Raw genomic sequence first — 57,671 nt, forward strand, 5'->3', positions numbered from 1 at the left:
CTTATCCGAACGGCATTACCCCGCAATAAACTGGCTTTACAATCTTTTCTCAGTACAAGCTGTGTCTAACATGGTAGGTGGCGCAGAGATCATTGTCGCGATTGGGTTGATCGTTGGATTTAAGAAGCCAACAATTGCCTTCTACTCAGGCATCGCAGCTGCGGCTATCTTTGTTGTGACACTCAGTTTCCTAATTACAACACCAAGCGTTTGGAAAGTATCGGATGGCATCTTAGTCACTAACTTCTTCCTAGTGAAAGACATCCTATTCTTGGCGATCGCGATTAGCGTCATCGAACGTAATAAACCTCAGAAGTAACCGTAAATCTAGAAGTGGCCGTAAACTTTGGAATAAAAAGACTCGAAGCTGGCTAGAAGGATGCTGCCAGCTTCTGATATATAGGCTTTTAGTCAGCAATACCGTCATGATTGAAGCATTGTCTCGTTACTAAGCCCCATTTATCGTCTTGGTATTGGTCTTCCACGTAGTTGCCTGAGGTGTAGTCGTTAACGACCTCTCTCCAGAACTTAACAGCATGGTCTGCGCCTAATACTTGCTTGATCTCCCAGCTGCCTTTTAGATGTTCAAACAGCTCAGAGATAAACTGTTTTCCTACTTTATTTTTCCTAAAATAAGGCACCACATAGAAGTCGCAAATCTCAAACTCATTTGGCGCTTTGGTTTCAATGGCTGTTAACGCAGCAGGAACACCGTCAATGTAGAGTAAATAACCCGTTACGGTATCACTAAGCGTCGGATATATTTCAAACAAGCCGTACTCGTCTGGTTTATCGCCGATTATCTTTGAAAACTCGGCCGCATAACCTTGATACAAATTCGCATATACCTGCTGATTACCACTATAGACTGTCACAATGTTCATAAACTGATCTCTATATTGTTTTACTCTACAATTCGCGTGAGCTTATCTTTTTCACATCGACTATCCTATTGATTATAGTAACAAATAGGATAGTTATCATAGACAATTATGACTTAAGTACTTTAAGGACAGAAAGTTGGCAATGGATCATAAATTCCATATTTCAGCGAACTAGAACACTTCAACCAATACAACTGACAACAGTACCCCACAGATAAAACTGGGGGCATGAAATGGGCGAGCTTTAGATTTTACGTACTCTTTCTGAAGTTCTTTTTGATAAGTTTTGACGGCAAGTTCTTTTACGTAGTTATTTTGCATAATAAGCTCCTTCTTAATCAGTAAGAGGAGCTTAAGACTTGAAGTTAGGTTGAGGTAAAGCAAAAATTCAGATTAATTGAATTTTTTATTTTTGTTACTCGAGGATTACCCTGAAAACATCGTTATTCACACCGCCCACGTCCACTAACTCTCCAGTTTTCATATGAAGTGATGTGTTTAGTTGTCGAGTTGAGCGTGGCTCTTTCGTTTCTCGAATCACGAGCATATCGACCAAGTAGCCTGAGTCTTGCTTTCGTATTGAACCCGAAAAAGTCACACTTTCGACCCTATCGGCAAGGACTGAATTGAATGTTTTATCCTCTAAAACACCCGCGGGTATAGATGTATCGCCATAAAACAGCGTGATGGTTGTTGGAGCGGGTAGCAACTCTTGATTGGACGAACACCCAATTAGAGCAAGGCACAGCAGTAAAATAGCTCGAAATTGCATAAACTGGTTTTCTTACATTAAGCTTCTGTTTTTCATATTAAAACACTTCGCATCAATAAACACCATCTGTCATGTAAGAGTTGGTTAAGAGTGAGATCTTCAGTGAGGCCTAATTGACGATATGCATCAAGCAACTAATCAGAGAATCAGCTCTAGCTCCTTGTTCAAGAGTTAGAGCCGACATTTGATCGCTATTTTTGAATTGAGTTAAATGAATTAAGCAACATCTTGTGGAGGTGTGCCTTCGCAGTTAGAAACGACGGCATCAATTTGTACCAGTGCGTTCATAGGGATCTCTGAAACCCCCACCACCGTTCTTGCCGGTAAGTCAGCATCAAAGAATGTGGTATAGATTTCGTTTACCGCATCAATATCTGAAATATCCTTAAGTTGAATATTGATTTTCACCGTATCGTCCATGCTATGGTCAACACTTTCAATTATCGATTTGATGTTCTTTAAACATTGTTCAGCTTGCTCTTTCACACCACCAGCAACTACTTTGTTTGTTTTTGGGTCTAAAGGCAATTGACCTGAAATATGATTGTAGTGAGAGAAAGCAACGGTGTGCGAATAAGGCATAAATGGTGCATCGACAGTATTATTGGCTTCAATAACCAGTAAACGAGTGTCTTCAGGTAATTGCGGCGGTGTGCCGTCGCCATGTGAAACGGATGTATCAATTTGAATCAAAGCGCCCATTGGCAGTTCAGCGGCATTAACAATCGTTCGCGCAGGTACGTAACTTGGGAAGAACTTAGCGCAAACTTCATTTACCTTGTCTGCATCTTCGATATTTTTAAGGTAAATCGTGGTTTTAACCACATCATTAATGACATGACCGATACTCTCTAGAATCGTCTTAATGTTTGATAGACATTGTGCTGTTTGCTCTGTGATTCCACCTGAAACCAACTCACCTGTATTCACATCAATCGGCAATTGAGCCGAGAGATTATTGTAGTGAGAAAACGCCGCTGTTTGCGTCGATACAGTACTTTGAGGCGCATTATCCGTATTTCTTGATACCTTAACTAACGCACATGGCTCCTGTGGGGTTGTACCTTCACCATTTGAGATAAGAGCATCCATTTGAACTAAAGCGTCACTGTTCGGTAGCGCAGCTACACCCACAACGGTACGTGTAGGAAGGCAGTTATTGAAGAAGCTTTTATAGACTTCATCAATAGCATCGATATCAGAAATATTCTTAACGAAAACGTTAATTTTCACGACATCATCCATAACATGGTCAATGCTTTCAACAATCGCTTTAATATTATTTAAGCATTGTGTTGCTTGATCTTTAATATCACCGATGACTATCTCACCTGTTTTAGGGGCAATAGGTAATTGAGCAGAAAAGTTATTATAATGAGAAAAAGCGACCGTTTGTGTAGATACAGAATTAATTGGTGCGTTCTCAGTGTTTCTTGAAATTTTAATGATATCGCTACTCATCGGAATTATCCTTTTAATAAATTAGGTATACGTATTTATATTTCACAAATATATTCGGAAGAAAGATTAAAGTAGCGCTATGTTAAGTGAATTATTTTTAGGTAAACGTGATATCCATCAGAATCTAAGTTTACTAGAAATCAGAACGTTACAGAATAATTAGTCACAACACGACTAATTATCCGCAATAAGAGGGCGATCCTAGTAATAAGTCTCTTTATTTTCTGATATATTCAAAAATCATGAATACTCACTCTAATAGACAAATGGATAACTTTTGAAATTTAGAAAATATTTGATAGGTTGTTCACATTAAAACTCCGTTACTAACGAAGTTAGTGAATTTATCACCTATACCCGTGCATAAACTTTTAGGCTATTTAATTAATTATTTGCTAGTTCCAACCTCATGAAAATTACGTTAATAGTATGTATGACAATCTCACGCTAACAATCTGACAGCATCCGCAATTAGACACATTCACTTATATATTTCAACAAGTGTCATACTAAGAATTGAGGGGCTGGAATATAGGTGAAGTGAAGACGGGCTTTAGACATAATGGTGTTTGATGAACTTTTAACTCAGAGAAATTGCAGAACAAAGCAAGTAATGAATGCGGGTAAACCAGCGATGAACAACACCAAGCCTGTTTGATAGTTCATTCGATCATGTTCTTTCTGGTCTTTATCAAAATCATGGCCTTCGACCATTTTGTAGACTTTATCTGTTACGGGATCATCAAGACGTGTCGTCTTACTATGAACGCCCCCTTCCCACATTAGCTTTGCTAAAAGCCAAATGACAATGACCACAAAAAACAAGAAGTCGACGAGCCTTGTCGTGGCAAAGAAAGGGAAAAACTGAGAAAGCACTAAAACAACCAATGCTGCCGTTAAGTTAATCAATGCTACTTTCTTCAATAAATCGAACAAAAGACCTCCTAGATTAAATGTTTGCTTTAGTACTGCTCAAATGTCTTTGATTGGTACATCTAGAATGAAGATTTAAAAAATATATAACTTTTGGTCAATCAAAAGATACGCGTGACATTACACAACATGAAATGCCGCACGTTTTGAAACATAAATATTGAGTAAAGGCTAAACAGCTCTTGGGGTTGTGTTGAAGTGGCGCTTAAATTCTCGGCTGAATTGGGATGGGCTCGAGTAACCGACTCGGCGTGCAGCGTCATTAATACGCAAGCCTTCTAGTTGAATCAGCTCTTTGGCTTTGTTGAGCCTTACCTTCTTCAAATATTGAAGTGGTGATACAAAGGTGACGTTACGAAAAGCATTGTGGAAAGCAGACACACTCATGTTAGCTTCATCTGCTAACGATTGAACGGTAATGGTTTGGTCGTACTCTTCATGCACTTTAGACAGCGCTTTAGCGACGCGTGCATAGTGACCATCATGATGAGCCAAATCAAACAGCACTCGCCCTTCTGAACCAGTTAGTGCGCGGTAGACAATCTCCGTCACCATGGCATCGCCCAATATATTGGCTTCAATGTCACAATGCAGCGTTTTCACCAATCGAGTAAAGCTCTCCAGCATTTGCTCTTCCATTGACGTCGACTCTAAGCCACTCGAATTCTGTTTGTGCTTGTTGCAGTAACTCTCTAGAAAGCCTTGGTCTTCGAGCTTTTTGACCAAGCTATGCAAGCGTTGAGAATCAATACTAATTGACAAACCAAGCAATGGTTCACCATTAACAGGCAAGGCTTCGCACTCTAACGGCATTGGCACACCTACCACAAGATAATCACCTGCAGCATAAGTCACTGGCCTTTCGCCAATGTAGATGTTCTTTTTTCCCTGTCCGAGCATGATAATACCAGACTGGTAAGTAAATGGCTGACGCTGATTCCCACCACTGCTCCTATACAACCACACGCCGCTGATTTCAGTTTCTCTGATCCCTTCGAGATCATTCCAACCTTTGTGTTCCACATAAGACTGTAATAACTGAGCGAGTGTTTTCATAAGTGGCGACTTTCCATTCTAAGTGCTAAGAGTAAGTAAGCTAAAGCAAAGGAAGAATATCAATTTTGTAGAAATAGGCAATTTATTTGGAGAAACTGCTCTTCATTGACCTAGATTACTGTACTAATATGCAAATATAGAAATTGAACAATAAACCAAAATAACAAATCTACCTTTACACAAGGAATCTCTGATGCAATTTACTTACGTTAACCCTACTGTTATCCATTTCGGCCAAGGCCAAATCAATGCTATCAGCCAAGCAGTTGATACTTCAAAGAAAGTACTGGTTATCTACGGTGGCGGTTCAATCAAGAGCAACGGTGTTTACGACCAAGTTGTCGAATCTTTGAAAGATCACTCTTGGATTGAGTTTTCTGGCGTTGAAGCAAACCCAACCAAAGAGACGCTAGACAAAGCAGTCGCTATTGTTAAAGAACAAAACGTAGAGTTCATCATCGCTGTTGGCGGTGGCTCAGTAATCGACGGTTCTAAGTACGTTGCTGCAGCGGCTAAATACGACGGTGACGGCTGGGACATCTTAGCGGGTAAACACCAAGTAACCGAAGCGACGCCAATCGGTGCGGTGCTAACACTTCCTGCAACAGGCTCTGAATCTAACATGGGCGCTGTAATCACTCGTAAAGAGACTCAAGAGAAACTGGCATTCATGAACCCTGCTGTACAGCCTAAGTTTGCAGTTATGGACCCAGACGTAATGAAGTCTTTACCAGAACGCCAACTGATCAACGGCTTGGTTGATGCATGGGTTCACGTATGTGAGCAATACATCACAATGCCAACAGACGCGATGGTTCAAGACGGTTACGCAGAAACATTACTTAAGAACCTACTTGTATTGGGCAAACAATACGATGAGCGTGATAACGATGCATGGCGTGCAAACCTAATGTGGACAGCAAACCAAGCGCTTAACGGCTTGATTGGCACAGGTGTTCCTCAAGATTGGGCAACACACATGATTGGCCACGAATTCACTGCACTATGGCATGTGGATCACGCACGTTCACTTGCGATTGTTCAACCTTCACTACTTCGCAACCAAATCGAAGCGAAACGTGGCAAGCTAGAGCAAATGGGTCGTAACGTATTTGGCCTAGAAGCAGGTGCTGATTTAGCTGAACGCACAATCGCTGCTATCGAAGCGTTCTACCACAGCCTAGACGTGGCAACTATGTTCGACGGCTACGAAACAGACAAAGCAACTGCGATTAACAATGTTGTCGCTCAACTTGAATCACACGGCTACCTACAACTTGGCGAGAACCAAGCAATCACGCCAGACAAAACACGTGAGATTCTAGAGTCAGCAATCCACTAAGATTCTCTAAAGTACAGAGAAAACAAAGGTAGTGGTCATGTAAAAACGAATTTTACATCTGACTGAACCCATTACTTTTTTCTTTCGTACAACAAAAGCAGCGTTCATTTTTGGACGCTGCTTTTTAATTTGCCCTACAAGATGCTATTAAATTCTCATAAGTCCCTAATTTTATGTGCAATCATATTTCTATATTGTTAAGGTAAACCTGTCTCTTTACTAGGTATGAACAACGATTTGAACAATCTCAAGGAAATGGTTAAGTTTAAGTCACTTAACAAGTGGTATGGTGATTTTCATGCCCTAAAGGATATCGATTTAAATATTGAACAAGGGGAGATAGTGGTGATTTGCGGGCCGTCTGGTTCGGGTAAATCAACCTTGATCCGTTGTATCAATCAGCTAGAACCTTTCGAAAGTGGTGAGCTTTCTGTGCTAGAACAAGTGCTACCGAGCAAGTTCAACACACCGGGACAAGTTGGAATGGTGTTTCAGCACTTTCATTTATTCCCACATCTTACCGTGCTTGAGAACCTAACTCTTTCTCCTATACGCACGCTGAAAAAAAGCAAACAAGAAGCCGAGAAGGTAGCAATGCACTATCTCGAGCGCGTGCACATCGCAGAACAAGCCAATAAATACCCCGTGCAACTTTCTGGGGGCCAGCAACAACGCGTGGCTATCGCCCGTTCACTGTGTATGAAGCCAGAATTACTCTTGTTTGACGAACCAACGTCAGCACTTGATCCAGAGATGATCAACGAAGTGCTTGATGTGATGGTTGAGCTGGCGAGCGAAGGCATTACGATGGTCTGTGTAACCCACGAAATGGGCTTTGCGAAACAAGTGGCCGACCGCGTTATATTCATGGATGAAGGACAGATTGTGGAATCTAATACTCCACAAGCGCTCTTTGAAAACCCTCAACATGAACGTACTCAAGCGTTCCTAAATCAGATCCTGACTTATTAATGTTGATTCGAATTATTAAACCCGCCCTGTCCGCTTTAGTACAAATTGTTGTGCTTGTGGCGGCTGTTGTTTGGATTCTCGATTCTGGCGCACAAACCATGGGATACAGTTGGCAATGGGAGCGCGTGCCCGACTATATTGCTTTCTATGAAGACGGTGAGTGGTGGCCTGCTGAGTTAGTTGAAGGGTTGTTGGTTACCATCAATATCTCTTTGATTTCTTTGGTCGCGACACTGTTCATTGGCTTAACAACAGCGCTACTCAGAAACTCCAATTCAGTGGTTGGGCGCACCTTAGCCACCAGCTATGTTGAGCTGATTCGTAACACGCCATTATTAGTACAAATTTACTTACTCTATTTTGTGTTTGGCCCCGTAATAGGGCTCGATCGCTTTAGCACTGCCGTTTTAGCTTTGGCACTTTTCCAAGGTGCTTACACCGCCGAAATCTTCCGAGCCGGTTTAAATGGTATTGCGAGAGGGCAATTTGAAGCAGCTCAATCTTTGGGCTTATCAAAGACCTATACTTACTGGGACGTGATTCTTCCTCAGGTAGTGCAACGTACCTTGCCGCCTTTGACAAATGAAGTGATCTCTCTTATCAAAAACTCTTCGATTGTGAGTGTCATGGCTATCTTTGACCTAACAACCGAAGCCAGAAACATCGTTTCTGAAACCGCGATGCCATTCGAGATTTGGTTCTCTGTGGCGATCATTTATCTTGCACTTACACTTTCACTTTCTGCCGTTGCTGCTTGGCTTGAGCATAAGCTCGGAGCTAACTGGCGAACACAATAAGGATTTATCAGCATGAAGCTATTTAAAACCGCAATTACAGCCCTACTTGCGCTTGCCGTCAGTTTGCCTGCACTTGCTTCTGAAACGCCTAACCTAGACAAAATCAACGAACGTGGCTCTCTACGTGTTGGTATGTCAACATTTGTTCCTTGGGCGATGCGCAACAAACAAGGCGATCTTGTTGGCTTTGAAATCGACGTAGCAAAACGCCTTGCCGAAGATTCTGGTTGGAAAGTGGAATTTGTTCCTACGGCATGGGACGGCATCATCCCTTCTCTACTATCGAACAAGTTTGATGTGATCATCGGTGGCATGTCTATCACAGAAGCTCGAGCTAAAAGCGTACTATTTACTGAACCTTACTCGCACTCTGGCGTTCAACTGGCTGCTAACAAAGAGTTAGCGGAAGGCTTTACTCAAATCTCTGATTTCGACTCTCGCCGTGTGAAAATTGCCGCTCGTCGTGGTGCATTCACGGTTCAAGTTGCTCGTGAAACCTTCCCTAAGGCAAAAGTTCTACAGTTCGATGACGATGCTCAAGCATTCCAAGAAGTGTTAAATGGCAACGCACACGCAGTTATCGCATCTAGCCCGAAACCAGAGCACGAAGCGATTAAAAACGCAGACACGTTATTTATCCCATTTGAAGAACGTCTATCAAAAGGCAATGAAGCGTTTGCCGTTCGCCTAGGTGAAACTGACAAAACAGAATTCTTCAACGAATGGATCAAAGCACGTACTGAAGACGGCTGGTTGAAAGAACGTTACGAATACTGGTTCTCTACTCTAGATTGGCAAGACCAGATTGCTCAAGGTCAGTAATCAGAATTTCTGCTAGTAAACCGAGGCAGTGCAGTGTCTGCACTGCCTCGATTCAGCAACTTGATTTGCTTTACTGATGATATAAAACTAAAAAACAGGAATGACGTGAGTAGTACTAGCGCATTAACAACACCGAAACCCAACGTTCATATGAAACCTTGGTATCAACGCCTTAACCTTTTGGATGGCGTGTTACTTGCTGTCATTTGTGTGTTTGCAGGCTGGCTTTATTATCGTTCCGCTGTTGGTATTAACTACCAGTGGCGCTGGGAAGATGCGTTTACCCTGATTTTCATCCCGCCTTCTCAAGGCAGTATCCCCTACTTTTTCCAAGGCTTGATCGCAACGCTGCGCTTGAGTGTTTGGAGTATGGTGTTAGCACTCTCTTTTGGCACATTACTTGGCGTCGCAAGGCACTCTAAAATCGCTTTCTTCAGAACGCCAGCGCTGATCTTTATCCAGTTGGTTCGAAATATACCGCCGTTGGTGTTTGTCTTCATTTTCTATTTCTTCGTTTCTAACCAACTGATTCCATTGCTCGGTTTAGAAAATATCTTACGTGAACACAAAGGTGATATTAACGCTGTTCAAGCCTTTCTCTTTGGCCCTGCTAATCTATGGGAAAACTTGGCGTCTGGTGTTATCTGTATTGGATTGCTCTCTTCTGCTTACATCGCAGAAGTAATTCGAGCTGGCTTAGAAAGTATTCCAAAAGGTCAATGGGAAGCGGCCGATTCGCTCGGCTTGTCTACGTTGTCTAAGTATCGTTTTGTGGTTGGTCCGCAAGTCTTAACAGCCATCACACCACCTCTGGCAGGCCAAGCGATCTCCTTGGTTAAAGACACGTCTATTGTGTCTCTAATTTCGATCCAAGAGATGACTTTCGTTGGTACTGAAATGGCCAACTCTTCGGGTTTAATCTTCGAGATCTGGCTCATTGTAGGCTTCGTATATTTTGCTTTATGTTTTGCGCTTTCACGCCTTTTCAAAATGATTGAACAACGTTCTAGCGCCTACTTAAACCACCAGTAAAGCCATTAATCAAAAGCACCGACTCGCCCGACCATTCATCCCCCCTATCAATTTCACCTGATTGGTTTAAGTTATTGACCAATCAGGATTAATCCCTTGATATTTCTTCTTCAAAACACAGCAAAATGCTCGTCTAAAAACTATACTTAGAGTATCGAACTACGTTGATTCTTCGTAAGGACATCACTCAACATGGACAATCATAAAGAAAGAGCTTTTTACGCCGTTGTTGGCGCACTGGTCGGAGACGCTGCTTCAATGGGGCTGCACTGGTTGTATGACCAAGAGAGGATCTTGCACGTGGCGGGTTTTGAACCAGAATTTCGTTCACCGAATCAGTTCGATTATCAAGACAAAGGTTACTTTGCACACTCAGGAAAAACCGCAGGCGAGCAATCGCAATATGGAGCTCAGTTATTGGCGATGGTCGACAGCTTAGTCGACAACCAAAAATACGACGAAGCGAGTTACATCAAACATTTCCGTTACTGGTTTGATTTTGGTGGCAGTTGGCGAGGCTACATTGATAAGGCGACTCGAATGAGCTTGCTGAACATACACCAATTGGAGTTAGACGATGCTCCCATAACAAGGTGTGGCGCAGATGACACACAACTTCCCGCAATTTCAAAGATCATTCCATTAGTGGCCTGTACTTACACCTCTCATACCTTGCCAGCTATGGTGGAGAGTGCGGTGCGAGTGACCAACAACAACGACAAAGCCGTCGAATGGGCGCAAGCCATCACCCTATTAATTCAAGCAGCAATTCAAGGTAACTCTCCATTGCAGTCTGTAGAAATGGTCAGACAAACCTGCAGTAAGTTCATACACGACCAAATCGATGAAGCCTTAGCTGAACCCGAACTTTCAATTACAGATGCCGCGAATAAGTTTGGGTTGCATTGTGAATTGAGCGCTGCGTTCCCACTACTGATTCGCATCATTGCTGGCGCTCAGAGCTTTAAACAAGGTATTCGCGACAATATCTTATGTGGTGGTGACAGCTGTGGACGTGCCATCGTGATTGGCGCAGTATTAGCGGCTTGTTTCTACGAAGAAGACGGTGCGATTCCAACAGAATGGCTGAACCAAGTCGAACTCAATGGTGGTGTATTGTCTTTGCCGATTGAGTAGCGATTACAACAAAACGGCACATTGTGCCGTCGGGATTATACGCCACATATAAACAAACTGTTCGTTTTGCGAGGTGATTTCAAAACCAAATCGGAGATACAACTCCCCAACTCGATTACCCTGCAGATAACACAACTCAACTGGCATATTGAGCTTATCTGCGTGAGCTAAGTAATCGCTGAGCACTTGACTACCAATACCCTTGCCATGATATTCAGGCAACAGAAAGAATCGGCAAAAGTAGAAGTGGTCGCCCTTGTCTTGCAGTAGCACGCTGCCAATCGCTTTTCCCTGATATTCGATTATTTCAGGTCTTTCTTCCGCCCACTCTTCGGCATGTATATCTCGTTGAATTTGTTCATCCCAGCCAAATACGGCTTTGATCGGTTCAAACTCAGCGGCCTTCTTAAGCTCGAATAGAAATTCATAATCTGATGGCTGAGCAGGCCTTGTCGAATATTTCAAAATATCTCCAACAATAATCAATCGAGGCTTTGATTTCGAAACAATCACTCACCACAGTGTGATTAAATAAGGTTCATTTAGGGGCTAGTTGATAACGCAACACTTCGCGATTGTCTTGCTCCGAATAAAACGTACTCAAGAACTGACCACCGCACTTCTCAATCACTTTTCTTGAAGCGACATTTCCACTTTCACAACTAATAATAGCGTTTTCTGTCAATACATGTCGTTGAACCCAAGACAACATATGACTAGCAACACCTCGCCCTCTCACCTGTGGCAAAGTCTCGTAGCCGATATGTCCGATAACGTCATGAATGTATTCACTCGTTCCGTGGCGAACTCGGATTACGCCAAGGATCTCACCTGACTCGATACAAAAATATGTAGAGGCTGGCGTCCACCCTTCTGGCAGGTCATCTCCTTTTGAATAAGCAATTCGCCTTTTCAAATACGCATCGCTGCCATCGGAAATACCTGTGTAAATATCTAACCTATCCTTAGCGCAAGCATTCACATAGTGATGAAAGGCACTTGAGTGCGATATATCGGCTTTGAGTATATCCATATAGTTTTGAGGCCCCGATTACTGCTTCTTAACGTATTTGGCAGTCACCAGCATTTCACCACCACCATCCAACTTACAATCTAACTGGTGATCTTTGCCTTCATTGATACGTCGAATCACGGCTTTAGTGCCGATTTTCAATACGCTAGAACTGCCTTTCACTTTTAGATCTTTAATGAAAGTCACTTTGTCTCCAGTATCTAACACTGCACCGTTAACGTCCTTAACACGCGCGGCTTCTCTTTCTAAACGCTCTTCTTCTGGGTTCCATTCGTAGGCACACTCAGGGCAGATTAGGTTGTTTTGGTCTTGATAGACATATTCAGATTGGCATTGTGGGCAAGGAGGTAAAGACATACGTTAATACTTTATTTAAATAGGGTTTGTTCCATTTTAATGGCTCTTGTCAGGCTTAGCGAGCATAAATCTGACAAGTTTTTCGGAGAGTTAATTGTCTTAGAAAAAGATCAGTAGCTAAAACGAACAAACACAGCCGCTAAGCTGTGTTTGTTCAAAAATTTGAGAAACGTAACGGCTTAACGTTCGACTTTTGGTGAGTAGATAGAGTACGCGGTGATTTGACCTGCCACAATTGCAGAGAACATGAATAGCGCAGACAGACCAATACTCGGAATAGGCAAAATCGACTGTTCAAACACCGACTGGCTGGCGCTCACCAATACTCGGCTACCTGGAACCAAGATGATTATCCCTTGCACGATATAAATAGAACCCGTGAGCTCCATCTTTTTGGCAATCCAAGTACCGTACAAAGTGATCAGAACCGTCGTAACCCAAGTACCTACAACCCAACCACTATCAAAACCTAGATAGAACGGCCCCCACATACCAAGAACCGCAACTGGCAAGCCAAGCAAGATGTCTTTAGGTCGAGCATTGAACATCACGCCGATAGACACAGAGATCAGCACCAAGCCAGATATGTGCATCCACACGGGGACAGCATTGGTATAGTCGATGGAAACCGCTTGCCCCCATATCGCTTCACCAATATTTAGACCCATGATAATCCCGACAAACAGCTTTATCAGGGTTAAGGCACTCTGCCCTAGCAAACTGGTACCCGAGACGAGATCATTGAACGCCAAACACTCTAATGCGTTGGCTATGGATAATCCGGGGACAAACAACACGATTGAGGCAATACACAACGCCCACACCGGAATCGGTAAACCAGTGCTCGCCAAGAACGCCACAAAGATACCCGTTAACAATGCAGAGATAAATTCAACCGCAATTGCTCGACGTGAATGAAGAACTTGCTGACACACCCAAACCATTAAACCCAATAACGCAGAAAAGCCAACCGCTTCCAACGTACTGCCGACTAGCATTAAATACGCAGGCGGGATACCCATATTGGCCAATGCAGTCACAAATTTAGAGTAACCCACAGGCTCTGGTACTGGTTCACTGCTTGGTTGATTAATACGAATGATGGTGTTCGCCAACAAACTTAGGTTAATAGAAGCTGGCTTTAAGCGCTTAAGAATAACGGCGTTGTTGTCGTCTGGAAATTGATAATTAATCGCGGTTGGTGTTGCTTGGATCATCACATCCACACCATGCTTTTTTGCATAAAATTGTGTGTACTTTTCAAGCTTATAGGGAGCACAACCACTGCGGTGAAGAGTGTCACCAATTTCAACAATTTTGTTAATTCTGAACTGAGAAGGCATGGGTATTTTAGGCGAGACAAAATGTGCGGCAAATGTACCAAACGATAGACGGAATGACGAGACTTTTGCGTGAATTATCAACTGAACTCGTTACTTTTTTCTGCAAAGGCTTAGAAGTGCCTATTACTCTACTCATTTGGGATTAGTTTAATGAATGATATGAATCGTTCGTAAGTTAAAACTATGCATTCATACTGTTATAAACGCACTTCAGAATTCGGTTTAAATCACGATGGTGTTAACACCTTCAAGCTCTGAATTTGCCATCATCTGTGAGCAAATTAGACTCGACATCGGTTTATAAATTAACCCCCATACCCGTTTTCCAAATTATCAAGTAGCCGCCCGTTTGAATCTTGACCTTAACGAGAGTTTAGTCACATTTTATTCATTCTAAAAACGCTAGACCTGTTTGAAAAACTAGCGGAGTGGTGGTTATGCGAGCACTTAGAATAAAAATGAAAGAAAAAGGTTTCGTTTTCAGTTAGATGTGGCATTATCAAACTCGTTAAGACGATGTGCGTGCATCGTATAATGGCTATTACCTCAGCCTTCCAAGCTGATGATGCGGGTTCGATTCCCGCTGCACGCTCCAATCTTCTTGATGCCTCAGTCTTACTCTTAAGACAGTGTGCGTGCATCGTATAATGGCTATTACCTCAGCCTTCCAAGCTGATGATGCGGGTTCGATTCCCGCTGCACGCTCCAATCCTACTTAGGCTTTATTCAGCCGAAACTTTCCCAAAGTTCAGACGTTTCAACATCAATTTTATCGTCTCTAGATAAATCCGTTAATTCACTCTATTGCTTCGTATTTTTATAACTAATACCACAGTTCTACTCTTAGTCGTTTTCGAAATTGTTCCAATCTAATAATCTCGGTCAATATCCGAAAAAATGGTTGTGTTAATGTGCGCCAATTAGAAACCACCACAAAACAATAAAAATGTTTAAAAGCAATGAGTTAACAATAAACATTGAAGCAATCAATGTCGCGCTGTCAAAAGTCGAAAATGCGAACAAAATTCAGCTTAATACGCTGAAGGGTTACGTGAGCAGCGAACCAGAACAAGCCGTTCTTGCGTTTCGCTCTTTGAATGAAGTGGATTCTATCGACGATAAGCTAAAGAAAATTCTGACTGAGCTGCCTCATTTAAGTAGTGAAGCACAACACCTACTGGAAACATCGATTCTTTTACAGTGATGGGTAATAAAGATAAGTCTCGACTGTCGCATAGACATTAGTAAAGACTTATCTTTAATTTCCTAACTCTGATTGAATTTCTCATTCAATCAAGAGCCAATGATTAACGTCTAAAGCGTTACACTTTTCACCATACCCGCTTCTGCGTGCCCTGGAATATTACAGGCAAATTCTACGTGATTGTCTCCATGGAAATGCCAAAGCATCTGCTTCGCTTTGCCCGGTTTTACTGTCACTGTACTGCCAGAATCATGAGCATGCTTACCCATGTTTTTCATCATTTCACGACGCTCTAACTGCTCCGCAGCAGAACCAATCGAGAATTCGTGATCGATCTTGCCTGTGTTCATCACAACGAACTGCACCACATCGTTCGGCTCAATTTCAACCCTGTTCTTAAAGGTGATTTTCATGTCGTCACTCAGTAAAACATGAACCACTTTATCCGGTTTTGCCCCCGTCGCAGGCATGCCTACTTCAGACATACCGTCCATATTCATCATCATTGAATGATCCATCTTTCCACCTTTCATCATGCTGTGATTCATCTTCGAGTGGTTCATTTCTCCGCTCTTCATCATCGAGTGATCCATACCTGAGTGGTCCATCGTCGAATGATCCATTGCAGCAAATGCTGTTGAAGCGGTGATTGTTAGGGCGATAGTAATTAGTGTCTTTTTCATGGTCTTTCCTTAAATTGATTCTGTTTATTTTGCTGGTTTTATATGTTTATGTGGTGCGCCCTTACCTACTCCTACCTCGCAAGTAAGGGCTTTTATAATCAGTACGTTATTTACTTGTCTCGCTTTGGATCTGAGTGACCTCACGCTGCTTCCATAGCTTGAAGATCGCAGGAAGCACCAATAGAGTGAGCAGTAGTGCAGACGCCATTCCACCAATCATCGGCGCAGCGATTCGTTGCATCACTTCTGAGCCTGTACCTTCTCCGTACATGATTGGGATTAATCCAATGATTACGGTAAGCACTGTCATCATGACTGGACGCACACGAAGACCTGCCCCTTCACGAATGGCATCAGTGAGATCAGTTTGTTGGAGTGTTTGCTGGTTCTGTTCAGCATCGAGCTTTTTGAAATGCCACGCTTGGTTGAGGTACACCAACATGATTACCCCAATCTCTACCGCAACGCCCGCTAGCGCGATGAAGCCAACACCAACCGCTATGGAGAAGTTGTAATTGAGGTAGTGCATCAACCACAGACCACCAACCATGGCTAATGGTAATGTCAACATGATCACCATCACTTCACCGACGCGGCGGAAGCTCAAATACAGCAGCAACATGATGATGGCGATGGTGATAGGCACGACCACACTTAGGCGATCTTTGGCCCGTTCCATGTATTCGTATTGACCAGACCATGCGAGCGAGTAGCCCGCAGGCAATACGACTTGCTCGGCAACCACTTGCTGCGCTTCTGCCACGTAAGAACCAAGGTCACGACCATCAATATCCACGAATACCCAACCATTGGGGCGCGCATTCTCGGTTTTGATCATTGGTGGGCCATCTTCGTAGCGGATATCCGCGACATCAGAAAGCGCAATACGTGCACCGTTTGGCGTAACGAGTGGTAAGTTCTGTAACTTCACTACAGAATCACGGTAATCTTGCGGGTAGCGGACGTTGATTGGATAGCGCTCCAGCCCTTCAACGGTTTCACCCACATTCATTCCGCCCACGGCCGTTGAAATAACCTGTTGAACCTCTTTGATGCTTAATCCATAACGAGCAGCAGAGCGGCGCTTGATGTCTATCGTGACATAACGACCACCAGCCACGCGTTCGGCATACACAGAAGCCGTACCACTCATACCATTTAAGATAGGTTCCAGTTGAGACCCGATATCCTCAATCACACTCAGATCAGGGCCTGCGATTTTGATGCCGATTGGTGTTTTAATGCCTGTCGCTAACATGTCGATACGAGTCTTGATTGGCATAACCCATGCGTTAGTCAAACCCGGGAACTGAATCAGATCATCGAACTCTTTACGCAGCGACTCAGTAGTGACACCGTCACGCCATTCATCTCGAGGTTTCAGCTGAATAACCGTTTCAATCATGGTCAGTGGCGCAGGGTCGGTTGCCGTTTCCGCACGTCCAATCTTGCCCCATGTGGTTTCAACCTCTGGAATGGTTTTGATCAGCTTGTTGGTTTGCTGCAGCAATTCACGCGCCTTACCTATCGAGATCCCCGGATAAGTAGTCGGCATGTACATCAAGTCACCTTCATCCAAAGGAGGGATGAACTCACTACCAAGCTTACTGGTTGGGTAATACGCAGAAGCCATCAAGCCTAGCGCGATGACAATCATCACTTTTGGATACTTAAGGCTTAAGTTGAGCAATGGTTTGTACATAGTCACTAAGCTGCGGTTCACTGGGTTCTTGTGTTCAGGTAATACGTTGCCACGAATGAAGTAACCCATTAGCACTGGTACAAGCGTGATAGCCAAGCCTGCAGCCGCAGCCATTGCATACGTTTTAGTAAACGCGAGTGGACAGAACATCTTGCCCTCTTGTCCTTCTAATGCGAATACAGGAACGAAGCTTAAAGTAATAATGATGAGCGAAAAGAACAGCGGGGCTCCCACCTCTTCTGCGGCTTTACCAATCACTTGCCAACGGTTTTTATCGGTCAGAGGCGTTCGCTCAATATGTTTGTGAACGTTCTCTATCATTACGATCGCACCATCGACCATGGCACCAATCGCAATTGCAATGCCACCAAGAGACATGATGTTGGCATTAATGCCCTGCCAATGCATCACAATAAACGCACCTAAAATACCAACAGGCAAACTCAGTGCGATAACCAGTGATGAACGAATATGGAAGAGGAACAGCGCGCACACAATCGCGACCACGATGAACTCTTCTGCCAGCTTTTTCCATAAGTTCTCAACCGCAGAGTCGATCAAGGTTGAACGGTCATAGGTCGCGACAATTTCAACGCCATCAGGTAAGCCAGCTTGTAGCTCTGCCAGTTTATTCTTAACAGAATCAATTACTTCACTGGCATTTTCACCAAAGCGCATCACGATAACGCCACCAACCGCTTCTCCTTCACCATTTAGCTCTGATATACCACGACGCATCTGCGGGCCAAGGTTAATGTCAGCAATATCTCCCAATAGCAGCGGTGTGCCTTTGTCGGTTACTTTTAGTGGTAGTGATTGAATGTCTTCAATGCTTGTCAGGTAGCCCGTTGTGCGAACCATGTGCTCGGCTTCAGCAATCTCGACAACAGAAGCACCCGTTTCTTGGTTACCATCTTGGATCGCCTTATTGACCTGTTGAAGCGTTAGGAAATAAGCGCGTAATTTGGCAGGATCAATCTGTACTTGATACTGCGTCACCATACCGCCTACCGTCGCGACTTCAGACACACCCTCAACGGTTTGCAGTTCATACTTCAAGAACCAATCTTGCAAACTACGAAGTTCGGCTAAGTCGTGCTTACCGGTTTTATCTTGCAGTACATAGCTGTAAACCCAGCCCACACCGGTGGCATCTGGCCCTAATGTTGGCTTAGCACTTGATGGCAAGTTAGACGCTACTTGACTCAGGTACTCCAACACGCGAGAGCGCGCCCAATACATATCGGTATCATCATTGAAAATGATATAGACGTAAGAATCGCCAAAGAACGAATAACCACGAACCGTTTCGGCTCCCGGCACAGCTAACATCGCCGTGGTGAGTGGATACGTTACTTGATCTTCGACCACTTGTGGCGCTTGACCCGGATAGCTCGTTTTGATGACCACCTGAACATCAGATAGATCAGGAATCGCATCAACGGGCGTATTTTTTACGCTGTATAAGCCACCAAACACGATGGCGACAGTCGCGACCAGAACCAGAAATCGGTTACTGATGGACCAACGAATAATTGCATTGATCATAATGTGCCCTCACCCGCTTCTAAAGATTTGAGCACATAATCTGAACCCTGTTTCGCCACTAGAAACCGGATGGTTTGACCCTCGGCAAACTCGGATAAATCAAGGTCGTCACTGGCTTGGAAATTCATTTCGCCCGCTTTCCAATCCCACTCAGGCACAGGCTTGTGGCTCACCGTGATCATTCCGAAATCAGGCATTAGCATGGTGATGTTACCCTTCACCCACACTTCACCTGGCATTTGATGTTCACTGACCTTGTAATCAACCACCTCGTATTGGCCTGACTCCGTTTTCATCATTTCAAAATCAACCACTTGCCCGCGCTTAAGCTGGCTGATGTCCAATTCTTCAGCGAAGGTGAAGTTCATGACCATGCCCGGCCAATCCCACTCAGGTACAGGTTGGTGATTGATGGTTGCCATACGGCTGCCTTGCATAACATCTGCAATTTCACCTTTTGCCCAGGCTGTGTCTGCTTGTTCTTCTACACCATTGATTCGTGACAAATCCGCTGATTGGCTAGATTCAGAATCCAGCATGAAGTGCGCTGAAGTGACAATCCGCTCGTCTTGCGTGAGCCCTTGCAACACCTCGATCTTGTCACCCGCTTCACGCCCTACTTCAATGCGTGCCGAACGGTATTTACCTTCGCCTTCAGACAAAACAACACGAGTCATACCGCCGGAATGAATAACCGAAGATCTTGGAACAGTAAGAACTTGGTCGTCACTGATGGGTTTCAGTGCGATATTGGCGAACATGTTAGGTTTAAGCTCACCATTAGGGTTAGAGAATTTCAAACGAACGCGTAAGGTTCGTGTTTTAGGGTCAAGGATTGGGTACACGTAGTCCACAGTTCCCTGCCACTCTTTACCCGGAATCGCATCAAGTGTCATCTCTGCATTACTGCCCGATGAGATCCAGTGTGCTTGGCGCTCAAACACTTCTGCGTCAACCCAGACTTCATCTAATGGCCCTGCACTGATTACCGCTTGAGCAGGCGAAAGATAACCACCCTCACGAATGTTGAGGCTTGCAATAACGCCATCTGCAGGTGCTTTGATTTCAATGGTTTGTGAAGCTTTGTCCTGTCGAGTAATCGATCGAATCTGGGCTTTATCAACGCCCAAGGTCACCAAGCGTTCAGTCGATCCTTTTATCAATCCTTTGCGACCTGTTTTGTAAGCACTCAGCAGTTCCTCTTGTGCTTTAACAAGCTCTGGAGAGTAAAGCGTGAAAAGCACATCGCCTTTATTCACCTTCTCACCGACCGCGTTAATATAAAGCTTCTCAACCCAGCCTGCAGCGCGAACGTTGGTTTGCCACAATGTACTTTCATCGAACGCCACGTAACCGACCGTTTCAATACGTGGAGACAAAGACTCCAACTCAACCTTTGCTGTTTTGACACCGAGGTTGTTTTCTACTGACGGGTCAATAAATACAGTGCCAGCTTTGTCTGAACCAGCACTTAAGTCATCGGCGTATACAGGAATCAAATCCATACCCATCGGAGATTTACCCGGTTTGTCACGCTGATAATTTGGATCCATCGGTGCAACCCAATACAAGGGCTCATCGCTCGCCTGTGAGGAGGAGTTTCCCTGAATCGCCCCCGCCATTGCTGACATATCATGTGCCTGGTTAATTAGAAAATAATTAGCACCAAAACCTAGTGCGCCACCGACCAACAATGCGATTGTGGCTACTTTTACTGATTTCATTATTCGTTCCTTATTGATGGTTTGTCGCAGTTGGTTGCGGTTGCTCAACCTGATAATCAAAGCCACTCAGGAGTGACGCGAGCTTGCTATTCACGATGTTGAGGTCAGTGATCAAGCGCTGTTGCTCTAGCTTCAAAGCAAGCTCATCTGCCGTTGCTGAAATCACATCATTAAACTGTGCCGTGTTGTTTTGATAACCTCTTTCAACCGCACGGATTCGCGCCGATGTCTGAGGTAATAAGGAACTTTGGTAACGCTCTAAGCGCTGGGCGAGGTTCGCCTTATCCACCAACAATGCATTCACTTGCGCGTTCATTTGGGAAAGTAAGGTGTCTTTTTGAGATTTAGCTGCGCCAACTTGGTGTTGAGCAGCAGACAAGTTCTTGTCTTGTCGGTTTCCGGTAAACAGAGGGATATCGACCGTTAGATAAGCACTCACAAGATCAGAAGCAGGTTCACCTGCCATGTTGTTAGCTTGTCGATGGGCATACATGACTTCTATGCCAAACTGAGGTGTGTAAGCTTGTTCTGCCAATTCAACTTGTGTCTGATTAGACGAGATAGTCGCGTCCGTTATCTTAACGAGCGGATGTTCCATCAACAGTTGATAGTGCTTAGTTGAATCGATATTGGTTGCTAGTTTATTTTCCAACACCGACCAATCAATTTGGTTAGTCGCTTTGAGTGTGCCCTGAGAATCAAGAGTCTGAGAACCAATAGCTTGATTCCCTAGCCAATCCGAACCCAACCATTCAGAAAGCTGAGAGATTAAACGACGTTGAACTTGCTGGTTTGCCTGCAATTTCTCATCAAGCTTACTCACTTGAAGCTGAGCGTTAAGCAGATCTTGCGCTTCACTTTTACCAATCGAGTAATTGGTTTGTACATAGTTTTCAAGCTCAACCAACAAACGACGATTTTGACGAATCACCGACTCAGCTTTTTGGTGATAGCCCAATTCAAGCCATAGCTGCGTCATGCTGTTAGCAACGGTAAGCTCACGAGCCTGCACTTGAAGAGCTAACCCATCCGCTTGCTGACCGGCTTTTTTTTGTTGAAGACCGAGTGTATTGCCACGCTCAAATTGCTGCATCAGACCAACCGAAATATTGGTCATTGGGTCTTCATCAAATTGGAAGCTATCGACTGGCAGACCACCAAATCCGACTTTTAGTTTTGGGTCCATCAAGGTTGCGCTGGCAATACCGGTTTCTCGCATCGCTTGCGACTGAGCAAAGTACTGCTTGCGATTGCTGTCTTGGCTCAATGCTATCTCAATCAATGTATTGAGTTGCTGTGTTGAGCTCTGTTGCTCCGCTTGTGTTGAAGCAGGTGCAGCAGCCGAAGTACTGGCTGAAATAAAAGCAGCACTCGAAACAAAGGCTGCAGCGACCATGACACTCGCGTTTATTCCAAACACGGAGGTTGTTGGTTTTATATTCACAATGAATGTCCATATCTAGCGTTAAATAACGCATATAAAAGATTGGCGTATCAGATTTATGATTCTGATATAGCTATGTTTTTAGATATAGATTTATGCGGTAGGTGGGCGTAACAAAGATTGAGCGCGTGCGACTTTCTGCCCGATAATGACAGATTGAAAACGAGCTAAAGAAGAGACAAAGGGATTGGCGGCTTGAACAGCCTGAATCGGGTAAGAAGTTGCAGAACACACTGAGGCACAGCAATCGGCACTCGAACAATGGTTACCCATCATCTGACTGCCGTCTTCGCTCATTGAAGACATATCGCATTGAGCCATCATGTCATGAGCACTCATACTAGAGTGTTCAGCGTGTGGATTTTCACTCATCACATGACATCCCGCCATGGAGTCATTAGCCGAAGTATCGCTGTGGTAACAAGCCGATTTACCCGAGCTCATTTCCATCATCATTACTTCAGTCATCATGGCTGATGAACTTGAGGCATAGCTAGACATCAACATCGCAATGATGCTGAAAACAATAATCCAAGTTTTTCGGAATGTGTTTGTCATAGCTTACCTTTGAATTTCCAACGCAACTATAAACGTTCCCCTTAGGGTAAGGTCAATACCATTGTGCCGATATTTGCCTGACCGTTGAAAAATTATTCATCCTCTCTTTCATCAAAGTGAGATAATTCTTCAACTTTGCAGTTTTTTCTTTAAAAATTATCCAATTAGCTAGCGAAACCTCTATCTGTGTATTTTACTTAAAATAGTGCAACCACGATTCACGGATGATAAAAATGGCTAACAAAAAAAACGTCGAAGCAAACAAGAAAAATACAGAAACCAAAAATAAGAAAAGTAACGAGCTAGAACAAAAGAAACCAACACAAAAAAAGAAGCTCAGACTGCATTCACACTTAAAAGTTAATATCCCACTTTTTCAATCACTCATGATGATATTACCATCACTGGCTAAACACGCTTCTGCCGAGGATGTAGATAACTCCGGCGGTGCTAAAGATCTAGTAACCGCAAATAACGGGAAAGAAAAAGACGTCATCGATGACCATACAAAAGCGAACTCATCAGAGATTACTCATCAAGAGGCTCAAACGAGCGACAGCGACGTAAACTCAACTTTAAATGCAAGTCACGCGCCCCATGGTTCGAATTCTCACTTAGTTCCTTCTCATCATTTATCGACGCTTTCTCACCCGCAAATCCATTACGTTCCTTCGGTATCGATGCCGACTATCTCCTCAGGAAGTAACGGTCAGCCGAGTCATTCAAATGTGCCTACCACACCAACTCTTCCCGTCACCAACGATAAGCCGGTGTTAAACCACATCAGCAGCCAAACCGTGAATGAAGGCGACCCGAAAATCACCGGTCAAATCACCTCAACGGATATTGACCATGGTGATACAGCAACCTATAGCTCGCCACTGACCCAACCGGGCTTTACGTTAAATACCGACGGCACATATACCGTTGACCCAACAGACCCTAGCTTTGAACACCTAGCGGTGGGCGAACATCAAACGCTGATTATTCCAGTCATTGCCACGGACAATAATGGCGGGAACAGTGTTTCTCAGAACCTGGTTATTCGTATCGATGGCACCAACGATAAGCCTATCGTGTCATCATGGGCGCAACTACCTGATGGTGTTGAAGATAAAACCGTCATCATTAAAGAATCGGATCTGTTAACACAGGCAACCGATGTAGATACTAGCGATACACTTACCGTCACTCATCTACAAGCTGAACACGGCACAATAGTTGACAATAAAGATGGTACTTATACTTATTCACCAGACAAAGACTACAACGGTGAAGTTCGTTTAACTTACCGTGTAGAAGATGGTCACGGTGGTCAAGTTGATACACAGGCACGCTTTAATTTAGCCGCTGTTGGAGACACAGCAAAAATAGGTGGGCAAGACACTGCAACTCTAGAAGAATTTGGCGACCGAACTTCGGCTTTCTCTGATATGACAGACCACTCTCCGGATCATCATCATGCTAATGAGAGTAAATTGTTCAATCAAATTCTATCTGTCAGTGGTCACCTAACCATTACCGACCCTGATCTTGGTGAAGCTGAATTTCAGTGGAAACCGACCGTCAATGGGCAATATGGGCATTTATCGATTTGGGATAATGGCAACTGGGTTTATGAAGTGTCTGCAGGTAACTCTGCTGCGGGCAGAGCCATTGATAAGTTGGGTCAAGGTGAAGAACTTACCGATACCATGACCGTCTACAGTAAAGATGGCACGCCACACGATATCGTTATCACCATTCACGGTGATAACGACCGTCCTTATTGCTCTTCTGAAGTTATCCTCAATGCAGGTACAGAAGATACTCGCCAAAACTTGACTGTTGCAGACTTATTACAAAATTCCGTCGATGTGGATCATAATGATGCTGGGTTATTAACCATTGCAAATCTACATGCCGACCACGGCTCTATTGCTATTAATAAAGATGGCAGCTTCTCGTTCACCCCAGATAAAGACTACAACGGCCCCGTGCTTTTTACCTATGATGTTAAAGATGCACATGGTGGTGTCACACGTACTCACGCTACAACTAACTTAGCCGCTGTCGGTGATGCTGCCATCATTACAGGGGATGATAAGGCCGATGTGCACGAGGATTCTAAGGGTAATCAAACTCAGTACGGTGCCAGTGCCGGCGGTTACGGGTATGACTTAACTGTAAAGGGTAAGCTCGACATTGTAGATCCGGACCAAGGTGAAGATAATTTCCCGCAGGGACATGGTTCTTCAACCTGGTATACCGGAGATCATGGTGGTCAATTAATTATTGGGGCAAAGGGTAGCTGGACTTACAATATTAATAATGCAGCTCCTTCTATTCAGCGCTTGGGGCAGGGCGAATCGATGGTGGATACAGTGCAAGTGCACTCCGCCGATGGCACCACCCATAATATTGCTATCACTATACACGGGACCAACGATGCGCCTGTACTAGCCGCCCAGACTCATTCGGTTACAGAAGACGGTAGCGTGCTGAAGGGCACAATGATTGCCACTGATGTCGATCACGGTGACAAGCAGATATTTAGTATTTCTAATGCTGTTGACGGTCTTACGTTTAATGCCAATGGTAGTTACAGCTTCGATCCAAGCAATGCAGCCTATCAGCATCTGGCCAATGGGCAGACTCAAACCTTGACTATCCCCGTAACGGTTACTGATAGTGCTGGTGCGACTGATACTCAGAATTTGGCGATTACCATCACCGGCACCAATGACGCTTCAGTACTGGCTAATGGGCTTGCCAGTGCAACAGTTACCGAGGATCAGACTTCTTCGGCAAACCAACTCTCCTCCTCATGGCAAAACCTAGCTATCACTGATGTTGATAGCACTGCTGAAGCTGCCATTGTACAAATTGAAGTGAACGGTGTACTGCATCAAGTGCCTGCGGATTTCGCAATGAGTCTACAGGGCGACCATGGTACTTTTCATACAACGCATGGTACTGATGGGCATGATAAATGGCGCTACACTGCTGATAACACGCACAGTGAAATACAGGGTTTAAAAGATGGGCAAAGCCTAACTGATTCTATTACCTTAATTACCGCCGATGGAACAAGAATTCCGATCACAGCGACAATTCAAGGTGCCGATGATCACGTTATCATTGATACGCCAAATGCTGTGACAGCGAGTCTGGGCACTGCGATTGAAGATACCAATACATCGATTTCTGGCATGTTGGCAGCACACGATGTTGATACAGACGACAGTGTTCATTTTGAAGTACAAAACACTGCAGGTAGTTATGGCACGTTATCGGTAAGTCAAGATGGCAGCTGGCATTATGATTTAGACCCGGCCAAAGCTAATCCATTAAATCCTTGGGACAATGTCCCTGAAGTATTTAATGTTGTGGCAGTTTCTAGTGATGGGTCAAAAGCCACGCAACGTATACAAGTTAATGTGCAAGGTACTTCTGATGCAGCGATTATCAATGGCGTTGACAAAGGCTCGATTATCGAAGATCAACATATTGGGTCAAGTTCACTTCACACAATAGCAGTTTCAGGCTTATTGACCGTGACGGATCCTGATGCCGGACAAGACCATTTTCAATTCAGTCAGTTTGGTGAACAGGCTATGCACGATCCTTTTGGTGGCAGTTTACACATCACCCCACAAGGTGATTGGGGATATTCAGTAAGTAACAGCGCGCTGCAGCACATTCATGAAGGTGATACTGATAATGTTGTGTACCGCGTGCAGTCGGCAGATGGCACGTCACATTTAATTATTATTACGGTAACAGGCACCAACGATGCACCTGTACTTACCGCTCAGACTCAGTCGGTAATCGAAGATGGCAGCGCACTTAAAGGACAGATGCAGGCCACTGATGTCGATGACAATACACATCTCACTTTTGAAATTGCAACCCCTGTAGATGGTTTGACCTTTAATGCTGATGGTAGTTACACCTTTGACCCCTCCAATGCCTCCTACCAACACCTTGGTGCAGGGCAAGATCAAACGATTACCATTCCTGTAACGGTAAAAGACGAGGTCAACGCAACATCGACTCAAAATCTAACGATTATTGTTCATGGCACTAATGATGGTGCGATTATTAGTGGTGATACAAGTGGAGCTAGTAAAGAGGATACTAGTTTATCAGTTGTTGGTCATGCTATCGTCGCTCAAGGACAATTAACCGTAAGTGATGTTGACACTGGTGAGGCAACATTTCCATTTCAACAGGGTGCGAGTGTTCAGGGATATGGAAAGTTTTTAGTAGCACCCTCAGGAAGATGGAGCTATTCAACTAATAATGATGACACTCGTATCCAAGCCTTAGGTGAAGGTGAGACGTTAACGGATACCTTTAAGCTGCATTCCGCTGATGGTACAGAGCAGACAATAACAGTGACCATTGAGGGGACTAATGACGTGCCTACAGTCTCTAGTGCTGTAGCTCTCACTGCGGGCACTGAAGATGTAGCACAAACTATTACTACGGCACAACTCCTTGCCAATGCCACTGACGTTGATACCAGCGACGTCTTGAGTATTGCCAACCTCGCAGTGAACCACGGAACCTTTACCGGTCCTGATAGCTCAGGGAACATCCATTTTATCCCAGAACCTAATTATAACGGAACGGTCACATTTACCTATGATGTAACCGATACTCACAATGGATCCGTTCATACAACAGCAACTACAGATCTATCTGCCGTAGGAGATGCCGCAGTTATAACTGGACCAGATTTAGATATCACCGAAGATGTCAATGTTGACACTATGGGCCGAGCCATAACTGTTCATGGCCAGCTAAATATTGTAGACCCTGATACTGGTGAATCTCACTTTGATCCCAATATCGTACAGGGAACAAATGGCCCACAAGTTGGGTATACTTCTACCCATGGTGCTAAAGTACTTATGGATCCTGATGGATCTTACTCCTATATTATCGACAATGACTCTAAGACTGTTCAACAGCTTGCTGAGGGAGAATCTCTTGTTGATACCGTAACGATAAAATCAGCTGACGGTACCACCCACGATATTAACGTAACAATTCACGGTACCAATGATGCTCCAGTACTTGGGGTGACCCAAACAACTCACGCTACGGGTACCTTAACTGAAACCGATGTAGACACTTCAGATACCCACCAGTTTTCTGTTACACAAGGAACTGGTCACTTTGGAACTCTCACCGTTGATTCTCAAACTGGTGCGTACACCTATACACCTAATGGATCGGTAGTTGGTATGCAATACAATAGCCTACTAGGTCACTATGTAGGTGAGGAAATCTTTGAAGTAAAGGTTGTTGATAATCATGGCGCCGAGTCGTCAAAATTTATGACTTTCGGTACGCAGGGATTTGTCTCTGCACCAGCGGGAACAGGAACAGGTCCGGTGATTGTCACAACAACGGCACCAGTAATTGGAACAACTCCGCCACCAGTATTTGGTGCAACCCCTGCAGCATCAAATGCAGTAACGCTTGATCTTGCAAGTAGTAGTGACAGCGGTAATTCACAAACAGATAATCTTACCAATGACACCACGCCAACCATTGATGGTCATACTGACATTCCGTTCTCTCAAGTAACAATCTACGATGGCTCACAAAATGCGATTGGCCATGGGACTTCTGATGCTTCAGGCAATTTCTCTATAACGGTTTCTACAATAGGCGACGGAGTTCATCACCTTAGTGCGTATGCACTTGATCCATCAGCTGTCGTGCCAACGATATCTTCAAACCTTGATATTACTGTTGATACACAAGCCGATATTGGAGTCCATATGGTGCAAACACCTACTGGGGGCCATATTGATGCATTACAGCTGTACATGGGGCAAGATGTTACCGCAACTTCAATTCAGCTGGTTGATGAACATGGTAATCACGTCACCATAGACCCAACAGTACACATGACACCGAGAGCAAGTTCTAGCCACCCAGATCATAACTATGTAACTTACAATAATATTGATGTTTCGACTCTCAGCGGCACGGTTCATGTCGAAGTAGAGGGAATCGATACTGCGGGCAATACCGTTCAAGATCACAGTGGAAGCTACACGGTTGAAGTACTTTCTGCGATAAGCGTATCTCTTACTCATGATACAGGAACAGATACTACCGATCTCATTACCAATGATGGAAGCTTATCTATTAGTGGGCAAAATAATGGAACCTCGTTACAGTACTCCACCGATGGAGGACATCACTGGCTAAGTAGCTTCACTCCTTCTCAAGGGTTGAACACGGTAGAAGTAAGGCAGATATCTGTTGCTGGAGGTACATCAACAACCGCTAGTTTAACCTTTACATTGGACAATCAAACGTCGGCTCCAACAGTGTTGCTGACAACTGACAGTGGCACTGACTCGACTGACAGCATCACCAATGTGGGTGGTATTACAGCGACTGTAACTGAGCAGGGAGCTACACTTGAGTACTCTAACGACGGAGGGAAAACATGGAGCGCCACAGAACCTACTCCTGTTGAAGGTACCAATACGGTTCTTGTGCATCAAACTGATGTGGCAGGCAATGTGTCACCATCGGCAACAATAAGCTATACCCTTGATACTCAAATATCGGCTACTGATGACCATGGTACTGCTACTGAAGATCAAGGCCCTACTGCTACTTCTGGCAATGTGCTTACCAATGATGATACTGGTTCTACGGTGGTATCAACCGATGTAGTAGGAAACTACGGTACCTATCACTTTAAAGCTGACGGTTCCTACACCTACGAGCTTGATAACTCAAAAGTGCAAGATCTTGCTCAAGGTCAAACACACGATGACCACGTGCAATATGAAATAACCGATGGTGTGGGTAATATAACCCATGCAACGTTGACAACAACCATTACGGGAACCAATGACGCCGCGTTAATCACTGGTGTTGACCAAGGTTTTGTAAATGAAGATACAGCACCAACAATGTCTACCCATCTCCGCGTGTCTGATGTTGATGCGGGAGAAGAGCACTTTCAAGCTGGAACTCTTACAGGGAAATATGGTTCGGCAGTACTTCAAAGTGATGGTTCGTTAACCTACACCCTTGATAATTCAATGCCTGCTGTTCAAGCATTGGGTTCAAGTGACCATATTCAGGATGTTGTTACTGTTACAAGTACTGATGGTACGACTCACGATGTGACGGTTACTATCCAAGGAACCAATGATGCAGCGCACATCTCCGGCGTTGATCATGGGAGTGTTTATGAAGATACATCACCGGTTGTGTCTACCCATCTCCGCGTGTCTGATGTTGATGCGGGAGAAGATCATTTTCAAGCTGGAACTCTTAGCGGATCATACGGCTCGGCAGTGCTTAAAAGTGATGGCTCCTTAACCTACACCCTTGATAATTCAATATCTACCGTTCAAGCACTAGGTGCTGGTGAATCATTACCGGATGTCGTAAAGGTTACCAGTGCTGATGGCACCACTCACGACGTAACGATCACGATACATGGAACTAATGACGCTCCTGTACTGGGCGTTACACAAACAACCTCCTCCACCGGAACATTGACAGAGACCGATGTGGATACCTCAGATACCCATACATTTTCTGTCGTACAAGGTGCGGGTCAGTTTGGCACGCTCTCTGTGGATCCCCAAACAGGAGCATATACCTATACGCCAGGTGGTGCCGTACAGGGCATGCATTATGATAGTCATCAGGGGCATTATGTAGGTGATGATACCTTTGAGATAAAAGTGGTAGATAACAACGGTGGTGAATCTTCCAAATTTATCACCTTTACAGCGCAGGGTGTTGTATCTACACCAACTGGAGGTGGAACAACGCCAACGGTAACAACTTCCGTTCCTTCACCGGCACTCGTAACATCTACTGCACCAGTGACAGGGGCAAACCCTACAGCATCAAATGCAGTAACGCTTGACCTTGCAAGTAGTAGTGACAGCGGTAATTCACAAACAGATAATCTTACCAATGACACCACGCCAACCATTGATGGTCATACTAACATTCCGTTCTCAAAAGTTACTATTTATGATGGTTCACAAAATGCGATTGGTCACGGCACTTCTGATGCTTCAGGAAATTTCTCTATAACGGTTTCTACAATGGGCGACGGAGTCCATCACCTTACTGCCAGTGCACTTGACCCATCAGCAGCTACGCCAACGATATCTCCAGACCTTGATATTACTGTCGATACAAGCATTGATAAAACCAGTGTTGATTTGCAAGCAGGCTCTTATTCTGGCATATCAGATAGCGATGATTTAACCAATGTGGATACCCCAATATTGACCGGTGTTGCACAAGCTAATGCAGCTATCTCTATTACCGATGAAACAGGTGCTGTTGTTGCAACCACAAGAGCTGACAGTCAAGGAAACTATCAAGTTGCAACACAGCCATTAAACGAAGGGTCACATACATTAACCGTAACAGCGACGGACAATGCGGGCAATGTGGCAACGGCAAGTCAGCCAATAAACATCGACTTAACCGCACCGGCTCTGGCCCGGGTGGATCTAGGGTCAGGTCAGCCCTCAGTGGTAAGCCTGACGGGCACCACCAGTCTCGATACAGCATCGGTGGATATTGTGATCAAACACAATGTGAATCAAAGCGCTATCGAAATTCAACATATTCAAGCGCATTTGGATGGCAAGGGTGGTTACTCCGTTGACTCGACGCAATTACCAGACGGCCCTTATACTGCTTATATTACAGCCACCGATAAAGCGGGCAATGTTGCTCCCGTGGTGATGGATCGGTTTGGGGTAGATACCCATGCCAATGCCCCCACGATTAGCTTTGAATCGACAGGTACGGATGCTGTTTATAATGCAGCAGAGGTTGCTCATGGGCACGCGGGAACTATTACGGCAACGGTGCACATTCCTTCTGATGCACAAGAGGGGCATGAGCTAACTATTAATGGTGTCAGTCACATATTAACGGCTGCTGATAAGTCTCATGGAAGCTTTACCGTTGATGTGGAGGTAGTCCCTGGCAGCACCGTAACGGCCTTTGTTACTGATGAGTATGGCAATGTGTCTGCAACGGTTTCTGAAACTGCAGCTGTAGCCGATACCGTTGTGTCTGCTTTAACGGTTGCGCTAACTCATGATACGGGAACAAATGGCAGTGATCTGATTACCAATGATGGTTCACTCACTGTTACCGGTCAAGAAACTGGTGCTCATGTTGAGTACTCCGCTGATGGGGGGCAGACCTGGACGAATACATTTACGCCTCAAACGGGTCCTAACACCGTTGAAGTTCGTCAAACGGATTCAGCTGGAAATGTATCAACACCAGCAGGTTTTACCTTCATTTTAGATAATCAGGTTTCACCTCCATTAGTACGCTTATCGCATGATACAGGCAGTTCCCAATCTGACCTTGTGACAAACGATGGGTCACTTACGGTGGCGCCTACAGAAGCTAATGCTGTCATTGAATACTCTATTGATAATGGTCAACATTGGAGCCGTAATTTTGCTCCTACAGAAGGTGTGAACAATGTGCAGGTGCGTCAGACCGATGGTGCTGGCAATGTATCACCTTCTGCTATCATTTCTTACACCTTGGATACTACTGCGCCAACCGTCGCGTCCGGTGCTACAGGGCAAACGGTGGAAGATACAACAACAAGTGCTTCAGGTACTTTAGTTGCCACAAACGCAGAGCATATTATCTGGCAGGCAAATGCCCCTCAGACAGGTACCTACGGCACACTTTCGTTTGATGAGCATACAGCAACCTGGACCTATCAACTTGATCATAGTAAAGCAGATAGCTTAACCGCGCATGAAAATCGCGGTGAAACTTTCACCGTCACTGGTGCCGATGCTGCCGGTAATGTCATTCATCAAACCATTACGGTTAACGTGCAAGGCACAGATGATTTACCGGTTATTTCAAGCTCGCAACTTGGTGATGTTATTGAGGCCGGCGGTGCTAATTTAGGCATCGCACAAATCAGTGGTGATTTGTCTGCTTCAGACGTAGATGCCTCAGGTACATTCCATTGGTCTGTTGTTAACGGCACCGGAGCTTACGGTAATTTAACGCTTGATGATAATGGCCATTGGCAATATATCTTAGACAACACAAAAGCGAATAGTTTAAGCCAAGGGCAAGTTGAAACAGAAGACTTTGAAGTTGAAGTGATGTCGCCTGATGGCGGAAAAACGATTCAGCATGTGACCGTTTCTGTCCATGGCAGTCTAGATTCACCCACCTTAACGGCAACCCAGGAATCAACTACATTCTCACCGGTGCTCGCAGAGGCAGACTTTACTCAGTTGCAGGGAAATCAAGATATAGAACTGTTAGGTTATCAAACAACCAATATTGTCAGTGGTGGACAACTCGATATAGCGGCAGCGTCCAGTCAATTAGTTTCTAAACCCACGGGTGAAGGTGTTGGCGTCGAAGGTGCGGGTAATAGTCAGTTTGATGCTCATATCTCTCACGAAATTAACATCGGTGAGACGTTATTACTGCACTTAAATGGTGCTGCTCGTTCTGCGATTGTCCAACTTTCTAGTTTTGATGATGTGACCACATTACCTAATTCTGCTGCTAATGATAAAGCCCATTGGATGGCGTTTGATGATGCTGGTAAATTAGTCGGTGAAGGGGATGTACAACCAAGTTTGATCCATAATGGTCGCTTTGAAATAACTTCTACATCAGCTTTTTCATACATAGCGGTTCAAGCTGTAGATACTGGGACTGGTAACAGTCGATTTTACTTAAATAGCGCTGAAGCAAATTTAATTCAGTACGATACAAAAGTAAACTTAGTGGGTCAGCTTAGCGATGTTAGTAATACCGATGCGTTAGTATTTCATGTTAGTGGTATGAGTGCCAGCGCGTCGTTCGACCATGGTACAAGAGAGAGCGACGGATCTTGGACTATTACTGCAGCGCAAGCTCAGGACCTTCACTTGAGCCATGCCGGCGATTTGCATCTTCATATTGAAGCAATTGCAACAGATTCAGGGGAAACAGCAACAAGCTCTGTTGTAGACCTTGATGTCACTCGTCAAGGCATGAAATACACCACAGTCAGCGGTGTGCATAAAGCATCCGTCACCGAAGACAATATACAAGATGTTTCGGAGCAACTTCATATTGAAAGTAATGTGCAAGGTCCTCATACATTTATCGCGCAGAACGTGACCACTGCATCAGGGGTATTTGCCGTGACCAGTGATGGTCATTGGACCTTCCACGTTGACACACAAGCGTTGCAAACAATGAACGTTAGAGATGTGCACCATGAAACTTTTACCGTTCAAACTAATACTGGAGAAAGTATCCAGGTTAATGTGGATGTGCGCGGAAATGATGACCCCACTATTCTTGGTGGCTCGTTAACGGCGGTAATGAATGAAAATCAAACCACCGCTGCGACTGGCAATATCTCGCTCACAGATGTTGATACCGTCGTAAATCCGGCTGAATTTCCAGATCTATCAAGAGGGCACGGAGATGCTGGATTTGATTATGATGGAACATACGGTACGTTGCATGTATCAACTGATGGGGCGTGGCGATATACGCTCGATGCTACTAAAACAGAGCAATTACAAGCCGGTGAAGTGGTACACGAAACCTTTGATCGTATCATTGCAGGTTCATTAAGCCATTTTAATCAGAATACTCTTGGGCAAGTTGATATTGAAATCCACGGTAGTAATAATGTGCCGATAATTTCTGGCGCAACCTCGGGCAGTGTTGAAGAAGACGTTACATTACATGCAAGCGGACAGCTACATATTACTGATGTGGATACTGGTGCCGATGGTCTGCAAAGTGAAGCCAGTTTTGTTGCATTTACTGATCAAGTAAGTGATCACGGCTACGGTTACTTTAGTATCGATACCGATGGCAGTTGGCATTTTGATTTAGACAATACAGCTCAAAAGGTACAAGGACTTGCTGCTGGCCAGCATGTTACCGATACGGTCACAGTCACCACTGCTGATGGTTCCTCTCAGGTTATTACTGTTGATATTGAAGGGAATGATGACACCACTCTTCAAGTCAACACTCATCCCGCACCTCCACCACCCGGGCCGTCGCAGGTGCAACATGATGTACCTGATGATGTTGACTCGTTCACTGTAGACCTCGTAGAGGATTCTTCCGCAGAGGCTCATCTTGATATAAGCGCCCTGCAAAGCACTGACATGCACAATGAACAACCTGCTGAGATAGCACCAGCAACCGGGGCTGCGGCGTATTTAGATGCATTAGGTATTTCACCTAATGCAGGGACTGGAGAGACGCCACAGCAACCTCTACCGGATGATATTGATATTGTGTTAACCCAAGCAGACCAACTCGCTACTGACCACGATTTATCAACAGGGCTCGATTTATCCGATGCGCTTTCGCAAGACGATCATCAGCATATGGTGAAACATGATGATGAACAAGACAATATAGAGCACCATCATGTAGCGGATTTACCTGATATCGATCCAAATAGCTAGATTGAAACGATAAAAAAGGAACGCAATGCGTTCCTTTTTTATTTGCTAAGAAAACTCATAAGTATTAACGTTCACCAAACGCGACACTCACGTTGGTGTAAATCGGCTTCCATAGATACTGGAATACAGATTTCTCACCAGTGGTGATGTCTACCTCACCTGTCATACCGGGCAAAATAGAAAAGCTTTCTGGGTTATTACGGAAGTATGGCGTATCAACCGATACCACCACTTCATAATAGATCTCGCCACGTTCGCTTTGACTTGTGGTCGGTGAAATACTTTCCACCTCCCCTTTTAGAGCTCCAAAGCGGCTGTAATCAAACGCATCTATCTTGATGCGAGTCGGCTGCCCAACACTCACAAAACCAATATCTCTTGGTGACAAACGGGCTTTAAAGTCGGCTTTCCCACCAACAGGAACAATTTCGACTACCGTACCACCCGGCTGGATAACACCTCCGTTCTGTGTGCTTGGCAGGCTTTGCACTAAGCCTTGCAATGGCGACACCAACATAGTGTTTGTCAGTTTTGCTTGGCTTGAACGAACTCTGGCATTCAATGCAGATAAATCTGACACGGCTTTAGAACGATCATCGCTCACTTTAGCTTTTGCCTCCGCAAGAAGTTGTATGATTTTTTGACCATTACTGTCAGCTTGTCTAATCAATACCGACTTCTTGCCACGAGCTTCTTCAATTTTCTGCTCAATACTGGCCAGTTTTTGACGCATTTCAAGCACACGTAAGCGTGAAATATTGCCCGATTTATAACCCTTTTCTAGTATGTTCAACTCTTGCTTAGTCGCATTCAATTCTTTCTCATAACTCGGCAAGGCCTTTTCTACACTACGAAGCTGCTCTGCAATTTGCTCGCTCTCTTTCTCCAGCACCACACGCTTTTGGAAATAAAGGGCTTTTTGCGCGTTCAGCTGCGCTTTCTGTTGGCTGACGATCTCTGGGTAATCGACCTCGAATTCAGCAAGATTAGGCTCACGTTGCTCAAGCAGCGCATTCATACGCTCCACACTAGCTAGAAGCGTCACTTGTTGAGACTTTAACTCTTCAAGAGCGGTACGTTGGAAGGTCGCATCAAACTCAACAAGAGGCTGACCTTTCTCGACCAGCTGACCTTCTTTAACGAGAATTTGCTTTAACTTACCGCCAATCGCGCTTTGTAATACTTGCTTCTCGCCTTCTGGAATTACTGCGCCTTTGGCTTTGGCAATTTCATCCACTTGGGTGACTACAGACCAAGTGGCAAAGCCGATTACACACAAAGCAACTGACCATGTGGCTAATGCCAATGTACGAGCCGTATTTTGTGATTCAACAAGTTCACCGTAGCGCTTGCCCTTCTCGATAGGTTGTTTAGCCATTCGCGACTCCTTGCTTAGACTCTGATTGTTCTTGTGGGGCTGCATCTTGTTGATCTGACGGATCTTGAACTTGAGAAGCTTGAGGTTCTAAAGGCTGTTCAGCCTCTAATGGACCGGCGTAAATCACGGCACCTTCATTTAACACCACCACTTTATCGGCAAGTTTGATTAAGTCAGGGTCGTGAGAGGTATAAATCACCGTTGCTTTTCCTTTTTTCGATTGCACAAACTCACCAAATATACGCTTAGCGTTTGGATGAGCATCAGGTACAGGGTTATCCATCAAGAACATTGGGTAATCATAGACTAGCGCTTTTGCATCGATGAGGATCTGCGCAACACTGCCAGACAACATGTCAAAAAGGCTATCCGGTTGAATACTACTGATGGAGGTATCTAGCCCACCAGATAATGTCTTGAACCAGCGCTTTCCGCCGACCATTTCAATTGCAGAGATCATTTTCTGATCTTCGACTTTATGCCCGTCGTTTAGCCACTCTCGAATACTCAGCGTAAGCAAATCAGGATAAGCCGCACGAATGAAACACCAGTGACGGTAGATCTGCGGGTCGTATTGAACGAGGTTAACGCCTTCAAGCTCTACCATACCGTTTTGGATAGGCTGCAAGCCCGACAGAACTTCGATCAATGTTGATTTACCACTACCTGAAGGGCCAGTAATCGCCACAATTTCTCCGGATTCGATATCAAAACTCACGCCACTCAAAGCGGGACGACTCTGTTTAGGATAACGCAGGGTCACTTGGTCTAATTTCAAATTAGGCGCTACAACAGGCAACGGGTGATGTTGGTAACTGAACTCGCGCTCAGATGGCTGAGACAAAATACGATTTACCTGCAATTTGGATTGATTAAAGCTATTAAAACGCATCGCGCTGTTTGCCAACACCTGAGCAGGGCCAGTCACCTTAGATATCAACATCATTGAAGCAATCAAACTACCGGGGGTCATCACTTGTTCAAAAATAAGTCCTATTCCTAATCCCATCAGGGCGAGTGTCGAACCCACACCAATGAAGTAGTAAATCGAAGTGTAACGACTCTGGAGAACCGATTGATTAAAGGTCACTGTTGAAGCAAGAAGATTGGCCTTTTTGAAGCGTTGAATCCAGTGCTCGGAGAATCCAGCACTGCGAATAAAGGCAAGCTTGGATGACAGCTCATTAGTCATGTTTTGACGATTCGTACCTGCCACCGTCGATTGCATTGAGCGCTTGCTGCTAGAGCGTATCGAGCGTTTTGCTAGCAAGTAATAAAGGATTAAAGATACCACTGGAACCAGTACCAACCATCCGCCTAAAACACCTATCGCAAGGACAAAAATAAGAATGAATGGCAGATCAAACAGCGCATTTCCTAATGGCCCAGATAACACGCCTGAAATACGCTCTGACAGCATCACTTGGTTTTGCTGACTAGACGAGGCTGTTTGCTGATTTTGAGCATAGCTATTTCGAAGTAGACGCTGCACAAGGGATTGAGAGATTTCACGACTTACTCGGTTTGAAACTGATGCAAACACTCGGCTACGCAATGTTCTTAACCAACCCATCATCACAAACAACAACGCCGCGCCAATGGCGATACCTTGCAGTTCATGCCCTGCATCACCACCAATCACATGGTCATAGATCGACATCGTGATGAAAGGAACGGCAAGCGCAAATAAGTTAGTGATAAAACTGACCAAAAGCAATTTAGGAATAATGGGGCGAAACGCATGTAGCCGTTCGCCAACCCAATCAGGAGAAGCCTTCTCTAGTGGTGGACCTTCGATAACAATACAAAACTGTGGGATCTGGGTAACGTCTTCATTGGCATCAAAAGCAATAAACTGTTTCGATTCTATATGACCAGAAACCAACTCATGTTCACCAAGCACCAGTAATACGAGTTTGTGTTCGCCAACTTCATCTAGGTTGGCAACCAAGCGATAGGGCAATGCAAGCCTATCAAACAGGGCAAACATATCATCAATTGATTCAATGCCGTTCTCATCAACCCATTGGCGAGCGAACAATTGGATATTCGCATTAACTTCCAACTCCTTGAGGACGGAAAGACTCTCGGTTTCTAAATGGTTCATCACCTCTTGTCGCCCATCCGTATCTGCACGGTTGCTAGCATCTAAACGATTCATACGACAGCCTCCTGATTGCTCTCACTTTCTTCGGAAATAGCTCGACTTTCCACTGTAATTATTCGATTAGCTAATTCGCGAAGTTTAGAATGGTAGCTCACCATCAGTATCGTCCGTCCTTCCGCCACTTCTTCTTCCAGAACCTTAGCTAAGTTTCCAAGGGCATCTAAATCAAGCGAGGAATCTGGCCTTTCTAACATGATAATGGGTTTATCACTTGCCAGTTGAGTCACTATATTGAGCATTTTCACGTTGCCCATACTCAGCAGAGACGCACTCGTATGGCCAATTTGTGTCTCTAGTCCATCGGATAATCGAGTGATTTCCTTGGTCAAACCCAAACGCTTAGCATAGTCACTGGCGCTATGTGTTCTCTCAGGATCAAACCCGCACAAATTGTCCAGAATCGTTCCCGAGACTAACTGCCCTTTTACCCCGCAGTAAGCTGTGGCTTGAGCGACAGATGCAATGGAAACGGATTCGCCATTAATGAAGCACTCACCCGCTTTCAGATCATCAATACCTGCAATCGACGACAATAAATGACTGTTGGTATGGCGATCCTCACTCTCTAACAATACCAACTCACCTTGATTCAGTGTGACATCCGCATGAGAGAGTTCACCGTACCTTTCAACGGTCGCTTGCTTGATTTCCAACGTCTCAAAGTCAGACAAGTGGCTCTCAGCTTGCTCAGAATCTGAAGACTCCAACAGTGACAAGTCACTCAATTTTTCAATTGCCTGATTCGCGCTGTGTATTGAATTAAGCTTGATTCGAACGCCGACCAGAGCGCTTAACGGTGCAACCGCTCTGCCCGATAAGATAGAACAAGCTGCCAACCCGCCGGTGGTCAACTGGCCATCCAACACCCACAAGCTCCCCGTGATAACGAGTAAAACGGAAGTCGCTAATGCTGCAAGCTGAATACACTCTTGGGCGAATGCGTTCTGTTCTTCTTCTCTCGCTTTAGACTGAGAGCGAACATTATTAAGGGCTTTAAACTGGTTGAAGATTCGAGACTCAACGGCCTGACGTTTGATTCCCTGAATGGTTTGGCTCAGTAAAATCAAAAACGCTTTTCGCTCCTGCTCATCTTGGGAAGCTTCTTCACTTAAGCTTTTCACACGAATAGAAGATAGCCACACAACACCTACAGTAACGAGCCAAACTGCCAAAGGTATCACCACCAGCTCACCGCCGATGTAAGCCACCAAGCCCAAGAAGATCAATGCAAAAGGTAAATCAATAAAGCCTGCGATCACCCCTCCGGAATACCAATCTTTGACTTTTGATACGGAACCTAGCCCCTCTTCTACACCGCCAACACCAATATGGCGAAGATGGCCTGATGATGCCGTTGTCACTCTTTCAACCAAGGTTTGATAAGTCGCTTTCTCGGTATTGCTGGCCGCGGCAGACAAAAGCCAGGTACGCACAAACCGAATTAATGCTTCCATGGCAACAGCCAACGCCGCACCCGCCAACAACAAAGTGGCAGTACCGTAACTTTGGTTAGGTAAAATACGATCGTAAATTTGTAAAACCGTTAACGGAACGGCGAGAGAGAGAAGATTTATGAGTAAAGAAGGCAGTAGGACTTTTCCTACCACCCCTTTGTTTTTCATTGAACTTGCGGGCATACACAATCCTTATCCATGCTTATGAAATAAGATTGGTACACACTATTAGGTTATGCAAGCTAAGAAGCTGATTTAACGTGTTTTTCAGTATAACTATGACACAGATCTTGCTCCGAAAAATTACACTTTACAAACCGTTGTCGTAATAGGTAATCGCTTGCTTTAACTTTGTAAAATCCGAATCACATAAGTGCTTTCTTAACGATTCAAATTTATTTTCTGGCCAGTCGTAGATTTTCATCGAAACCAGTTCTTCAATAACGGGCTTATCAAAACGGTACTTAACAACTTTCGCCGGAGAGCCACCAACAATACTGTAAGGCTCAACGTCTTTTGTAACGACGCTATTCGCCGCCACTACTGCGCCTTCGCCAATGGTCACACCGGGCATCACCATGGCTCGCATACCTAGCCAAACCCCATCTTTGATATGAGTATCACCTTTACCGATGTAGGCATCTTCAATCACATCCATAAATGGATACAAAGAGAACCAGTCGACTCGGTGGGTATGGTTACCGCCCATCAGAATCACCACTTCAGCCCCGATACAAACATAGTCACCGATGTACAGTTCATCGATTTCCCAGCGAGGTTCCCACTGACGACTGACTTCGTCACCATGAAGATAACGGACGACTGAACCTTCAAACCCGTTGTCCCAGCAATCGCTGTAGTAACTGTGTTGACCTTTGATATGAATATTGGGGTTGCTGACTACTTCATGCAGCAATTCGAATTTAGACCAATGCTTGTTTTGCATTTTTACCTCTGATTAATCTTTATTAGTTAAATATCAATATATTCGACAATACAGATTCAACGTGCACAGCTTCGCTGACGTGGTAGCACTTGGTGCCCTGATACGTCAATAGTGTAGTCACAGTTGAAATGATCGTAATGTCGCAAAAACTAAAGAGACGTCAGTGGATTCGAGGTTGCTTTAAGAGAGGAAGTAATTTCACAGTAGACTCGGTTTGTTAACGATAACTCGGTTAAAAAATTTACGGGCGCATTGTACCTGTTTATGCGCACCAAATTGACAGAGGAATGTGATTAATAAGGTTTCAAATATCGCTTTGTATAATATAAGTTTGAGTCTGTGATTAACACCGACTCAAACTTAGACTCGCTTATAAATTTAGGCTTACGCTTGGGTCCAGGATCAGCGATTACATGCGAGCGAGCTGTACTTTTCTGTCTTTATTCACCACGCAAAAGTTGCCGCGCTTAGTACGACACTTAGAGCATCGCTCACATTCAACAGGGCTTCTATCCCCTTCCTTCCAACGCTTAACTAAATGGGGTTCAGAAAGCAGAGGTCTCGAAAGCGCGAAGTACGCAATACCCGTATTGTTTGCAATCGCTTCGATAGCATCAAAATCCGTTAAGCCGCCAACCGTGATAACTGGGATATTAACGTCTTGGCTGATTGCGTGACCATACTCGTGGAAGTAGCCTTCTGCTTGAATGGTGAAACCATCGTGAGATTCACCAATCATAGTGTCGGCTTTGCCATGAATATTACCTGACACCACAATGCCATCCACACCCACTTCTTCTAGCTTTTTACAGACTAAACGGGTTTCATCAAAGGTCACACCACCCTCAAAAAACTCAGAAGCGGTGAGCTTAACCAAGATAGTAAAATCGTCGCCAACTAACTTGCGAGTCGCGGTATAGATCTCTAGCAAAAATCTCATGCGATTCTCTAGGCTACCGCCGTATTCATCTTCACGTTGGTTGTAATACGGGCTTAAGAATTGGTTAATCAGGTAAGTGTGAGCGGCATGAATTTCGACGCCATCAAAGCCTGACGTCTGTGCTCTTAATGACGCTTGAGCAAAGGCATCAACAATGTAGTCGATCTCGTCTTTGGTCATCGCTTTACCCAGTGTTTGAGTTCCTTTTTCTGGAACTTCACTTGGTGCGTAGATTACTCGCTCGCCGAGATCATGCGTGGTTTTCGTGCCACCATAAGCCAATTGCATCACGATTTTGGAGTCGTTATCGTGAACCAGTTGAGTTAGCTTCTGATACTCTTCAATGAATGAGTCGTTATACATTCCCATCATGCCTGCGTTAGGCTTTTCTTCTTCAACGATGTTCGCATAACCCGTCACGATCAGGCCGACTTCACCTTGAGCCAATTCTTCATAGATCGCGTAAAGTTTGTCTGTCATATGGCCATCTTCTGTTGCCATATTTTCCCACGTCGCGCTTCGCATAAAGCGGTTCTTCAATGTCATGGTGCCGATGCGGGTTTCTGTAAACAAAGTGCTCAAGTCTTATCCTCATGAAAATTGTGCAAGCGACCCATCTATCATGGGCACTGATTGACGCGGATATTACAGATAATATGACTGTGAAAACTTAATCTAGATTAAGAGAGCAGCACTCTCACATGAGAAACAGGCAACAATTGCTAACAAAGATAGGATTAGAATAGATTCTAAGAATAGGCTCACCCAATCGGTGAGCCTACTCTCAGTTCTAATTATTTAAGACAATACGCAGAAAAGCTATTTAAACTCGTAGGTATAAGAAGCGCCAACACTGTTATTTTCACCGAAATCATCCTCAGCAAAGATAGTGAAGAAGTTGAATGATTGAGCATCACTCAACTTGTAGCTAGCGCCGACACCAGTCCAGTAACCTGAATAATCATCAGAACCCATTGAACCACCACCAAAGGCCATAATCGACCATTCATCAGTAATTGTTTTTAGGCCAAATGCGCCAATATAACCACCGTGTGTTGAGCTCGGCATGAGCACATAATCGGAACCAACATTGTCGTCATCAAAAATAGCTACTTCGCCGTCATTATAGCTGTAGCCAGCCATAGGGAAAATTTGCCAACCAAACGGCTCAATATCGAAATAACTCAATGGTATAAACGTGCCAATACTGTAGTTATTCTTATAAGCCTCGTTGTCATATTCAGAACGGCTAAAATTGAAGTTCACGATACCCATAGGCAACAACCACGAACCGCCTAATCGCCACTCTTCACCATCGGCATTGACACGAGCATTGATCATTCGCGCTTCATCAAGCCCAATAGACCCAGAGAACTGCCAATCTTCGTTAAAAGCAACACCAGCTTTGGTTACAATTTTAGTCGGATCATCTGGGTGTTTCTCTTCAGCCAAAACACCCGTTGAGCCCAGTATTGCCGAGGCAACAATTAATAGATTACGTAATGTCATTAGAAGGTCGCGCTAACGCCAACGAAGTGGATACGGCCATCGAACGAACCATCTACCATAAATCTGTCCATATCAACCGACCCTAAGTCCGCGTATTCGTAGAACACGTCGATTAAAATATCATCCCAGTAAGTAGACGCGCCTACCGAGTAGCGATATTGCTCGCCTACTGGAAGGTCAACATACTGCATTGTTGGGTCGTCTTGCGGAGAGGTTTCGTAAGAGAAGCCGGCTTTTAGACGCCAGTCTGAGTTAAGCTGATAATCAGCACCTACCGCAAATTTCCACACATCATCCCAGTCACGATCGATCTGGAGCCCCCCTATTTGGGTTCCAAAATCGAGAACAGTAGTATCCCACTCACTCCAACGGTGCAACTGAATACTCGCCAACAGGTCAAGCTGTTGGTTCAACGCATAGCTCGCACTTAAGTCAATAATTTCTGGAACTACAATATCTGTAGATAAAGAGTTCAGTAGTCCGATATTTGTTGGACCTTTTACGTCATTATTGAACTCATGTTCTAGCTTCGAACGGTAACTCGCACCCAACTTAAGCTTATCTGTCGGGGTATACATCACGCCAAGGTTATAGCCGTATGCCCAATCTGTGTCTTGTTTGACGGTCAACGCAGATGTTGACTGTTGTAATGCAGCCCAACTCAATTGAATACCTGCGCCAACAGACCACTGTTCATTCAGTTGATAGCTCAGTGACGGGTTCACCTGCATCGCAGTAAGAGTGATATCTTCAAGTAAAGGGCTGCCTGCCCACTCACTGCCATAATCAAGGCTTGAACCACCAACAGCACCCAGCGCAATACCAAGGTGTAATTTGTCTGTAACTTGATGAGCGTGGAAAGCACCGAATGAAGGCAGCACTGAATGACCTTTACCGTCACCGCTAGAATCTTGGTTGTCTTGATACTTCATCTCAAGATCAAACGCCATAGTATTAATGGTCGTTTTGCTTTCGCCCATGTGAGACATAGTGGCAGGGTTAGTCCACATCGCCGCGGCAGAGCGAGTGTAAACACCATCACCGGCACCAGTAGTACCAGCATTAGCAACGACAGCTTCTTGCAAAAACAGGCCACTTGCGAAAGCATTTAAGCTAGTAAAAATTGCGGTGGCAGCTATAGAGTAAGTAAAAGTTTTGTTCATCAGAGCGCTCTTTTAGCCTTAGACATTAAATTGCTCTAAGGTTACCGCAAAGCCTCATAAACAAAGGGAATATTCATTATTCCTGTACAAACGCTATTTAAACTTTCTCGCGACGTAAGGGCGTGGGTTATCTCGATGAATTTCACGCTGAGCAGCAATCGCTCTGTTCTTACTTAGCCCTACCTTTATTTGATACCAAGTCTCGTAGAACACAGCCATACCTGGGCTTGACCACCAAGTTTTGTTATAGAGTTTCTTATTAGCAGCGACAACATCTGGCGACCGATTTGCGCACTCAAGTGCCAAAGCATACGCTTCAGCGTAAGGATCTTCGGCAATCTTAGTCACCAATCCATATTCTTTAGCGGTTTCACTGTCGATCACTTTGGCCGTCATCGCCATTTCTAGGGTATGATCCTTTCGCATCAGCTCTCGGAAAGCTATCGCCCCTCCCATGTCTGGAATCAATCCCCACTTCGCCTCTAAGATTGAGAAATTCGCATCTGGACTCGCAATCCTAAAATCGCCACCACTGACTAATTGCAGACCACCTCCCCAACAACGACCATGAATCGCAAAAATGACAGGACATGGGATCTCTCGCCAACCAATAGAAAAATACTGAGCCGCATTTGGCAACGTCGGCAACCATTTGAACAAAAGCTTCATCGCCCCAACTTTACTGTTCAATAACGATTTAACGTCTAAGCCAGAACAAAAATCTGAACCATTACCTTTCACTATCACAGCGCGAATCTGGTTATTCTTTTTGAGTTCTCTGATCATATTATTAACGCCTTCAAACATTGCCATATCAATAGCATTTAACTTATCAGGACGATTTAATACCACGGTCGCGATTTGGTTTTCATCAATGGAGCAAGTGATACGAGGAAGGTCAGTCATGTGGGCTACTCAAATAAGTGGTCAGACCTTTAGATTATACATTTTATTAACATATGCCAAACTTGCACATTGAGAAGCGAGACCTGTGTTGCCTAACGACTCTCCTTTACGCAAACAACATCAATAAAAAAGCAGTGATGGATCGCTCCATTCACTGCTTTTCATTCGTAGCTTCTATTACCAATAACTTTGTTTGCCAATAGTTTTAGATTAATAGCTGTACCTATGTTCTTCGAGATTTAAGTAACAAGAAGATGAAATAACTGCCACCAATAATGGACACTAACGTGCCTGCTGCAAGTTGTGCTGGGAACACCACTACTTGACCTAACCAATCAGCAAACAGCATTAAGGCAGCACCAATTAAAAACGACAAGATGATCTGCTCTCGAACCAAACGAGCACCTACCATTGCGGCGATATGCGGCGCTAGTAAGCCGACAAACGCGACTGGCCCCATAGTAGTTGTTACCATCGAACATAAAATTGCAACTATACACAGCAGAGCAATATAGGCGATGTTGATATTCAGCCCTCTTGCACTCGCGAACTGACGGCCAGTCGCAATTAACGTTACCCAGCGACTCAACAGTAAAGCAACACCAATGCAAACGGTGATAACGATAGCCAGAATAGTTGCCGCATCCGGTTCAACACGATACGTAGAACCTGCTAACCAAGCCAATAAAGTGTACTTCCCTTCTCCAACTCGCGTTAAAGAGAATTGCACTAAAGCCTCTAACACTGCCGTCAACGAGATGCCGGTCAGAATTAGAATCGACGGAGCAAACTGATGCTTCTTGCCAAGGAACAGCAATAAACAAAGCGCAATCGCAGTGCCCAAAAAGGCAACCCACGGGCTTAGCGAGTGAATCGAGTATCCCATAAACAAGCTACTGAAAATCAACGCTAAAACCGCACCTGCCGATACGCCAAGGATATCAGGACTGGCAAGTGGGTTGTAAACCAACCTTTGTAAAATCACACCAGCCACTGCCAATCCGCCACCAGCGAATATTGCGGTTAACATCCTTGGCCAGCGAATTGACCACTCAAAAGCGTCTGGAACAATGAAGTAACCCATATCTGAAGAAGGCTGTGACAGTGTGCTTAACGCCAACAAGCTGAAGATCACCGTGCCCAATAACAAGTAAGCCAAAGGTGAAATAGACTTTGGCCCTTTGGGCATAGAGAAGAACAACTGATCTTGGGCTGACATCTGCTTGCGAGCAATAATGATCAAAGCTGGAGCACCAATCACCGCGGTTGCTGTACCCGTTGGAATCATATCCAAAGACCATTGAGCCAAAAAGATAGCCAAGCTATCGGTCACACAAAGTAATAGCGCACCTAATACGCAGCTTGCGATAAGTTCAGATTTCGCCTTTAAAAAGCCCAAATGTCTCGCGATGTTTGGCGCAATCAAACCAATAAAGCTAATCACACCCACCGAAGTAATCGACACAGATACCAACCAAACGCCAATAGCCATTAACACAAAGAAGGTCGTACCGATGTTAAGGCCACGTGCCGCAGCCCCTTCTGTGCCTATTGAAAGCAGAGTCAAAACTCTTGGAGCCAACAGGAAAATAGCAAAAATCGGCAGCAGCTTAGGCATCAACCACTGTACTTGCTCCCAACCGTTTTGCCCTAGATCGCCCGCTCCCCATACGAACAAATTTTGTGCGTACTGATCGTTAAGCAGAATAATTGCAGTTGCGAATGCACCTAGCAGTAAGTTAACTGCCATGCCCGCCAAAACAATCGGCAAACCGCTCATATTTTTAATGCCAACAATGGAAACGATAAGCCCCATTGCTAATAGTGCACCAGTTAATGCAAACCAAACTGAATATTGCGCAACCAACATTGGTGCAACCACATTCAGAACGACAAGACCAAGCCACGCACCAGACGATGTTCCTAACGTAAGCGGAGACATCATACGGTTCTGCGTTAGCTGTTGAAACAAGCTACCGATAGTGCCGAGTGTTCCGCCTACCAAGATCGCCATCACTAAGCGAGGTAAGTTGACATAGGCCAAAGCCATCAGCTCAAACGAATCATCAACCATTCTATTGAACGTAGCAATATTGCTGATCTGAGAGACTTGTTGGAGCAACTCGCCAATAGGACCAAACTCAGACTGACCTAACCATAAATGAACAAGAGCAGCACAAAACAGCATTGCCCCCATCATCAAACCACTGGATCTCATTACTGCTCCGCTAGCGTCAACAACGATTGCGCCATGGCTTCTGCGTTATACAAAATCGACATTGCACCGCCGTAGCTCCAACTTGCCGCCACTGGGCTAAATTGACCATTGCGTACGAAAGGCATGCTCTTCCAAACAGGAGAACGATCTAACTTGTCTTGATATGGGAAAGGTTCAAAGTAAAGCGCAATGCCACCCTTGACGTTCTTAAGTTCAGTCATTCGTTTTTGACTGATGCCCCACTGACTCGCAGGAAGATCCATCGCGTTTTCAAAACCAAGCTTTTCGAGTGCATATTGTGGAATCGAGTTATCGCCGTAGATAAACACAGAAGTTGTGCTCGCAAAACGGAAAGAAGTGACTTTCGGCTTGTCGCCCGGATACGCTTTATCTAGTTCAGCTTTTAGAACCGCGATACGTTCATCCATCGCAGCCAGTTTATTGTTCGCTTGCTCTTCTTTGCCAAGCAATTGACCTATCTTTTTGAAGTTCTCGATAGCAGCCGCAGCATTGCTGTGTTGTTCACTGTACGTTTGGTAGTAAAGCACGGGCGCAATTTCAGACAGACGCTCCTGAAGATCTTTCTGAGGAGAAGCAATAAGAATCACATCAGGGTTTAGCTTCTTCAAAGCAGAAAAATTGGGCTCAGTTCGAGTGCCAATGTCCGCCACGCCTTTAGGAATCGTCGGTTGAACAACCCAATCGGTATAACCAGCAATATCAGGCACCGCGACTGGCGTAACGCCGAGTTCGATAACTTGTTCAGCAATGTCCCAGTTCAGCGCTGCGACTCTAACCGGTTGTGCTTCAAGGGTTTTAACGCCCTCACTGTCTTCAACTTGAAAATTAGCCATCGCATTAAACGATAAAGCGCTCGCTAATGCGGATACCACAAGCTTTGCGTTCAAGTTCTTTGCTTTAGAAAAATGAAAAGCTATTCGTTGTAAATTCATGCTGTTGCCTACTCAATCTAAATTCTATATTTCTTCAAACGACAAAAGCAGCCCAGTAAAGGCTGCTTTCAAGTTGATAACCCTAACCTAGTTAGAATTCATAGTTCACGCTTAGCTCTACAGACTGCTCAGCACCGAACCAACAGTTCGATTGGTCGTAACACGCGTAATATTCTTCATTGAAAATATTGTTCACAGCTAGGTTAGCAGTCGCACCAGATAAAGTCTCGCTTGCGGCACCTAAGTCATAACCTACAGATAAATCAACCACAGTGTAAGACGGTACTTTGCCTTGTGTATTACTCGCATCCATTTGCATTTCGCCAACGTAACGAGCGCCTGCGCTTAGTCGAGAACCGGCTAGCATCCCTGTAAATACGTTGTAGTTAGCCCACAAGTTCGCAGTATGTTCAGGTACATAGATTGGCGTAGTGCCCTCTAGACCATTGCTCGTATCTTCTGTTATTTCCATATCCACGTAAGTGTAAGCTGCGGCAATATCAAAGTTCTCAGTAGCAAACCAACGACCAGACACTTCAGCACCTTGCGATACCACTTCACCGACTTGAATTCTTGGCCCATAAACATTACTAGGGTCAGTCATTAACATGTCTTGCTTAGTGATATGGAAGAGAGAAACCGTTGCTTCTTTCGACATATCATCAGACAGATACTTCACACCAATCTCAGCTTGCTGCGCCATTTCAGGATCAAATTCATTACCACTCTTATCAACCCCCGGAGCTGGCTCGAAACTGGTCGCGTAACTCGCAAATGGAGATAGACCATTATCAAGCTCGTATAAACCACCTAGACGATAAGTAAATTGCTTGTGATCGGATTCATGTGCGTAATAATCACTTTCTGATTTGTAATGGTCAAAACGCGCACCTGCAATTAGGACAAGAGCATCTAAACGAACTTGGTCCTGAAGGTATAAACCAAGCTGACTTGATGTGGTGTCATCAAGATATTCACCGGTTTTAGTCACGTCACTACGATCAAGGAGATCATTGTTAGGGTTCAACGGGTCGAAGCTATTGAAACCACTTCCGTTAGCACTATAAGACGAGTAATTCACATCTCCATCCATGTTTTGGTAATCAACGCCAACTAACACATTGTGTTCTATCGATCCGGCTTTAATAACACCGCTCAGTTGGTTATCAATGACAAAACCTTTAAAGCTCTCGTCCGTTGAGTACAACGCTCGCGATAATTGATTTGGTGTGCTCGGATCATAACTAAGATGGTAGGTATTCTCTTGGTACAGAGATGCGTCGGTATAACGAGCATTTTGTAAGAAGGTCCAATTATCATTGAAGTCGTGGTTAATTTTATAACCAACCATCAACACTTCACGTTCAAACTTGCTCCAGTTCTTATCCCCCATCGAAACCGATGGATCACTCGCTTTCAATACATCCAAAGGCATTGCTGAGTTAATGCCCATTGAAGGATCGTTTTGGTAGTAAAGGTTGAAATTAATGAGTGTTTTGTCGCTTACTTGCCAATCTACAGAAGGAGCAATTAAATAACGTTCTTCTTCAGCGTTATCAACTTGGCTATCTTGTTTACGAGCAAGTGCTATTAAACGGTATGAGAAATCGCTGTCACCAAATTGTCCCGTCGTATCAATAGAAGCTTCTTGTAGGTTTCGTGAGCCCGTTGCAACGCCAACCTTCGTTGACTGTTCAGTTTGTGGCGTTTTAGCGATCATATTCACCATACCGCCCGGTGGCATTGCACCGTACAGCACTGATGTTGGACCTTTAAAAATCTCAACTTGTTGCATTGCGATAGGATCAATCTGTGGCTGCAAGTTCCAACCATTCAAGAACTGAAGCGAAAGGCCATCGTAGTAGTTAACGTTGTTGGTGTTAAAACCACGGATAGAGTAAGAATCAAACATGGCTACAGAGCCACCACGGTTTTCAGTTACAACACCAGGTGCATAACGAAGGGCTTGGTTCAAAGATTGAACACCTCGTTGCTCTAACTGTTCTTCATCAATAACGGTAATACCTTGAGGCGTTTCCTCTGGCTCAAGTGCCGATTTTGTGGCTGTATTACGGTAGGCTTTCCCCATAATAGTGACAGTTTCGATGTTCGAGTCTGCCGCTGTAACGGTTTCTTCCGCCAACGCTTGCGCTGAAAACGCAGTGAGCAACGCTACTGCCAATGATGAATACTTAAAACGAGTGTGAGTGGTCATGATTCCCTCGGTACCAATGCTTAATATAAATAATAATAAATCTCATTTGCATTGTATGTATCTAGAGATGGGATAATTAACAATTTGGTGCAAATTAAAAAAGAACTTGGCCTAATTTTAATAAAAACAGGTCAATTGCTGATTAAAAACACAATTGACCTTATTCAGTGGGAGGTTTTACAGAAAGAGGTTTCGTGGGGATATGATTACGATTTAATAATAGGAACCCAGTATTCCATTTCAGCATCTGATGCATGGGCTTGATAGCCAAATGGATACACTTCGAGTTCATAGCCATCGACACCACGATAACCAGAATTCGGCAGCCAGTTAAGCACAAACCAACTCAAGGTATGTCGCAAGTTTTCAATCGGCCCACAATGTTTAACCACCGCATAAGTTTGCTTAGGGATGGTCAACACCTTCAATTTATCAGAGATAATGCTTGGTAATTGCGGGATGGAAATTCCGTCGTGAAGCTCAACACCAGCCCAATAGTGGATGTTGGTACCATCGAAACAAGACTGAGTAAGATCAACTACGCCAATAAACTGAAGCACATTATCATTTGGAATCGTAACTTCCTGTTCCAAGCGAGACCAAAGCTGAGGGACTTTCTCTGCAAAATCTTGTGTTAGTGAAAACAAACCACTGATTTCTGATGTCATGCCTTTAACGAGGAAAGACTCTCTTTCGTCAATTCGTACTTCCACAAAGCTGAGTACTCCTTTTTCAGCAGCACTCGTCATATCAGACACTTGTATTGGTTTTCTCAGCCCTACCCTTTTGCCCGCTTTTCGATATAGGCTTGGGCTCGCCCCAAACATCTGCTTGAACGAACGGCTAAAGCTGATTTCTGAATTGAACCCGAGACCAAGGGCAATGTCGATCACCCGCTCTTTGCCGTCTAGTAAGTACTCTGCTGCTTGGCTTAACTTAAGCTCTCTCACATAGTTTGCTACGGTCAGCCCGGTTTCAGCTTGAAACACTCTTTGCAGTTGCCAGCGAGACCAACAGCTTTGTTTAGCAACATCTTCTAGCGATAATGTCGAGCTTAGGTTCGCATGAATATAAGCTAAAACGCGGCTAATACGATCGAATGCAGGTGTATTCATATTCAAGCTTTTATATTCTCTATAGTTGGCAGTGACACATTAGTTTCACAAATACTTTTATCATTTAAAAAGGCTTTTATCACTTAAAAAAGTACAGCCTATCCACACTTTATAAATATCAAAAACGTTAAAAGCACCGAGTAGATGCTCCATTTTGTATGGTTATCCTCGATTATGTCCGTTATGATAACGCAACTGATTCTCATTTATTGATTTAAGATGCTTCCCCAACTGCACAATATTATCACTCGTCGGAGAGCACCTTCTCTACATCAGAAAATCTTCGCTTACTCGAAACAAGTCACCCCTTATTTAAGCGGTAGTTACGGTTCTCTCAGCAGTAAAAGTATCGCTGTAACGAATGATAAGAGCCATATCGAAATCAAGCGCGTTTACGATGGTCTTTCGAAGAATCACTCTGAGGCGGGCAAAGCCTATTGGTTAACTCGAACATGGGATCTTGTATGCTGGCAACCCATCTATGTTACCTTTGTTTCAATCTATGGCCTTCACTCGCTACCTGATATCAAGAATATTGGTCAGTTTAGGTATAAAGAGTTCGTGACAGGTTATCGCTTCTTTAACGGTGATCATCAACACGGTTCACCCGAGGAATTGATACCTAAGGCTGGCGAGGCGATACTTGCACTCACTGAGTTTTATCGCAACCAGATAAGTGAGTGGACCCGTATCCGTCCGGGGTTTACCAACCATTTACTTGCGGATCTACTATTAGGTAGTTTGATCAAATTACAGCAGCATGAGCCAAGCCTAACCAACGATTATATCACTGACCAAGCCAAACTTTGGTTAGATGCATGCAAGTTACCAGATAGTCATTTAGATAGCCTTAAAATCGACGAGAATACAGGCATGCTTAAACTGATCAGAGTCAGCTGTTGCCTAGTCTATAAGTGCGACTCTGGTAAGTATTGCGACGATTGCCCTAGGCACCCTGATAATAAAAAAACCGTTTAATATCACCATCTATTTTTAGAGACCAGTAAAGCTGCTTTTAGAGACCAATCAGGCTGCTTTTATTGAGCAGCTTTATTGGTCTAAAGACAGGACTGACATGTTTCAGCTTTCAAACATCAAAATCATTCGTGATCAACGAACTATTCTCTCAATCGAAGACCTTGCGATTCCGACCAATGAACTGACTGTCGTTCTTGGTCATAATGGCTCAGGTAAATCTACACTCGTTAATTTGCTCTCAGGGCAGATGTCTCCAGATCACGGCACCGTCGAGTTAGAAAACACTTCTCTTTCTTCGTTCAAAAGCAAAGATCTAGCGAAGAAGATTGCTTATTTACCGCAAAAGCTACCTGCTTCTGCAGGTTTAACCGTAGAAGAGCTGGTTCGTTTAGGGCGTTTCCCTTGGCGAGGCGCGTTGGGTCGTTGGAATTCTGAAGATAAGTCGATCATTAAACAAGCTATGGAAAGAACCGGCATTGCTGATTTTTCACAGGCGTTAGCAGATGATTTATCTGGAGGTGAACACCAAAGAGCGTGGGTATCAATGTTACTTGCTCAGCAATCTCCGATCTTGATTCTTGATGAACCGACCTCTGCGTTAGATGTTCATCACCAATTTCAGCTTATGGGTTTATTGTCTGAACTCAACAAAAAGGAAAACGTCGGAGTTATTGTCATTTTGCACGATTTGAACTTGGCTCTGCGCTACGCCACACACATTGTTGCCCTGAAAAAAGGTCAGATTGCATTTGAAGGCAGCGCGGATAAGTTACTCGATGAACAAGCTTTGTCTGCTTTGTATGAATCCCCTATTCGCCTGATCGATCATCCAGTTCCAGCCAATACCGCAGCAAGTGAGAAGGTTGCAGTCGTCTGTGAATAGTTCAGGCATTTCAGTTTAAGTCCAAGCTCTACGCTCTAAGCTCTAAGCTCTAAGCTCTAAGCTCTAAGCTCTAAGCATAATAAAGGCCATTGAAATCAAAAGCTTCAACGGCCTTTTCGTTTTTCACGCGCTAGCTAAATAACTAAATAACTAGCTAAGCTGGGACTCTCTCGCTTCTTGGCTACTGAAACCACGTAAAATATTAAACAGGGTAATCAGTGTGAACAACATGATGACAAGCGATAAATGCCACGCTTCTCCTAGCCCTAATTGAACTAGTCCCATACTCACCATCGAAGAGACCACCATTTGCCCGCCGCCAGACATCGCAGCAGCAGCGCCTGCGTTCTTCTTATAAGGCAACATTACTAAAGCTTGAGCACAAGGCAGCGCAATACCATTACCGAGTATCATCAAGAACTGGCCAATCATTAGATATAAAGGCTCAAGTGGGCAAAAGAAAAGCCACAACGCAGCAGAAATGTGCAGCACAGGCGTACATAACAGCGTTTTCTTATTGCCTAAAACTGGGCGAATACGGTTACATAAACTAGTTCCGCCAAGCATACCTAATGCAGGAATCACCGCCCACATTGCGTATTCGTCGGACGTCATACCGATCTGGTTCTGCATGATAAATGGCATCACCGACACAGTGGTGATCATCAAGCTAAAATTAAGCCAGCCGATGCTCGCAAAACTCATAAAGTAACGAGATGTGAGAAGCTCTTTGTATTGCGATGCCATTTTCTTAGGTGAAGGAATAGCAGAGAACTGAGTAACGGTTTCCTTAAATTTGATTGCTAACACAAGCCAAGCCAAAGAAACATAGCCAAGTAGCGATATGAACACCATGCTCCAACCAAAATGGAAGTTAATAAATCCACCGATAACAGGCGCGATCAAAGGTGTTATTGAGGCAACCATTGCAATGTAAGACATCGCGAGTGGCAAGTCTGCCCCGCTGAATTTATCTCGCGTTGAAGCACGAGCAAGTACAGCGCAACAACCAGTTCCTAAGCCTTGCAGGAATCGCCCCATCACCATACTGGTAAACGAGTGTCTAAAGAAGATGATCATCAATAGTCCCATCATGGCGATCAATAGGCCGCTTAACAGTACTTTCTTACGTCCCAAAGCATCAGAAATGGGGCCATAAATAAACTGGGAAGGGCCAAAACCCAACAAATACACACTCACCAAAAGCTGCGCTTGCTCTAACGAGACATCAAAATCTTTGGCGATCCAAGGTAAAGATGGAAACACCAAACCCATGCTGAGTTGGCCAATACTGATGACCAAACACGCCAGTAAGATCAATTTAAAATCAAATAGACGACTCATAATGCTGCACGCAGGGTTAAAAAGAGACTTGGGTCATCAACCTGACAGCATGAAGGTTTAGAAAGTAGTGAGCATGTTGCAGGTGTGGTATTCATGGTGCTCCGAAAGGAATCAATTAGAGTTTGGCAGGGTAAACATACGTGAGCTTGTATAATCATACAATACTGACTGAACTAAATATGTGAATAGTGACTTTTCACTTACCCTCGCTACCTACTTGCCGACCGCAAGCTAAACTAATACAACGTCATGACAATCAAGGGACTTCAATGAACACACCTCATCGTATTCGTTCTTCTGCACTTGCAATCATCACTTCAGGCGTCATCGCTTCAACCCCAGCGTTTGCATGGCAAGCTGAGAAGATCACAGACGGTCTCGTAATCCCATGGGGCCTAGCTTATGTCGATGACAACTCCATGCTTCTCACAGAAAAAGCAGGCGTCATTAAACACATTGATCTGAAGTCGGGAGAGCAAAATACACTGTTCAGGCTGCCAAATGTTTGGGCTAAAGGCCAAGGTGGATTATTGGATATTGCCCTCTCCCCTTTTGAAGAAAGTAAGTTCTATGTTACCTACAGTAAGGACGTCGATGGTGAAGGCGTAACTACACTCGCTTCTGCTAATTACAGCAACAATGAAATCACCAATTGGACAGACGTGTTTGTGTCGAAATCCAGAACGGACACCGGACGTCACTTTGGTAGCCGTATCACCTTTGATGATAGCCACCTGTATTTTTCAATCGGTGATCGCGGTAACCGAGATAACGGCCAAAACACCATGACTCACGCAGGCTCGATATTGCGATTAAATGCAGATGGAAGCACACCAAGCGATAACCCCTTCACAGATAACGACAAGGTGCTCGACGAGATTTGGAGTTATGGTCACCGCAACCCACAAGGGCTTTTCTATGATTTCCCAACTCAAAAACTTTGGTCGATTGAACACGGTCCGCGTGGTGGTGATGAAATCAACCTAATAAAAGCAGGTGCTAACTACGGGTGGCCAGTCACATCACACGGAAAAGAGTATTGGGGCCCTATCAGCGTTGGCGAATCTGAGACCAAAGATGGTATTAAAGCACCTAAAAAAGTCTATATTCCTTCCATCGCGCCGGGCAGTTTGATCGTCTACCAAGGTGACAAATACCCAGAATTACAAGGCAGGCTGCTGGCTGGCTCACTAAAACTTACTCACATCAATATTGTGACAGTCAATAAACAAGGTGAGGCGATAAAAGAAGAACGCATTTTAGAGGAGTTGGGCGAAAGGATAAGAGACATCGAAACCTCCCCAAACGGTGACATATTCTTCAGCACCGATAATGGCAACCTGTACCGCTTGAAAAAGTAGTCGAAGTTTCGTTCCAGTAAAGACATTTTCCTTGTAACGAAATTTATAAATACAAGCCATAAAAAGTAAGCTCAAGACCCAATTAGCGGCTTTTAGTTTGCAAAAATGAATGCGCTAAAACAGTGCAATTACTCCAAATTTGTCATCAATATCGACCACCTTTTTCACAAAAACGACAACAAATCACCATACAACTGTAACTCCATGATATTTAAGGAATGCAAAGTTTGACTACCCCCAAGTTTCTGCAACCTTTCACTATGGATTCGATTGACTATCCCCCGATTTGATTTAGACTCCATTTCGGCTAGAAAGAAAGTTCTTTGTATATAAACATTTCGTTGGATTACTAGTAACCCCGTTGTGTTGTACGCAATAGCAATAAACTTTTCCACGCTATCAGTGCCACAATTGGCTCAATAAAAAATTTAATCTTAGGATATCATCATGTCTAACACAGTTACTGGTACAGTAAAATGGTTCAACGAAACTAAAGGCTTCGGCTTCATTCAACAAGAAAACGGTCCAGACGTATTCGCACACTTCTCTGCAATCACTGGCGAAGGTTTCAAAACTCTTGCTGAAGGCCAAAAAGTTGAGTTCGTAGTATCTCAAGGTCAAAAAGGCCCACAAGCTGACAGCATCAAAGTACTTTAATTTAGTATTTTAAAGCTTTCTAAAAATAGCCAGCCTCTGCTGGCTATTTTTTTACCCGCTATTCAGAGATTTAAGGTAATATCCCCCTTCACTATTTCTACCTAAGACACCCTCTCAATGGCTCTTAAACCGACAATCTATAAGTTTCGTATCTCTTTAACTGATATGAATCGCGACTATTACGACTCT

General features: G+C 44.4%; 42 protein-coding genes and 2 tRNA genes (1 of these 44 running past the window's edge). 16 read left to right on the forward strand and 28 right to left on the reverse strand.

The window, feature by feature from the left end; translation table 11 throughout:
• Window positions 1-319: DUF417 family protein (locus BCT34_RS21665; RefSeq protein WP_076653107.1), on the forward strand; the 319-nt coding region annotated here is incomplete at its 5' end.
• An 88-nt stretch (window positions 320-407) separates the two neighbouring features.
• On the opposite strand, the gene BCT34_RS21670 is transcribed toward BCT34_RS21665, so the two are convergent.
• The 6 genes from BCT34_RS21670 to BCT34_RS21690 form a co-directional block, all read right to left on the reverse strand.
• Window positions 408-884 carry a GNAT family N-acetyltransferase gene (locus BCT34_RS21670; protein WP_076653104.1) on the reverse strand — a complete coding sequence of 159 codons (477 nt, stop codon included), beginning with the start codon at window positions 882-884 and terminating at the stop codon, window positions 408-410.
• 171 nt (window positions 885-1,055) lie between these two features.
• The gene (locus tag BCT34_RS24505) at window positions 1,056-1,205 is read right to left on the reverse strand and encodes a hypothetical protein (protein ID WP_165690293.1); all 150 of its coding nucleotides are present in this window, start codon (window positions 1,203-1,205) and stop codon (window positions 1,056-1,058) included.
• A 94-nt stretch (window positions 1,206-1,299) separates the two neighbouring features.
• A complete protein-coding gene (locus BCT34_RS21675; RefSeq protein WP_076653102.1) occupies window positions 1,300-1,656 on the reverse strand; it encodes a hypothetical protein in 357 nt (118 codons plus the stop codon).
• A gap of 216 nt (window positions 1,657-1,872) precedes the next feature.
• Window positions 1,873-3,117, reverse strand: coding sequence for a RidA family protein (locus BCT34_RS21680; RefSeq protein ID WP_076653100.1), 1,245 nt, complete (start codon window positions 3,115-3,117; stop codon window positions 1,873-1,875).
• 585 nt (window positions 3,118-3,702) lie between these two features.
• A complete protein-coding gene (locus BCT34_RS21685) occupies window positions 3,703-4,053 on the reverse strand; it encodes a hypothetical protein (RefSeq protein WP_076653097.1) in 351 nt (116 codons plus the stop codon).
• Window positions 4,054-4,221: 168 nt separating this feature from the next.
• A complete protein-coding gene (locus BCT34_RS21690) occupies window positions 4,222-5,106 on the reverse strand; it encodes an AraC family transcriptional regulator (RefSeq protein ID WP_076653094.1) in 885 nt (294 codons plus the stop codon).
• 193 nt (window positions 5,107-5,299) lie between these two features.
• On the opposite strand from BCT34_RS21690, the gene BCT34_RS21695 reads away from it, so the two are divergent.
• The 6 genes from BCT34_RS21695 to BCT34_RS21720 all read left to right on the forward strand — a co-directional run bounded on the left by BCT34_RS21695 (window position 5,300) and on the right by BCT34_RS21720 (window position 11,208).
• Window positions 5,300-6,448, forward strand: a complete 1,149-nt coding sequence (locus BCT34_RS21695) for an iron-containing alcohol dehydrogenase (protein WP_076653091.1) — start codon at window positions 5,300-5,302, stop codon at window positions 6,446-6,448.
• A 225-nt stretch (window positions 6,449-6,673) separates the two neighbouring features.
• Window positions 6,674-7,420 carry an amino acid ABC transporter ATP-binding protein gene (locus tag BCT34_RS21700; RefSeq protein ID WP_076653088.1) on the forward strand — a complete coding sequence of 249 codons (747 nt, stop codon included), beginning with the start codon at window positions 6,674-6,676 and terminating at the stop codon, window positions 7,418-7,420.
• Entirely contained in the window at window positions 7,420-8,217 is a 798-nt protein-coding gene (locus BCT34_RS21705; protein WP_076653086.1) for an amino acid ABC transporter permease, read from the forward strand. The genes BCT34_RS21700 and BCT34_RS21705 overlap by 1 nt, the downstream gene beginning before the upstream one ends.
• 12 nt (window positions 8,218-8,229) lie before the next feature.
• Window positions 8,230-9,039, forward strand: a complete 810-nt coding sequence (locus BCT34_RS21710) for a transporter substrate-binding domain-containing protein (protein ID WP_017067595.1) — start codon at window positions 8,230-8,232, stop codon at window positions 9,037-9,039.
• Window positions 9,040-9,144: 105 nt separating this feature from the next.
• A complete protein-coding gene (locus tag BCT34_RS21715; protein WP_076654031.1) occupies window positions 9,145-10,071 on the forward strand; it encodes an amino acid ABC transporter permease in 927 nt (308 codons plus the stop codon).
• Window positions 10,072-10,263: 192 nt separating this feature from the next.
• On the forward strand, window positions 10,264-11,208 hold the full coding sequence (locus BCT34_RS21720; RefSeq protein WP_076654030.1) for an ADP-ribosylglycohydrolase family protein: 945 nt from the start codon (window positions 10,264-10,266) through the stop codon (window positions 11,206-11,208).
• A 3-nt stretch (window positions 11,209-11,211) separates the two neighbouring features.
• On the opposite strand, the gene BCT34_RS21725 is transcribed toward BCT34_RS21720, so the two are convergent.
• From BCT34_RS21725 to BCT34_RS21740, 4 genes are all read right to left on the reverse strand, one after another.
• Window positions 11,212-11,673, reverse strand: a complete 462-nt coding sequence (locus BCT34_RS21725) for a GNAT family N-acetyltransferase (protein ID WP_076654028.1) — start codon at window positions 11,671-11,673, stop codon at window positions 11,212-11,214.
• A 73-nt stretch (window positions 11,674-11,746) separates the two neighbouring features.
• Window positions 11,747-12,241 carry a GNAT family N-acetyltransferase gene (locus BCT34_RS21730; RefSeq protein WP_076654027.1) on the reverse strand — a complete coding sequence of 165 codons (495 nt, stop codon included), beginning with the start codon at window positions 12,239-12,241 and terminating at the stop codon, window positions 11,747-11,749.
• 18 nt (window positions 12,242-12,259) lie between these two features.
• Window positions 12,260-12,598: a zinc ribbon domain-containing protein YjdM gene (locus BCT34_RS21735; RefSeq protein ID WP_076654025.1), complete on the reverse strand. Its 339-nt coding sequence runs from the start codon at window positions 12,596-12,598 to the stop codon at window positions 12,260-12,262.
• A 179-nt stretch (window positions 12,599-12,777) separates the two neighbouring features.
• Window positions 12,778-13,941, reverse strand: a complete 1,164-nt coding sequence (locus BCT34_RS21740) for a threonine/serine exporter family protein (RefSeq protein WP_076654024.1) — start codon at window positions 13,939-13,941, stop codon at window positions 12,778-12,780.
• A gap of 520 nt (window positions 13,942-14,461) precedes the next feature.
• Here BCT34_RS21740 and BCT34_RS21745 point away from each other — a divergent pair.
• The 3 genes from BCT34_RS21745 to BCT34_RS21755 all read left to right on the forward strand — a co-directional run bounded on the left by BCT34_RS21745 (window position 14,462) and on the right by BCT34_RS21755 (window position 15,145).
• Window positions 14,462-14,536, forward strand: a tRNA-Gly gene (locus tag BCT34_RS21745).
• Window positions 14,537-14,574: 38 nt separating this feature from the next.
• Window positions 14,575-14,649 (forward strand) — tRNA-Gly (locus BCT34_RS21750).
• A gap of 238 nt (window positions 14,650-14,887) precedes the next feature.
• Window positions 14,888-15,145: a hypothetical protein gene (locus BCT34_RS21755; protein WP_076654022.1), complete on the forward strand. Its 258-nt coding sequence runs from the start codon at window positions 14,888-14,890 to the stop codon at window positions 15,143-15,145.
• 110 nt (window positions 15,146-15,255) lie between these two features.
• Here the strand turns inward: BCT34_RS21755 and BCT34_RS21760 are convergent, their stop codons facing one another.
• From BCT34_RS21760 to BCT34_RS21780, 5 genes are all read right to left on the reverse strand, one after another.
• Window positions 15,256-15,828, reverse strand: a complete 573-nt coding sequence (locus BCT34_RS21760) for a copper-binding protein (protein ID WP_076654021.1) — start codon at window positions 15,826-15,828, stop codon at window positions 15,256-15,258.
• 106 nt (window positions 15,829-15,934) lie between these two features.
• Entirely contained in the window at window positions 15,935-19,078 is a 3,144-nt protein-coding gene (locus BCT34_RS21765) for an efflux RND transporter permease subunit (protein WP_076654020.1), read from the reverse strand.
• Window positions 19,075-20,802 carry an efflux RND transporter periplasmic adaptor subunit gene (locus BCT34_RS21770; RefSeq protein WP_076654019.1) on the reverse strand — a complete coding sequence of 576 codons (1,728 nt, stop codon included), beginning with the start codon at window positions 20,800-20,802 and terminating at the stop codon, window positions 19,075-19,077. Before BCT34_RS21770 ends, BCT34_RS21765 begins: the two co-directional genes overlap by 4 nt.
• Window positions 20,803-20,812: 10 nt before the next feature.
• Window positions 20,813-22,240, reverse strand: coding sequence for a TolC family protein (locus tag BCT34_RS21775; RefSeq protein WP_076654033.1), 1,428 nt, complete (start codon window positions 22,238-22,240; stop codon window positions 20,813-20,815).
• A gap of 99 nt (window positions 22,241-22,339) precedes the next feature.
• Window positions 22,340-22,804, reverse strand: coding sequence for a hypothetical protein (locus BCT34_RS21780; protein ID WP_076654018.1), 465 nt, complete (start codon window positions 22,802-22,804; stop codon window positions 22,340-22,342).
• Window positions 22,805-23,037: 233 nt separating this feature from the next.
• Here BCT34_RS21780 and BCT34_RS21785 point away from each other — a divergent pair, with 233 nt between their 5' ends.
• Entirely contained in the window at window positions 23,038-35,295 is a 12,258-nt protein-coding gene (locus BCT34_RS21785; RefSeq protein WP_076654016.1) for a VCBS domain-containing protein, read from the forward strand.
• Between the two features lie 64 nt (window positions 35,296-35,359).
• On the opposite strand, the gene BCT34_RS21790 is transcribed toward BCT34_RS21785, so the two are convergent.
• The 12 genes from BCT34_RS21790 to BCT34_RS21845 all read right to left on the reverse strand — a co-directional run bounded on the left by BCT34_RS21790 (window position 35,360) and on the right by BCT34_RS21845 (window position 52,259).
• Window positions 35,360-36,673: an HlyD family type I secretion periplasmic adaptor subunit gene (locus BCT34_RS21790; protein ID WP_076654015.1), complete on the reverse strand. Its 1,314-nt coding sequence runs from the start codon at window positions 36,671-36,673 to the stop codon at window positions 35,360-35,362.
• On the reverse strand, window positions 36,666-38,834 hold the full coding sequence (locus tag BCT34_RS21795; protein ID WP_076654013.1) for an ABC transporter transmembrane domain-containing protein: 2,169 nt from the start codon (window positions 38,832-38,834) through the stop codon (window positions 36,666-36,668). The genes BCT34_RS21790 and BCT34_RS21795 overlap by 8 nt, the downstream gene beginning before the upstream one ends.
• Window positions 38,831-40,477, reverse strand: a complete 1,647-nt coding sequence (locus tag BCT34_RS21800; protein ID WP_076654011.1) for an ABC transporter ATP-binding protein — start codon at window positions 40,475-40,477, stop codon at window positions 38,831-38,833. The genes BCT34_RS21795 and BCT34_RS21800 overlap by 4 nt, the downstream gene beginning before the upstream one ends.
• Before the next feature lie 127 nt (window positions 40,478-40,604).
• Window positions 40,605-41,240, reverse strand: a complete 636-nt coding sequence (locus tag BCT34_RS21805; RefSeq protein WP_076654010.1) for a CatB-related O-acetyltransferase — start codon at window positions 41,238-41,240, stop codon at window positions 40,605-40,607.
• A gap of 409 nt (window positions 41,241-41,649) precedes the next feature.
• Window positions 41,650-42,762, reverse strand: a complete 1,113-nt coding sequence (locus tag BCT34_RS21810) for an NADH:flavin oxidoreductase (RefSeq protein ID WP_076654008.1) — start codon at window positions 42,760-42,762, stop codon at window positions 41,650-41,652.
• A gap of 237 nt (window positions 42,763-42,999) precedes the next feature.
• Window positions 43,000-43,689, reverse strand: a complete 690-nt coding sequence (locus tag BCT34_RS21815) for a hypothetical protein (RefSeq protein ID WP_076654006.1) — start codon at window positions 43,687-43,689, stop codon at window positions 43,000-43,002.
• Window positions 43,689-44,852 (reverse strand): outer membrane protein transport protein, encoded by a 1,164-nt coding sequence (locus BCT34_RS21820; protein ID WP_076654004.1) that lies wholly within the window; start codon window positions 44,850-44,852, stop codon window positions 43,689-43,691. The genes BCT34_RS21815 and BCT34_RS21820 overlap by 1 nt, the downstream gene beginning before the upstream one ends.
• Before the next feature lie 93 nt (window positions 44,853-44,945).
• Window positions 44,946-45,758 (reverse strand): crotonase/enoyl-CoA hydratase family protein, encoded by an 813-nt coding sequence (locus tag BCT34_RS21825; RefSeq protein WP_076654002.1) that lies wholly within the window; start codon window positions 45,756-45,758, stop codon window positions 44,946-44,948.
• A gap of 223 nt (window positions 45,759-45,981) precedes the next feature.
• Window positions 45,982-47,976 (reverse strand): Fe(3+)-hydroxamate ABC transporter permease FhuB, encoded by a 1,995-nt coding sequence (gene fhuB / locus BCT34_RS21830; RefSeq protein WP_076654000.1) that lies wholly within the window; start codon window positions 47,974-47,976, stop codon window positions 45,982-45,984.
• Entirely contained in the window at window positions 47,976-48,929 is a 954-nt protein-coding gene (locus tag BCT34_RS21835) for an iron-siderophore ABC transporter substrate-binding protein (RefSeq protein WP_076653998.1), read from the reverse strand. Before BCT34_RS21835 ends, fhuB begins: the two co-directional genes overlap by 1 nt.
• A 91-nt stretch (window positions 48,930-49,020) precedes the next feature.
• Window positions 49,021-51,144 (reverse strand): TonB-dependent siderophore receptor, encoded by a 2,124-nt coding sequence (locus BCT34_RS21840; RefSeq protein WP_076653996.1) that lies wholly within the window; start codon window positions 51,142-51,144, stop codon window positions 49,021-49,023.
• 206 nt (window positions 51,145-51,350) lie between these two features.
• Window positions 51,351-52,259: an AraC family transcriptional regulator gene (locus BCT34_RS21845; RefSeq protein ID WP_076653994.1), complete on the reverse strand. Its 909-nt coding sequence runs from the start codon at window positions 52,257-52,259 to the stop codon at window positions 51,351-51,353.
• Window positions 52,260-52,478: 219 nt separating this feature from the next.
• Between BCT34_RS21845 and BCT34_RS21850 the strand changes: the two genes are divergently transcribed.
• A complete protein-coding gene (locus BCT34_RS21850) occupies window positions 52,479-53,237 on the forward strand; it encodes a siderophore ferric iron reductase (protein WP_076653992.1) in 759 nt (252 codons plus the stop codon).
• A 97-nt stretch (window positions 53,238-53,334) separates the two neighbouring features.
• Window positions 53,335-54,120 carry an ABC transporter ATP-binding protein gene (locus BCT34_RS21855; RefSeq protein ID WP_076653989.1) on the forward strand — a complete coding sequence of 262 codons (786 nt, stop codon included), beginning with the start codon at window positions 53,335-53,337 and terminating at the stop codon, window positions 54,118-54,120.
• 150 nt (window positions 54,121-54,270) lie between these two features.
• On the opposite strand, the gene BCT34_RS21860 is transcribed toward BCT34_RS21855, so the two are convergent.
• A complete protein-coding gene (locus BCT34_RS21860) occupies window positions 54,271-55,464 on the reverse strand; it encodes a multidrug effflux MFS transporter (RefSeq protein ID WP_076650798.1) in 1,194 nt (397 codons plus the stop codon).
• 269 nt (window positions 55,465-55,733) lie between these two features.
• On the opposite strand from BCT34_RS21860, the gene BCT34_RS21865 reads away from it, so the two are divergent.
• The 3 genes from BCT34_RS21865 to BCT34_RS21880 form a co-directional block, all read left to right on the forward strand.
• Window positions 55,734-56,825 carry a PQQ-dependent sugar dehydrogenase gene (locus tag BCT34_RS21865; protein WP_076650799.1) on the forward strand — a complete coding sequence of 364 codons (1,092 nt, stop codon included), beginning with the start codon at window positions 55,734-55,736 and terminating at the stop codon, window positions 56,823-56,825.
• A gap of 447 nt (window positions 56,826-57,272) precedes the next feature.
• Window positions 57,273-57,482: a cold-shock protein gene (locus BCT34_RS21875; protein WP_004737278.1), complete on the forward strand. Its 210-nt coding sequence runs from the start codon at window positions 57,273-57,275 to the stop codon at window positions 57,480-57,482.
• A 117-nt stretch (window positions 57,483-57,599) separates the two neighbouring features.
• Window positions 57,600-57,671, forward strand: partial view of a YaeQ family protein gene (locus tag BCT34_RS21880; protein WP_076650801.1) — the 5' portion only. Its footprint extends 468 nt past the window's final position; the window shows 72 of its 540 coding nt (coding positions 1-72); the start codon lies at window positions 57,600-57,602; the stop codon falls past the right edge of the window.

This window comes from Vibrio sp. 10N.261.45.E2, from assembly GCF_002875705.1.
Taxonomy (GTDB): Bacteria; Pseudomonadota; Gammaproteobacteria; order Enterobacterales; family Vibrionaceae; genus Vibrio.

Coding starts and splice junctions, on each gene's coding strand:
- BCT34_RS21670 (WP_076653104.1), bottom strand. CDS start 884: ATGAACATTGTGACAGTCTATAGTGGTAATCAGCAGGTATATGCGAAT.
- BCT34_RS24505 (WP_165690293.1), bottom strand. CDS start 1,205: ATGCAAAATAACTACGTAAAAGAACTTGCCGTCAAAACTTATCAAAAA.
- BCT34_RS21675 (WP_076653102.1), bottom strand. CDS start 1,656: ATGCAATTTCGAGCTATTTTACTGCTGTGCCTTGCTCTAATTGGGTGT.
- BCT34_RS21680 (WP_076653100.1), bottom strand. CDS start 3,117: ATGAGTAGCGATATCATTAAAATTTCAAGAAACACTGAGAACGCACCA.
- BCT34_RS21690 (WP_076653094.1), bottom strand. CDS start 5,106: ATGAAAACACTCGCTCAGTTATTACAGTCTTATGTGGAACACAAAGGT.
- BCT34_RS21695 (WP_076653091.1), top strand. CDS start 5,300: ATGCAATTTACTTACGTTAACCCTACTGTTATCCATTTCGGCCAAGGC.
- BCT34_RS21700 (WP_076653088.1), top strand. CDS start 6,674: ATGAACAACGATTTGAACAATCTCAAGGAAATGGTTAAGTTTAAGTCA.
- BCT34_RS21705 (WP_076653086.1), top strand. CDS start 7,420: ATGTTGATTCGAATTATTAAACCCGCCCTGTCCGCTTTAGTACAAATT.
- BCT34_RS21710 (WP_017067595.1), top strand. CDS start 8,230: ATGAAGCTATTTAAAACCGCAATTACAGCCCTACTTGCGCTTGCCGTC.
- BCT34_RS21720 (WP_076654030.1), top strand. CDS start 10,264: ATGGACAATCATAAAGAAAGAGCTTTTTACGCCGTTGTTGGCGCACTG.
- BCT34_RS21730 (WP_076654027.1), bottom strand. CDS start 12,241: ATGGATATACTCAAAGCCGATATATCGCACTCAAGTGCCTTTCATCAC.
- BCT34_RS21735 (WP_076654025.1), bottom strand. CDS start 12,598: ATGTCTTTACCTCCTTGCCCACAATGCCAATCTGAATATGTCTATCAA.
- BCT34_RS21740 (WP_076654024.1), bottom strand. CDS start 13,941: ATGCCTTCTCAGTTCAGAATTAACAAAATTGTTGAAATTGGTGACACT.
- BCT34_RS21755 (WP_076654022.1), top strand. CDS start 14,888: ATGTTTAAAAGCAATGAGTTAACAATAAACATTGAAGCAATCAATGTC.
- BCT34_RS21760 (WP_076654021.1), bottom strand. CDS start 15,828: ATGAAAAAGACACTAATTACTATCGCCCTAACAATCACCGCTTCAACA.
- BCT34_RS21765 (WP_076654020.1), bottom strand. CDS start 19,078: ATGATCAATGCAATTATTCGTTGGTCCATCAGTAACCGATTTCTGGTT.
- BCT34_RS21770 (WP_076654019.1), bottom strand. CDS start 20,802: ATGAAATCAGTAAAAGTAGCCACAATCGCATTGTTGGTCGGTGGCGCA.
- BCT34_RS21780 (WP_076654018.1), bottom strand. CDS start 22,804: ATGACAAACACATTCCGAAAAACTTGGATTATTGTTTTCAGCATCATT.
- BCT34_RS21785 (WP_076654016.1), top strand. CDS start 23,038: ATGGCTAACAAAAAAAACGTCGAAGCAAACAAGAAAAATACAGAAACC.
- BCT34_RS21790 (WP_076654015.1), bottom strand. CDS start 36,673: ATGGCTAAACAACCTATCGAGAAGGGCAAGCGCTACGGTGAACTTGTT.
- BCT34_RS21795 (WP_076654013.1), bottom strand. CDS start 38,834: ATGAATCGTTTAGATGCTAGCAACCGTGCAGATACGGATGGGCGACAA.
- BCT34_RS21800 (WP_076654011.1), bottom strand. CDS start 40,477: ATGCCCGCAAGTTCAATGAAAAACAAAGGGGTGGTAGGAAAAGTCCTA.
- BCT34_RS21805 (WP_076654010.1), bottom strand. CDS start 41,240: ATGCAAAACAAGCATTGGTCTAAATTCGAATTGCTGCATGAAGTAGTC.
- BCT34_RS21815 (WP_076654006.1), bottom strand. CDS start 43,689: ATGACATTACGTAATCTATTAATTGTTGCCTCGGCAATACTGGGCTCA.
- BCT34_RS21820 (WP_076654004.1), bottom strand. CDS start 44,852: ATGAACAAAACTTTTACTTACTCTATAGCTGCCACCGCAATTTTTACT.
- BCT34_RS21825 (WP_076654002.1), bottom strand. CDS start 45,758: ATGACTGACCTTCCTCGTATCACTTGCTCCATTGATGAAAACCAAATC.
- fhuB (WP_076654000.1), bottom strand. CDS start 47,976: ATGAGATCCAGTGGTTTGATGATGGGGGCAATGCTGTTTTGTGCTGCT.
- BCT34_RS21835 (WP_076653998.1), bottom strand. CDS start 48,929: ATGAATTTACAACGAATAGCTTTTCATTTTTCTAAAGCAAAGAACTTG.
- BCT34_RS21840 (WP_076653996.1), bottom strand. CDS start 51,144: ATGACCACTCACACTCGTTTTAAGTATTCATCATTGGCAGTAGCGTTG.
- BCT34_RS21845 (WP_076653994.1), bottom strand. CDS start 52,259: ATGAATACACCTGCATTCGATCGTATTAGCCGCGTTTTAGCTTATATT.
- BCT34_RS21850 (WP_076653992.1), top strand. CDS start 52,479: ATGCTTCCCCAACTGCACAATATTATCACTCGTCGGAGAGCACCTTCT.
- BCT34_RS21855 (WP_076653989.1), top strand. CDS start 53,335: ATGTTTCAGCTTTCAAACATCAAAATCATTCGTGATCAACGAACTATT.
- BCT34_RS21860 (WP_076650798.1), bottom strand. CDS start 55,464: ATGAGTCGTCTATTTGATTTTAAATTGATCTTACTGGCGTGTTTGGTC.
- BCT34_RS21865 (WP_076650799.1), top strand. CDS start 55,734: ATGAACACACCTCATCGTATTCGTTCTTCTGCACTTGCAATCATCACT.
- BCT34_RS21875 (WP_004737278.1), top strand. CDS start 57,273: ATGTCTAACACAGTTACTGGTACAGTAAAATGGTTCAACGAAACTAAA.